Origin of the sequence: Streptomyces sp. CB02923 (genome assembly GCF_001905005.1) — a bacterium.
In the GTDB taxonomy this organism is placed as follows: Bacteria; Actinomycetota; Actinomycetes; order Streptomycetales; family Streptomycetaceae; genus Streptomyces.
Map to the genome: position 1 here is coordinate 1 of NZ_LWKZ01000027.1, position 57,671 is coordinate 57,671.

Below are 57,671 nucleotides of genomic sequence, written 5' to 3' on the forward strand. Positions count from 1 at the left end.
TGTGTGTGCCACCCGCATCACTAACGATGCCGGTGGGCTTTTCAAAGGAACCTCGTCCCAGCTGATGCTGGAGACGGGGTATCAACATATCTGGCGTTGACTTTTGGCACGCTGTTGAGTTCTCAAGGAACGGACGCTTCCTTTGTGCCTGTTTCACCAGGCTCTCCGGGCGCTTCCCTTCGGTGTTCCACCACTCTATCAGGCCGTTTCGGGCTTTCGAACCACCGTGTTTTCCGCAGGCATGCAGAAACGAGGCCGAAAATCTCGATCAGTTCTGAAGGAGTGCCGCCCGCCGTTCGCTCCGCGATGTGATCGCGTTCTGTCGAACCGGGGCAGGTGTCAGACAGTACAGGGATGCGTCGGGCGGGGCAAATCGATTCCCCGGTGGCCGGTGCTCCGGGGCCGTGTTGCGCGTGCGGAACCCTCACTTCTTATGACTTACGCTCTGATCGGTGCGCCGTCCAGGACAGGTAGTGACGGCGGCCTGATAGATCTCCACCCCTGGGAGGACTCCCATGACCACCGTGACGTCCCCGCTCGCTGGACGCGCCATCGGACTCGCGGCCGTGCCCGACCCCGTGTTCTCCGGCGCGATGGTGGGTCCCGGTACCGCCATCGACCCGGTACGCGAGCCGTCCGAGGCCGTTTCGCCCGTTGACGGTGTCGTTGTCTCGCTGCACCCGCACGCGTTCGTCGTCGTCGACAGCGAGGGCCACGGCGTGCTCACGCACCTCGGTATCGACACCGTCCAGCTCAACGGCGCGGGCTTCGAGCTGCTCGTCAACAAGGGCGACACCGTGACCCGCGGCCAGGCCGTCGTGCGCTGGAACCCGGCCGCCGTCGAAGAGGCCGGCAAGTCTCCGGTCTGCCCGATCGTCGCGCTGGAGGCGACCGCCGACTCCCTCGGCGATGTCGTCGAGGACGGCGAGGTCAAAGCCGGCGAGCAGCTCTTCAGCTGGCAGTAAGCGCCTGCGCCGTCCTGACGGCACGTACGACAACCACCGCGGCGGCAGTGACCGCCGCACCAACCGGAGACGGGTGAGATGGAGACAACGCTGCGAGGCGTCGGCGTGAGCCACGGTGTGGCGATCGGCGAGGTGCGGCACATGGGCACGGCGGTCCTGGAACCGCCGGCCAAGCAGATTCCGGCGGAGGACGCGGAGCGCGAACAGGGGCGTGCCCGCAAGGCCGTGGAAGCTGTGGCCGCCGACCTGATCGCGCGGGGCAACCTGGCGGGCGGCGAGGCCCAGGCCGTCCTGGAGGCCCAGGCCATGATGGCCCAGGACCCCGAGCTGATGGCCGACGTCGAGCGGCGCATCGTCGTGGGCAGTACCGCCGAGCGCGGTGTCTACGACGCCTTCGCCGCCTACCGGGCGCTGCTGGCGGGTGCCGGGGAGTACCTGGCCGGGCGGGTCGCCGACCTCGACGACGTGCGCAACCGCATCGTCGCGCGGCTGCTGGGCGTGCCGATGCCGGGCGTGCCGGACAGCGACGAGCCGTACGTGCTGATCGCGCGGGACCTGGCGCCGGCCGACACGGCGCTGCTGGACCCGACGCTGGTGCTCGGTTTTGTCACCGAGGAGGGCGGGCCGACCAGCCACAGCGCGATTCTCGCGCGGGCGCTGGGCGTGCCGGCCGTGGTCGCGCTCCCGGGCGCGGGCGAGCTGGTCGAGGGCATGGTCGTCGCCGTCGACGGCAGCACGGGCGAGATCTTCGTGGACCCGACCGCCGAGAAGCGTGCCGAGCTGGAGCAGGCCGCGGCGGCCCGCAGGGCCGCGCTGGCGGGTTCGACCGGCCCGGGTGCCACGTCGGACGGGCACAAGGTGCCGCTGCTGGCGAACGTCGGCGGTCCCTCGGACGTGCCGGCGGCCGTGGAGGCGGGCGCCGAGGGCGTCGGGCTGTTCCGTACCGAGTTCCTCTTCCTCGACGACAGCAAGCAGGCGCCGTCGCAGGAGAAGCAGGCCGAGGCGTACCGCAAGGTGCTGGAGGCCTTCCCCGAGGGCCGGGTCGTCGTGCGGGTGCTGGACGCGGGCGCGGACAAGCCGCTGGACTTCCTGTCCCCGGGCGACGAGCCGAACCCGGCGCTGGGCGTGCGCGGGCTGCGGACGCTGCTGGACCACCCCGAGGTGCTCCGTACGCAGCTGGCCGCGCTGGCCGAGGCCGCCGCGGGGCTGCCGGTCTACCTTGAGGTCATGGCGCCGATGGTGGCGGACCGTACCGACGCCAAGGCGTTCGCGGACGCGTGCCGCGAGGCCGGGCTGCAGGCCAAGTTCGGCGCGATGGTGGAGATCCCGTCCGCCGCGCTGCGCGCCCGGTCGATCCTGCAGGAGGTCGAGTTCCTCTCGCTGGGGACCAACGACCTGGCGCAGTACACCTTCGCCGCCGACCGCCAGGTCGGTGCCGTCTCGCGTCTCCAGGACCCGTGGCAGCCGGCGCTGCTCGACCTGGTGGCGATCTCGGCCGAGTCGGCGAAGGCCGAGGGCAAGAGCTGTGGTGTCTGTGGCGAGGCGGCCTCCGATCCGCTGCTGGCCTGTGTGCTGACGGGTCTGGGCGTGACGAGCCTGTCGATGGGTGCGGCGTCGATTCCGTATGTGCGCGCGACGCTGGCGAAGCACACGCTGGCCCAGTGCGAGCGTGCCGCCTCCGCGGCGCGGGCAGCGGACACCGCCGAGGACGCGCGCGCCGCCGCGCAGGCAGTGCTCTCCGGGGAGTGATCCCCGGCAGGGTCCGGCGCGGAAGTGCCCGGCCGGACCTCGCCGGTGCGCAGCTGAACGCTGGTTGTGACGGCCGTCCCGCCTTTGTGGCGGGGCGGCCGTCCGGCGTTCCCGGATCAGTGGTGGCTGTGGTCGTGGCCGTCCGTAGGCGGTGGGTCGGGGAGGGCGAGGCCCGGGTGGTGGTCGACGCCGGGCTCGGGTGGGACGGGCTCGCCCGTGGCGGCGTCGGTGCAGTAGGCCGTGAAGACTTCCGCGGCGCTGAGCGGATGCAGCCAGGCGTCCCGCAGGAGCCAGCCGCGGACCGCGTCGCGCCCGGCGGTCTCAGCGGTCCCGCCCGTCCCAACGGTCCCAGTCATCCCGGCGGCCCCGGCGGTCCCGGCCGTCCGCGACACGATGCCGCCGGGGCTGCGCAGGGCGATGCCGGCGGCGAGGACCGTGCAGAAGACGAGGGTGTCGGCCTCGGACAGCTCCAGCCTGCCGCCGTCGCGGGAGTCGGCGTGCAGCACGGCGAGGAGCGGGGCACCGCTCGCGGGAACGCTGCACACCAGGTGGTGCGTACCGTCACCGAGGGTGTCCAGCAGGCTGGTGACCGCGCGGGAGGCGCGGGCGAAGGCGGCCCTGGCGAGGTCCTCGCCGCATTCCGCGCAGGCGCCCGTGCGGGCGAGGAGCGCCGTGGCGCGGTCCCAGGTCGCTTGGCGTTCCGCCTCGTCGACGAGCACGGGCAGCAGCCGGGCCAGGGATTCGCCGGTATACGGCAGGGTGGCGCCGGTGCAGGCCAGCTCCGCCGTGTAGCGCGAGCGGCTGTCGGGGCGGTCGGGGTCGAGGTCGCTGTCCGTACAGAACGTCTCGTACGCGACGGGGTCGAAGAGCGCGACGGTGGTGTGGATGCCTTGGGCGGTCAGTGAGCGCAGCAGGGTCTCCATCTGCTGGAGGTAGGCGGTGTGGTCGTCGAACGGGAAGGTGCGGTAGCGGCGCATGGCCGCGAAGTCCTGCGCGTCCGCCAGGACGGCGGCGGTGCTGGGGATTTCGCGGCGCAGCATGCGGCGTGCGGCGGCGGGTCCGCGCGGGGTGGTGTGCGCGGTGTGTCGGGACGGTGTTGCCATGACTCCCCCTCGGTCGGTGCGTGCTGTTCGCTCCACGAACTGCACTTGTGACCGAGAGTAATCGGGGGGTCTGACAACGGCCGTCCGCGACGGCCCGCGCCGCTACCGCGTGTGCCCGGCCGCGGCGCGCTCGGCGGCGATCCGCTCGTAGAACCGCAGGAGTTCGAGGTTGTCGACGGAGCCCGGGTTGACGGCCTTCTCCAGCGGGGTGCCCTGGAGGAGCCGCTTGACGGGGACCTCGATCCGCTTGCCGGTCAGGGTGTGCGGGACGCCGGGGGCCTCGATGATCTCGTCGGGGACGTGGCGCGGGGAGCACTGCGCACGGATGGTGTGCTTGATGCGGTCGCGCAGGGCGTCGTCGAGCGTGGCACCGGCTGCGAGGTGGACGAACAGCGGCATCCAGTAGCCGCCGTCGGGCAGTTCGAGGCCGATGACGAGGGATTCGCGGATTTCGGGGAGCCGTTCGACGGCCTCGTAGATGTCCGCCGAGCCCATCCGTACGCCCTGGCGGTTGAGGGTGGAGTCGGAGCGGCCGTGGATGACGACGGTGCCGCGTGAGGTGCGAGTGATCCAGTCGCCGTGCCGCCAGACGCCGGGGTAGGTGTCGAAGTAGCTCTCGTGGTAGCGGGTGCCGTCGGGGTCGTTCCAGAAGCGGGTCGGCATGGACGGCATGGGGTTGGTGACGACGAGTTCGCCGACCTCGTCGGTGAGCGGCTTGCCGTGCGGGTCCCACGCCTGGAGGTCCGTGCCGAGGCAGGGGGCCTGGAGTTCGCCGATGTGCACGGGCAGGGTCGGCGCGGCGCCGGCGAAGCAGCTGCAGACGTCGGTACCACCGCTGACGGAGGCGATCCACAGGTCGGCGGCGACCTCGTCGTGCAGCCAGCGGAAGCCGTCGGGCGGCAGCGGGGAGCCGGTGGTGGCGACGCACTTGACGGTGGTGAGGTCGAGGTCGCGGCCGGGGTGCACGCCGGCCTTGCGGCAGGCCATCACGTACGCGGCGGAGGTGCCGAAGAGGGTGGTGCCGGTGCGTTCGGCGATCCGCCACTGGGCGGCGGTGTCCGGGTGTCCGGGGCTGCCGTCGTAGAGGACGATCGTGGAGCCCGCGAGGAGGCCGGCGACGAGGAAGTTCCACATCATCCAGCCGGTGGAGGTGTACCAGAAGAAGCGGTCGTCGGGGCCGAGGTCGCAGTGCAGGCCGGTCTGCTTGAGGTGTTCGAGGAGGATGCCGCCCTGGGACTGGACGATGGCCTTGGGCAGGCCGGTGGTGCCGGAGGAGTACAGGACCCACAGGGGGTGGTCGAAGGGGACCTGTTCGAAGACCGGCTCGGTGGCGGCGGAGGTCAGGCCGGACCACTCCAGGGCGCCTTCGGGGGCGGGGGTTCCCAGGAGGGGGATGTGGACGACGGCGCGGAGGGTGGGCAGTTCGCGGCGGAGTTCGGCGACGGTGTCGCGGCGGTCGTGTTCCTTGCCTCCGTAGCGGTAGCCGTCGACGGTGAACAGGACGACCGGTTCGACCTGCTGGAAGCGGTCCAGGACGCTGCGGGCGCCGAAGTCGGGGGCGCAGGAGGTCCAGACGGCGCCGACGGCCGCGGTGGCGAGGAGGGCGACGACGGCCTGCGGGACGTTGGGGACGTAGCCGCTGACCCGGTCGCCGGGGCGTACGCCGAGGCGGCGCAGTTCGGCGGCCAGGGAGCCGACCTGGGCGCGCAGCTCGGCCCAGGTGACGGGGGCGGGGTCGTGGGTCTCGTCCACGTACAGCAGCGCGGGCGCGTCGGCGCGGGCCGGGTCCTCGGCGGCGCGCAGGGCGTGTTCCGCGTAGTTGAGGGTGGCGCCGGGGAACCAGCGGGCTCCGGGCATCGCGCGGTCGGCGAGGACGCTCTCGTACGGCGTGGTGAAGCGGACGTCGAACCAGGCGGCGACGGCTTGCCAGAAGCGGGGCAGGTCGGTCACGGACCAGTGGTGCAGTGCGGCGTAGTCCGCCACCGGGTCGCCGGCGGTGCGGCCGGGGGCTCCGTGGTGGGTGGCCGCCCAGTCGTGGAAGCGGGTGAGCTGGGCGCCGGCGATGCGGTCCGGGCCGGGCTGCCACAGGGGTTCCGGCTGCGGGACGGACTGCGGTGCGGTGGTCATGATCGGCTCCCGGCTGTACGCGGCGTTGCGTGGACGCGGTGTGGGCGTGCGGTACGCGTGTGCGTGGTCCCCCGTCGGCGGTGGGGGGTCGCCCCGGCGCAGCGCGGGGGCGCGTGCGTGTGACACGGCTGGGCAGGACGATGCCACGTGATCGACTTGTGCGCCAGGGTCGGCCTCACATTCGGGCGGCGGGCACGGCCGTACGAGCGGGGAACGGGCGCGTACCGGACACGGCCTCACAGACGGGTGAAGGCGTGAGCCGGGGGCATCCCGGCGGACGGAACCGGCCGTACGGACGCCGTCGGTGTGCCGCGGGTGGGGATCCGGTTCTTCCCAGGTGAACGGGAGTTGAACGGTCCCCCCGCCACGAGCCGTCGATGGCAGGCTGAGCAGCATGGACGGGCGTGATCAAGAGCGGTCGGTGCGGTGGCCGCGATGGGACGGGGCGGCCGGCGCGGTCCGGGCCGTCAGGGCACTGGGATCGGTACGGGGGCGGCGGACGTGGCGGTCGGCGTGGCGGCGGCGCCGGGCGGATGTGCTGGGGCTGTCGCGGCACGGACCGGAGCGGGCGCGGGTGCCGGGGGCCGCGGTGCGCGCGGAGCCGCAGCCGGGTGGCGGGGTGGTGCATTTCGCGCGCTCGTCGCTGCGGGTGCGGGTGGCGGCGGGCGGTGCGGTGTTCTGCGGCTGGGACGGCGCGGCGCCGGAACCGTCGTACGCGCTGGCCGGGGCGTGTCCGGAGCCGGACGGCCGTGCGGTGCTGGAGCCCGACACGGAGGGCGGCTGGCGGGTGATGTCGGAGCGGGTGACGGTGACGGTGTCGCGGCACGGCGCGGTGGCGGTGCGGACGCCGGGCGGGGTGGTGTTGCGGCGGGAGCTGCCGCCGCGGTGGTGGGACCGGGCGCCCGGTGACGAGAGCGCAGCGTCTGGCGACGCGGGCGGGGGGCCCGGCGAGCGGTCCGGGGACTCGCGGTGGGTGCAGCGTTCCGAGGTGGCCGCCGACGCGCGCTTCTTCGGGCTGGGCGGCCGGTCGGCGGGGCCGCGGCTGCGCGGGGGGACGTACCGGCTGTGGAACACCGACCCGGGCGGCGCGTTCGTGCCGGGCGACGATCCGCTGTCCGTGACGATGCCGGTGCAGTTCGTGGTGGCCGACGCCGGTACGCATCTGGTCTTCCACGACAACTCCTGGGACGGCGCGGTGACGCTGCGCGAAGGGGCGGAGGGTGCGGGCTCCGGGCACGACCGGCCGGGCTGCTCTGTATTGCGGATGGACGGTGGACCGTTGCGGTACTGGGTCCTGGTCGGTACGCCCGCCCGCGTCCTGCTCGGCTGGACGGCGCTGACCGGCGCGCCTGCGCTGCCGCCCCGCTGGGCGCTGGGTCCGCAGCACGCCCGGTGGGGTTTCGGCAGTCAGGCGGAGGTGCGGCGGGTGGTCTCCGGCTATCGGGAGCGCGGTCTGCCGCTGTCCGCCGTGCATCTGGACATCGACCACTACGACGGCCACCGGGTCTTCACCGTCGACCGTACGGCCTTCCCCGACCTGCCCGGTCTCGCGCGCGAGTTGCGCGGGGAGGGGGTGCGGCTGGTGTCCATCGTCGATCCGGGGGTGAAGGCCGAGCCGGGCAACGCGGTGTACGAGGGCGGGGCCGCGGCGGACGCGTACGTACGGGACGCGCAGGGCCGGGAGGTGCGCGGGGTGGTGTGGCCGGGTGAGGCGGTGTTCCCGGACTTCACGGACGCGCGGGTGCGCAAGTGGTGGGGCGGCCTGTACGCGGAGCGGCTGGCGCAGGGCTTCTCCGGGGTGTGGCACGACATGAACGAGCCGGTGTCGTTCGCGGCGTTCGGCGATCCGTCGCTGCCGCGTTCGGCGCGGCACGCGCTGGAGGGCCGGGGCGGCGACCACCGGGAGGCGCACAACGTGTACGGGCTGGCGATGGCGCGCGCCGGGTACGACGGGCTGCTGGAACTGCGCCCCGAGGAGCGCCCGTTCCTGTTCTCGCGCGCGGGGTGGGCGGGGATGCAGCGGTACGGGGGCACGTGGTCGGGGGACGTGGCGACCGGCTGGCCGGGGCTGCGGGCCTCGTTGTCGCTGGTGCTGGGCATGGGGCTGTGCGGGGTGCCGTACAGCGGGCCGGACGTCGGCGGGTTCTCCGGGGTGCCGTCACCGGAGCTGTACCTGCGGTGGTTCCAGACGGCCGCGTATCTGCCGCTGTTCCGTACGCATTCGGCGATGTCGGCGGGGCTGCGGGAGCCGTGGGAGTACGGGGCGGAGGTGCTGGAGCACGCGCGGGCGGCACTGCTGGAACGGGCGCGGCTACTGCCGTACTTCGTGACGCTCGCGCAGCTGGCGCGGCTCTCCGGGGCGCCGTACGTGCGCCCGGTCTGGTGGAACACGCCCCGGGACCGGAAGCTGCGGGACTGCGAGGACGCCTTCCTCCTGGGGGACGCGCTGCTGGTGGCTCCCGTGCTGGGGCCGGGGGTGACGCGGCGGGCGGTGCGGCTGCCGCGCGGGCGGTGGTACGACACGGTGGGCGGGCGGGCGTACGACGGTCCCGGGGAGGCGGTGGTGGACGCGCCGCCGTCGCGGATCCCGGTGCTGGCGCGGGCCGGTGCGGTGCTGCCGGTCGTGGGCGCGGACGGTACGACGGAGCTGGAGGTGTGGGCCCCGAAGGACGGTCGCGGCGGTGGCGGCCTGGTCGTGCCGGACGCCGGTGACGGCTGGCAGCCGCCGGTGGTCGAGCGCTTCGGGACGCGGCGGGAGGGCGGGCGGGTGACCGTCGAGCGGCAGGGCGGCGGCGAGGTGGGGTACCGGGTGCGGGTGCGCGGGCTGCCGGGCGACGGCGTATAGGCGGACAGCATCCGGTGTGCGTAGATGGGTCCGTTCCCGTGCCGGGGCCGGTGCGGGAACGGACCGAAGGGACGGGCACAGTGGGCAACGGTGACGGGCGGAGCATCGGGGCGGTCGCGGACCTGGTGACGCCGATGGCGGTACGGGTGGTGGCGACGCTGCGGGTGGCCGACCGTCTCGCGGACGGCGTACGGACCGCGCGGGAGCTGGCCGCGGCCACGGGGGCCGACGCCGGTGTGCTGGAGCGGGTGCTGCGGCACCTGGTGACGGTGGAGGTGTTCAGCCGTGACGCGGAGGGGCGCTACGGGCTGCTGCCGCGCGGCGAGGAACTGCGCGACGGCCATCCGTCCGGCGCGCGGCGGATGCTGGACGTGGAGAGCGCCATCGGCCGGGCCGACCTGGCGTTCGTGGAGCTCCCCCACTCCGTGCGGACGGGCGAGGCGGCCTTCCCGCGGCAGTTCGGGCGTTCCTTCTGGGAGGACCTGAAGGCTGACCCGGAGCGGACCGCCGACTACGACGCGCAGATGGGTGTCGACGTCGCACGGTGGGCCGAGGCCGTGGTCCCCGCCTTCGACTGGGGCTCGCTGGGGCGGATCGTGGACGTCGGCGGGGGCAACGGCACGTTCCTCGCGGCGCTGCTCGCCGCGCATCCCGGGCTGCGGGGCACCGTGTTCGACCAGCCGGAGACGGTACGGGCGGCTCGTGCCACGTTGGCGGCGGCCGGGGCGGCAAACCGCGCGGACGTGGTGGCGGGCGACTTCTTCGAGGCGCTGCCCGCCGGGGCGGACGGCTATGTCCTCTCCGCGGTCCTGCACGACTGGGACGACGACGCGGCGCGGGCGATCCTGCGGCGGTGCGCCGAGGCGGCGGGCGCGCGGGGCCGGGTGCTGGTGGTGGAGCGGGTCGGCGCGGACGGCGAGTCGGTGCACACGGGCATGGACCTGCGGGTGCTCGTGTACTTCGGGGCGCGCGAGCGCGGAGTGCCGGAGCTGACGGCGCTGGCGGGCGAGGCCGGGCTGCGGGTGGCCGGGGTGCACCGGGCGGGCGACCTGGCGGTGGTGGAGATGGTGGCCGCCTGAGAGCCGGAGTCACCGGCGTTCCTGGCGTGAACCGCCCGCGCGGGCTGATCACTTCGGAGGCCCGGCGGCCCGGAAAACGGAAAACGGGTCGGTCTTCTATTTCTGTTCTATTGCCGCCCATTTTTACCGTGCGTTACTTTTGCCGGAGAATCCTTCCGTACAAAAACGGATGAGGGGCGAAATGAGCGATCCGGCGACACGGTGGGTGTTGGCATTCGACGCCTCGTGCGAACAGTGCAGGAAAGTCTCCGAAGCGGTCGAGCACGCCTGCGGGGGAAAAGTCGAACTGTTGTCGCTCTTCCATCGGGATGTTCACCGGTGGCGCGCCGAGAGCCTCGGCGACCGGGCCCCCTGGGCACCGACGCTCCTGCGCGTGGACACGGACCGGGTACGGGCCTGGGTGGGCCCGGCCATGGCGATGGCTCTCGTCCGGAGGCTGGGGCCGCGGGCGACGCTCCGTACGGTCGCCGCCCTCAACGACCTGCGCCGGCCGCCCCGGGCGGAGCACGGCCCGGGGCGCAAGCAGTTCCTCCGGCTCGCCGGTGGAGCCGCGGTCACCGCGGGGCTGCTCATCGGGGCGGGCAGGGCGACGGCCAGCGCCGCCCCCGGGGCCGGCGGTGACGAGGCCGAACGGTGGGTCGAGGCCCACCGCGACGCCCTCCCGCAGGACTACGACGCGATGACCGCCCACCCCATGCACTACCGCCAGGCCATCTGGGCGGCGCTGCCGCCCGCCGTCCGCAGCCGGCTCTGGGTGGAACAGCTCACGCGCTACCGCCGGGCACACCCCCGCCTCTCCCCCGGGCAGACCGGCGTACTCGACGCGGTGCACCGCATCGCCGCACAGGAAGCCGGTTTCGCTTTCGACCGGGTCGACGACCCGGGCCCGGACGAGCGGGCCCTCCGCGAATCCGCCGCACGGCATTTCGGGCGCGAGGAGGCGAATCTGCTGTTCGCGACGCTCGGCCCCGCCGAGCCGTCCGGGCGCCGCGGCGCAAAGGCCCTGAACTGCAATTGCAGCGTCGAATCCAACTACTGTTCCACCAGCGCCTGCCACGACAACCAGTGCATGAAAGGCCGCTGCAGCTGCCGCGTCTACCAGCGGTCCTGCGGTTACCTCTGGCGCTATCCCTGCGACGGATTCTGCGCCTGCAGCTCCTGCTGAGTCGGCTCTGCGGCTCCTCCGGGCGCCGGGCTCTTACGCGCGGCACGGCGCCGGTGATAGACGAGTGCCATGCCGAGACTCGCTGCCGCGCTGCGCGGCCTCGCCGTGACCGCCACTGCCGTCGCCCTGACCGCTGCCGCCGTACCGCAAGGAGAGGCCGCCGCACCGCGCGCTTCCGGCGGTACCGCTGCCGTGGCCGGTACGGCGGCGAAGGCGCCTGAGGAGTTCGTCGCCCTGCGCGACGTGGACCCGACGATCCGCCAGGAGATGCGGTACTTCACGCCGCACAATTTCATGGGCGTACCCGTCACCGGCTACCGGCAGCCCCTGTGCATCCTGACCCGGGACGCGGCGCGGGCCCTCCACCGGGCCCAGCGCTCCTTCCTGCGCCGCGGCTACACGCTCAAGGTCTACGACTGCTACCGGCCACAGCGCGCCGTGGACCACTTCGTGGACTGGGCCGAGGACCTGGGCGACCAGCGGATGAAGGGCGAGTTCTATCCACGGATCGACAAGTCGACCCTCTTCCGCGACGGCTACATCGCCGAGAAGTCGGGGCACAGCCGGGGCAGTACCGTCGATCTGACGCTGGTGCGGCTGCCGGGCCCGCCCACCCGGCCGTACATCCCCGGGGAACCGCTGGCGAAGTGCTACGCGCCGAAGGCGCAGCGCTTCCCCGACAACTCGCTCGACATGGGGACCGGGTTCGACTGCTTCGACACCCTCGCGCACACCCTCAATCCGCGGGTGCAGGGGCGGCAGCGGGCGAACCGGCTGCTGCTGAAGCAGGGGCTGGAGCGCGCCGGGTTCCGCAACTACGACAAGGAGTGGTGGCACTACACCTTCACGCCGGAGACCTTCCCCGACACGTACTTCGACTTCCCGGTTTCGCGGCGGTCGCTGAACACGGGGCACGGGGCACTCGACCCGGGGCACTGAAGCCGGGCCGCCGGACCCGGGGCGCTGAAGCCGGGCCGCCGACCCCGGGCCGCTGAGCGGCGGTGGGCCGGGGCGCGGAACCACCCCCGTGGATCCCGCGCCCCGGCCCTGCCTTGGGGGACGCCGTGCGGCCGTATCCGGTTCAGCCGGTTTCACGGAGAACAGCATGATCCTTCCCGTTTCGCGGGAGCGGCCGCGCCGCGCGGGGTTCCATCGGATGCCGGTCGCATGCCAGACTCCTGACGCCCCGTCAGGTTACGGACAGGGCTGGTCCGTTGCCGTTTCCGGGAGGGTCCGTGGCACGTACGCGCAAGCCGGTGGTGCCGGGGTGGTTCACCGATACGGAAACCGGCACGGACACCGGTCCGAGCACGGGTACGGGCGCCGGTACGGCCCCCGGTACGGACTTCCGCCTCCTGGGGACCCGGTGCGGTACCTGCGGGGCCGTCTTCTTCCCGCGGGAGGACTTCTTCTGCCGCAGTCCCGGCTGCGACGGGACCGAGCTGGCCCAGGTGCCGCTGTCGCGGCGCGGCACGGTGTGGTCGTACACGGACGGGCGCTACCGGCCGCCGCCGCCCTATCTCTCGGACCCCGGGGTGCCGTGGCAGCCGCGCGCCCTGGTGGCGGTCGAGCTGGCGGCGGAGCGGATGGTGGTGCTGGGGCAGGCCGCGCCGGGCGTGACCGTCGCCGATCTGCGGGTCGGCATGACGGCCGAGCTGGTCCCCGGGGTGCTCGGCGAGGACGCGGAGACCGTGTGGACCACGTGGTGGTGGCAGCCCGTCGGCACCGCCGCTGCCGGAGCGGGCGGGGCGGGAGGCGGCCGTGACCGGTGACATCGCCGTGCTCGGGGCGGGGATGCACGCCTGGGGCAAATGGGGGCGCGGCTTCGTCGAGTACGGGACGGTGGCGGCCCGCGCGGCGCTGGCCGACGCGGGGCTGGAGTGGGCCGACGTCCAGTCGGTCGTCGGTGCGGGCACCGTGCGCGGCGGGTATCCGGGCCATGTGGCGGGGGCGGCGTTCGCGCGGGCGCTGGGCTGGCAGGGCGCGCGGGTGACGAGCGTCTACGCGGCCTGCGCCTCCGGGGCGCAGGCCATCGCGAGCGCGCGGGCGCAGATCCTCGCGGGTCTGGCGGACGTGGTGCTGGTGGTGGGCGCGGACGCGGCGCCGAAAGGGTTCTTCACCCCGGCGGGCGGCGACCGGCCCGACGACCCCGACTGGCTGCGCTTCCGGCTGCTGGGCGCCACCAACCCCGCCTACTTCGGGCTGTACGCGCGGCGCCGGATGGCGCTGTACGGGGACACGGCCGACGATTTCGCGCAGGTGAAGGTGAAGAACGCGGCGGCGGGCGCGGCGAATCCGTACGCGCGCTACCGCAAGCCGGTGACGGCGGCGGAGGTCGCCGCGTCGCCCGTGGTCGCCGATCCGCTGCGGCTGCTGGACATCTGCGCCACCTCCGACGGCGGGGCGGCGCTGGTCCTCTGCGGCCTGGACCACGCGCGACGGCGGGGCGTTCCGGACCCCGTCCGCATCCGGGCCGTGTCCACCGGGACGCCCCGGTATCCCCGTACGGACCTGGACCTGCCGGACATCGCGACCGACTCGGCGGCGGCCGTGCCGGAACCGCCGGCCGCCTTCCGGCCCTCCGTCGCCGCGGCCGCCTACGAGGAGGCGGGGCTCGGGCCGGACGATCTGTCGCTGGCGGAGGTCTACGACCTGTCCACCGCGCTGGAACTCCAGTGGTACGAGGATCTCGGCCTGTGTGCCGAGGGCGGCGGCGCGAAGCTGCTGCGCGAGGGGACGACGGCGCTCGGCGGGCGGCTCCCGGTGAACCCCAGCGGGGGTCTGGCCTCTTTCGGGGAGGCGGTTCCCGCCCAGGCGATTGCCCAGGTGTGCGAACTGACCTGGCAGCTGCGCGGGCGGGCCGGGGCGCGGCAGGTTCCGGGCGCACGGGCCGGGATCACGGCGAACCAGGGGCTGTTCGGGCACGGTTCGGCGGTGGTCGCGGTGCGGTGACGGGGCGTACGGCGCGCCGGGGGTGCGGGGTCCCGGGTCCCGGGGATCAGCCCGGACCAACGGCACGCCCCGGGGCACGGGCGTCTGTTCGAGCGTGCCGGAAGGGTGCGTGAACAGTACGTGAATCACGCACCGTTCGCGCTCCGAGCGGGCAGTCTGCTGCCGTGCCTGCCTGGACGGACCAGCTCCGATTCGCCTTCCAGCCCGTCGTGAACCTGGCGACCGGCTCGGTCGCCGCCCTGGAGATACTCGCCCGCCCCGAACGCGGCGACGTGCTGACGGCCGCCCGCCGCTCCGCCGACGTGGACGCCGAGCTGGCCGGGCTCGCCGTGCGGTCGGCCGCGCATCAGGAGACCCTGCTGCCGCTGCACGTCAACGTGTTCGCGACGACCCTCGCGGAGCTGCCGGGCCTGACCGCGCTGCGCAAGGCCGTGCACGACGTGGGCCGCCGCCCCTGGGAGATCACGATCGATGTCGGCGGGCCGTTCACCCACGTACCGCGGCGGGCGCTGCTGGAGGCGGTGGCGGGGCTGCGGCAGGACGGGTACCGCGTCTGCGTGGACGGGGTCGGCGACGGGGACCTGCCGCTGCGGCTGCTCGGCGACCTCGCCCCCGACCTGGTGAAGCTGGACGCGTCGCTGTGCGCGGAGCTGGACGACGACCGGGGCGGGCGGGCCGCCGTGGCCGCGATGCGGCAGCTGTGCGAGGTGCTGGGCGGCGTGCTGGCGGTGGAGGGGGTGGAGACGGAGCGGCAGTACGCGGCGGTGCGCGCGGCGGGCGCGCAGCTCGCGCAGGGCTTCCTGTTCGCGCCGCCCGCGCGGCGTCCGGCGGCCCACGTGTATCTGCCGGAGCCGCGGGACGGGTACGGGCCGGTGGCGAGCGGTTACGCGGGCGGCATCGCGTCCGGAGCGCTCCCGCCGCCGTCCGGGCCGCCCGTGACGCAGTTCCTCCAGCCCGCGGCGTTGCTGCCGATGTCCGCCTCGGCGGGCTCGGTACGCAGCCACCTGACGGGGTTCCCGGGGGTCTCGGGCGTGCTGCTGGTGGACCCCGACGGCGTACCCGTACGGGCCATCGACCGGGACCGCTTCCTGCTGTCGCTGTCCGGCCGGTACGGGCACGCGCTGTACGCCGACCGCCCGGCGCTGCGGCTGGCGGACCGGCCGCGGACCGTGGGGGCCGACGCCACCGCCTGGGAGGTGCTGGACGTGGTCGCGGACGGCGACCGTGACCGGACCGGGGACGATGTGGCGGTGGTGGACGAACAGGGGCGCTGCATGGGCGTCGTCCACTTGGCCGACATCCTGCGGGCGCTGGCCGAGAGCCGGGTGGAGGAGGCGGCGCGGCTCAATCCGCTGACCCGGCTGCCGGGTTCGGACGCGGTGAACGCGGAGGTGGACCGGAGGGTCGGGGACGGCCGGGCGTTCGCGCTGAGCTGGCTGGACGTGGACGGGTTCAAGCAGGTCAACGACGGGGCGGGGTTCGCGGCGGGGGACGCGCTGATCCGTGCCGTGGGGCAGGCGCTGGCGCGGACGGCGGCGGAGCTGCCCGCGTCGCGGGTGGGGCACATCGGCGGGGACGACTTCCTGGTGCTGGCCGGGCCGGACGATCTGGAGCCGTTCGCGGCGGCCGTGCTGGACGTGCCGTGGTCGGCGGGCGGGCTCCCGGTGACGCTGTCGCTGGCGACGGTGGTGTGCGCGCCGGGCAGTGTGACCGGTCACGCGCAGGCAGCGGCGGCTCTGGCGCCACTGAAGAAGGCTGCCAAATCCATTACGGGTGCCAGCAGTTGGGTGCTGGGACAGCCCCGCGCGCAGGGGCACGAGGTGCGCCGGGGCCGGCGGCGCGGGGACTGAGCGGCTTCCCTCCCCGGCACCTTGACGCCCCGTCACCTGCGGTGAACACTTCCGGGTGTCCGTCGGCACCGTCACAGCCGGGCGACCCGGCCACGTGGCAGCGGTACGCGCTGCCCGACTTCCGCAGGGCGGTTCCGGCGCACCGGCACGCTCGACGCGGACGCCGCGCGGGGCGCGGTGGCCGAGCGCCCGCCGCCCTCCCCGTGGCACGGGAAGCACGCACCCTGCACGGAGGACCGGGGGCACTCCCCCGGGCCAGGGACAAGGAGCCGCCATGTATTCCAACGGGGACATTTTCGTCGGTGAGGTCATCGGGACCGCGCTGCTGATTCTCTTCGGTGCCGGCGTGTGCGCCGCCGTCACCCTGCACCACTCCAAGGCGAAGGCGGCGGGCTGGGTCGTCGTCGCGTTCGGCTGGGGGCTCGGCGTGCTCGCCGGGGCCTACACCGCGGCGCCGCTGTCCGGCGGGCACCTGAACCCGGCGGTGACGCTGGGCTCGGCGGTCGCGGAGGGTACGCCGTGGCCGAAGGTGCCGCTGTACGTCGCCGCGCAGATGGTGGGCGCGCTGCTCGGCGCCGTACTGGCCTGGGCGCTGTACTACGCGCAGTTCGCGGCCAACAAGGAGGCGGACAAGGCGCAGCCGACGCTGGGGATCTTCTCGACCGTCCCCGAGGTCCGCAATCCGGCGGCCAACCTCGTCACCGAGATCATCGCGACTGTGGCGCTGGTGCTGCCGCTGCTGTTCTTCGGCAAGAACGAGGGCATCGGGATCGGGCAGGTGCCGGACGCGGACGCGGGTGTCTACGGGTCCGGCATCAACGTGCTGCTCGTCGCGCTGCTGGTCGTCGGCATCGGCCTCTCCCTGGGCGGGCCCACCGGCTACGCCATCAACCCGGCCCGGGACCTGGGGCCGCGCATCGCCCACGCACTGCTTCCCATCCCCAACAAGGGCACCTCCGACTGGTCCTACGCCTGGATTCCGGTGGCCGGCCCGCTGATCGGGGCGGTCCTCTCCGGCCTGGTGTTCACCGCGGTCTTCTGACCGGCCACCAGGGCACGGCAGGCAGCCCGACCAGCAACGAGGAGTCAGGAGACGTCATGACGGACGGCATCACGGACAGGTACGTCGCCGCGATCGACCAGGGCACGACCTCCAGCCGCTGCATCATCTTCAACCAGGACGGCGCGACCGTCGCCGTGGACCAGCGCGAGCACCGGCAGATCTTCCCCAAGCCCGGCTGGGTGGAGCACGACGCCGAGGAGATCTGGGCCAAGGTGCAGGCGGTGGTGGCGGGCGCGCTCGCCAAGGCGGGCTTGCGCGCCGACCAGCTCGCCGCGCTGGGCATCACCAACCAGCGCGAGACCACGGTGCTGTGGGACCGTTCCACCGGCAAGCCGGTGCACAACGCGGTCGTCTGGCAGGACACCCGTACGGCGCAGCTCTGCCACGACCTGGGCGGCGCGGACGGCCAGGACCGCTTCCGTGAGGCCACCGGGCTGCCGCTGGCCAGTTACTTCTCCGGGCCCAAGGTGGCCTGGCTGCTGGACAACGTGCCGGGGCTGCGGGCGCGGGCGGAGGGCGGCGAGATCGCCTTCGGGACGATCGACTCGTGGCTGATCTGGAAGCTGACGGGCGGTACGGACGGCGGGGTGCACGTCACGGACGTCACCAACGCCGGGCGCACGATGCTGATGAATCTGCACACGCTCCGGTGGGACACCGCGATCCTGTCCGCGATGCGGGTGCCGGAGGCGGTGCTGCCGGAGATCCGGTCCTCGGCGGAGGTGTACGGGACGGCGGTGGGCCAGCTGCGCGGGGTGCCGGTGGCCTCGGCGCTGGGCGATCAGCAGGCGGCGGTGTTCGGGCAGACCTGCTACCGGGTCGGCGAGGCCAAGAACACGTACGGTACGGGCTCGTTCCTGCTGCTCAACACCGGGCAGCGGCCGGTGCCGTCCAAGAGCGGGCTGCTGACGACGCTGGGCTACCAGCTCGGCGGTGAGGCTCCGGTCTACTGTCTGGAGGGCTCGATCGCCATCACCGGTGCGCTGGTGCAGTGGTTCCGGGACCAGCTGGGGATCATCGACTCGGCCGACGAGATCGAGGATCTGGCGGCGCGGGTCCCGGACAACGGCGGCGCGTACATCGTCCCGGCGTTCTCGGGGCTGTTCGCGCCGTACTGGCGGTCCGACGCGCGCGGTGTCATCACGGGCCTGACCGGTTACGTCACCAAGGCGCACCTGGCGCGTGCGGTGCTGGAGGCGACCAGCTGGCAGACGCGGGAGGTGGTGGACGCGATGTACCAGGACTCCGGGGTGCAGATCACCGCGCTGAAGGTGGACGGCGGGATGACCGTCAACAACCTGCTGATGCAGCACCAGGCGGACGTGCTGGGGGTGCCGGTGATCCGCCCGGTGGTCGCGGAGACGACGTGCCTGGGCGCGGCGTACGCGGCGGGGCTGGCGACGGGGGTGTGGCAGGACCTGGACGAGCTGACGGCGCACTGGAAGCGGGACACGGAGTGGACGCCGCGGATGGACGGGGTGACGCGGGAGCGCGAGTACGGCAACTGGCGGCGGGCGGTGGAGCGGAGCTTCGGGTGGCACGCGGCGGGTGACGGCGGCGCGTAGCCGCTCCGGCGGCCGACGGGTGTACGGCCCGTACTCCGGACGGCGGAGTACGGGCCGTACGTCCGCGTGCCTCAGGGGAGCGCGGGCTCGCGCCGCCGGGCGCCGACGTGCATCGCGTGTTCCACGACCGCGATGAGGACGTCCTTGGCGGAGTCCTTCTCCCGTGCGTCGCAGAGCATCACCGGTACCTCGGTGTCCAGGTCCAGCGCGTCGCGAACCGTTTCCGCGGGGTAGCGGTCCGCGCCGTCGAAGCAGTTGACGGCCACCATGAACGGGATGCCGCGGCGCTCGAAGTAGTCGATGGCGGCGAAGGAGTCCTCCAGGCGCCGGGTGTCGGCCAGTACGACGGAGCCGAGCGCGCCGCGGGCCAGCTCGTCCCACAGGAACCAGAAGCGGTCCTGTCCGGGCGTGCCGAAGAGGTAGAGCACCAGGTCGTCGCGGAGGGTGATGCGCCCGAAGTCCATGGCGACGGTGGTGGTCCGCTTGCCCTCCACCCCGATGAGGTCGTCGACCGGGCGGCCCGCCTCGGTCAGCCGTTCCTCGGTGCGCAGCGGTTTGATCTCGCTGACCGCGCCCACCAGGGTCGTCTTGCCCACTCCGAAGCCGCCCGCCACCAGGATCTTGAGGGTGACGGGGTCGGGGGCCTCCTGCTTGCGGCGTCGTTCAGAGCGCCCGAAGACCATGGCTGTCTTCTCCCGGTTCGCCGCTGGTGCTGTTCTCTCGCATTCTCGGTCCTCGCAGTTCGTGGGGGTGCGGCCCGTGGAGGGCGGCGGGCCGACGGGGCGTCACCGCCGTGCGGCGGTGCGCACGCGTGCGGTCACAGCGCCCGGAGCCCGTCGATCACCTCGCGGAGGATCTTCTCGTCGGGCAGCTCCGCCGGTGGCACGGGCCGGCTCACGTGGACCAGCTCCGCGTCCAGCAGGTCGCCGATGAGGACCCGTACGACGCCGAGCGGCAGGTCCATCTCGGCGGCCAGTTCCGCGACGGACAGCGGGGCGTCGCGGCACAGGCCGACGATGTCCACGTGTTCCGGCGACAGGGTCTGGTCATCGAGCGGTTCGCCCTGCCGGTCCTCGGCGATCACCAGGGCGATCAGGTCGAGCCGCGGTTCGGCCTCGGTGCTGGTCCGGCCGCGGGTCATCGCGTAGGGGCGCACCACGGGGCCCGCCTCGTCGTCGTACCAACTGGCGTCCCCCTGCCCGTGCCGGGCCGGGCCGTCTGTGGTCATGGCGTCACCGTGCCGTCATCCTCCGGTCAGCCGCCGGCGGGCTGCCCGGCCCTGGGCGCGGTGCCCAGGTGGGCGCCCACCCGCTTGACGAGCAGCGTCATCTCGTACGCGACGAGCCCCACGTCGGAGTCCGCGTCGGCGAGGACGGCCAGGCAGCTGCCGTCGCCCGCGGCGCTGACGAAGAGGAACGCTTCGTCCAGCTCCACCAGGGTCTGCCGGACCCGGCCCGCCTCGAAGTGCCGGCCGACGCCCTTGGCGAGGCTGTGGAAGCCGGAGGCCACCGCCGCGAGGTGCTCGCTGTCCTCGCGGGTGAGGTCGGCGGACGCGCCGGTGGCCAGGCCGTCGCTGGAGAGGATGAGCGCCTTGCGGATGCTGCCCACCCGGTCGACCAGCTCGTCGAGGAGCCAGCTCAGCTCACCCGACCCCTGCGGGCCCTTCGACTCGGCACTGGCCGCTGCTGCCTTCGGTGCGGTCATCGACCGTCCCCTCCCGATGTGGTTCCTGGTGCTGTGCTTGGGCTGCCGTCCCGCCCGTCGTCCTCGCCGTTGTCCCGCCGGCCGCGCTGCCAGCCGCGCTGGAGCGAGGCCATGCGGGCGCGGACCTCCTCGGCGTCGCGGTCGTCCGCGGTGCCGTCGGGTCCGGTGCCCGGCGCGTCCTGTGCGGCGGGCTCGGCCTTGAGCTGGGGAGCGAGGCTGGCCTGCCGTACGCGGCGGGGCAGCCCTCCTGCCTTCGTGGCGGGCCGGCCGGACGGGGCAGGGCCCGTTTCCGTTGTCGTACCGGTGTCCATGTCCGCATCCGTGTCGCCGTCGGTTTCCGCGTCGGAGCGTACGTCGGCGCGGGCCGCGCCGTCGACCGGCCTGCCGTGATCGGAGACGAGCACGGGCGGGCGGTGCCGTCGCGGCAGCGGCGCGGGCCCGTCGTCGGCCGGTGTCCGGTCGCTGGTCTGCTCGTGCTGTTCGGGGGTGCCTGCGGGCGGTACGGGGGCGACGGGCGGGGGGCCTTCGCGGAGGGGCCGTGCGCGGTGCAGGGTGCCCGGCTCCCGGTCGGTGCCGCGGGCGGTGTCCCGTCGGCCGAGGTGGGCGGGCCGGCCGCGGAAGAGGTTGTCCTCGTCGTCCGTCTCCGTCCGTCGCGCGAGTTCCGCGCGGGTCAGCGGGGGTTCCAGTTCGACCGGTCCGTCGATGACGTCCGGGGTGCGGTCCGCGGGTGCGGGCAGCGGCACGGGCACCTGGGCCAGCGCGGCGAGCTTGCCGCCGGGGGCTTCCAGTTCGCCGGTCCGGCCGCCGTCGAGCCGCCTGCTGCCGGTGTCGTCGTCGCGGCCGGTGTCCTCGGTGAGGAGCGGGGCGGGCAGGAAGACGACGGCGGTGGTGCCGCCGTACGGGGAGGGCTGGAGGGAGACGCGGACGCCCTGGCGCTGGGCGAGGCGGCTGACCACGAACAGGCCGAGCCGGTCGGTGTCGGAGAGTTCGAACTCGGGGGTCTCGGCGAGCCGCAGGTTGGCGTCGAGCAGGACGTCGGGTGCCATGCCCAGGCCCCGGTCGTGGATCTCCAGGGTGAAGCCGTTGGAGACCCGCTCGCCGACGACCTGTACCGCGGTGTGCGGGGGCGAGAAGACGGTGGCGTTCTCCAGGAGTTCGGCGATCAGGTGGGTGAGGTCGGAGACCGCGGGGCCCTGGACGGCCAGCCGCGGCAGCCGGCGTACCTCGATGCGCTCGTAGTCCTCGACCTCGGCGACGGCCGCCCGCACCACGTCCATCAGCTGGATGGGCTTGCGCCACTGCCGGGACGGTGCCGCGCCGGAGAGGATCACCAGGCCCTCGGCGTGCCGTCGCATACGGGTGGTGAGGTGGTCCAGGCGGAAGAGGTCGGCGAGTTCGTCGGCGTTCTCGGTACGCCGCTCCATCGCGTCCAGGAGGGTCAGCTGGCGGTGCAGCAGGACCTGGCTGCGGCGGGCGAGGTTGACGAAGACCTCGGAGACGCCGCGGCGCATGTCGGCCTGTTTGACGGCCGCTTCGACGGCGGCCCGCTGGAGGGTGTTCAGGGCCTGTCCGACCTGCTCGGTCTCGCTCTGGCCGAACTCCAGGCGCGGCGCCTCGGTCTCCACGTCGACCTGCTCGCCCGCGGCCAGCCGCCGCATGACGCTGGGCAGCCGGACGCCGGAGACCTCGTGGGCGTCCTTGCGCAGCCGGATCAGGTCCTTGACGTGCTTGCTGCCGATGCGGACGGAGACGATGACCGAGACCAGCAGGGCGACGAAGCCGAGGACGCCCGCGACGCCGGCCTTGACGAGGACGGCCACGGCGACCGGCTCGACGCGCTCCTTGTAGCGGTCGCCGGCCTCCCGGCCCATCCGCTGGAGGTCGCCGAGGACCTTGCCGGCGGCGGCGTTCCAGCGTTCGGCGTTGACGGCACGGGGGGCTGCGGAGGGGCCGCCGCCGATGATGCGGTCCTCGTAGGAGGTCAGTTCGCGGGCGGGTGCGGAGCGCCAGTAGTCGGCGAAGAGGCCGCGGTCGTCGCCGGGGAGCACGGGCAGGCTGGTCGCGTACAGGACGCGGCGCTCGGCGACGCGGTCGGCGAAGCCGCGCAGGTCGTGCGTGCTCATGGTGCCGGAGACGATCGCCGCGGACATCAGCGCGTCCTCGCGGGAGACGGCCTCGCGGGCGCGGGTGACGTTGACCAGAGCGCGGCCCTGCTTGTCCATCTCGACGTTCTCCAGCGCGTGCAGCGCGGCGAGGAACTCGTAGTTCGGGTCGACGAGGCCGTTGTACGCCTCGAACGCCGCGTCGCGGGAGATGGTGTTGTCCTCGACCTGGGTGCGCAGTGCGGACAGCCGGCCGAGGCTCTTGACGACGTCGTCCATGCGCTCGCCGGCGACGCCGTTGAGGTCGTCGCGCACGGCGGGCTCGGCGGCGTTGTCGCGCAGCTTGTTGACGATCTTGTCAGTCTCGCGGGTGCGGTCGCGCAGTTCGGCCAGGGAGTCGGCGCCGCGCCGGTCGGCGAGGTAGAGGAGGCTCTGCCGCCGTTCCTGCTGGAGTGCCTGGACGGCGTCCTCGGCCGGGTAGCCGAGTTTGGCGACGACGTGGCCGACGCCGAGCAGCTGGTTGGCGTCGCGTCCGGTCAGGTACGTGGCGAACGCCCACATGGCCGTGAGGGACACCAGTGGCACCAGCAGCAGCGCTGCGATCTTCCGAGTGATCGTCTTCCCTCGAAAGCGCATGGCCTCCCCTACGTCAACCCCGGCGCACGGGGATGGTGTTCCGTCAACAAACGGCGCGAGCCTACTACTGACGAGGGACCTGACCGAAGTCCTGTCCGGGCGCCGGATCCGCAGGTCAGGGGAGGATCGTCCGCAGTTGTCGGCTGATTCCCGGACAACCCGCCCACACATGTGGCCTCGAACACCTCCCCCGCGCTCGCCCGTACGCCGGAGCGGTTGGCCGAAAATCACATCGACCGGGAACCGGACGGCGCTCCCGTTCGTGACCATGGTGGGTGGTGGTGCGTCCCGGAACGGACATGCATCGGGTGAAAGCAGGGCAGGCACCCGGAATGCGGGGCAGGCGGGTACGTGCGGGTACGGGGAGAGTGACGCCGAGATGGTCCACGATGACGGTGACGCTTACCTGGGCGACGGCAGGCGCGCGTTGTGGCAGGAGGAGCCGGCGGCCCGGCGCCGGATGGCCGACCCGGTGCGCACGGCGGCGGTGCGCGCCGTCATCATCGCGGCGCTGACCCTCATTCAGGCCATGGTGGCCTTCTTCTGCACGATGGCGGGTGCCTGGTTCGCCTTCCCCGCCGTGCTCAGTACGGTCGCCAGCACGGTGGTCGCGACCTGGGCGGTGCTGGACGTCTGGGTGACGCGCCAGGTGTGGGTGCAGCGCAACGGGGTGCGCTCGCAGCCGAGCAGTACGGCCAGGAGGCTGCGCCGGGAGCGCCGCCAGGCGCGGCGGGCGGCCCGCAAGGGACGGGAGCGTCCGCCACGGGTCGGCGGCGCGGCGGCGTGACGCAGTGGTGACGCCCGGCGGCCGCGGTCCTCAGGCGTAGGCGTCTTCCCGCGCGGTGGGCTCCGGTGTGACGGGCTCCCGGGTGGCGGGCTCCCGGGTGGCGGGCCGGACATGGATCATGCCGTCGGCCTCGGTGACCTCGTGGGTGCGCACGGGGCGGCTGGCCGGCAGGCAGCCGGGCACTCCGGTGCGCAGGTCGAACAGCGCGGCGTGCAGCGGGCATTCGACCTGGCAGTTCTCCACCCAGCCGTCCGAGAGCGAGGCGTCCTGGTGGCTGCAGGTGTCGTCGAGGGCGTAGAGCCCGCCTTCGCTGCGGAAGACGGCTATCGCGGGTGTGGTGGCGTCGATCTCGATCCGTACGGCCCCGCCTTCGGGCAGGTCCTCCGTGCGGCAGACGGGAATCATCTGGCCCCCTCAGCGCTCATCGGTATCATGGCGTTCTGAATAACGCATCGCGTAGCGCATTGCGCAACAGAATCCAGTCCGGGGAGTGTGCCGTCAAGGGGCTGCCGACGCTTCTTGGCCGGGCCCCCTTCGACGGGCCCCGCCGGGGCCAACGGGTGGTGACGCAGGAACCCATGGCGAAGACGACCGAGGCGGCCGACGACCGGTCCGAGGAGAAGCGGGGTGCGGCCGGATCCGTCCAGTCCGTGGACCGCGCGGTGAGCGTCCTGGAGATCCTGGCCCGCCTCGGCGAGGCCGGGGTCACCGAGATCGCCGAGGAGCTGGGGGTGCACAAGTCCACCGCCTTCCGCATCCTGGGCGTCCTGGAGCACCGCGGACTCGTGGAACAGGAGCACGAGCGCGGCAAGTACTACCTGGGCGCCGGGGTGTTGCGGCTGGCGGGCGCCGCCGCCATCCGGCTGGACATCTCGCAGGAGGGCCAGCCCGTGTGCCGGGCGCTCGCCGACGAGACCGGGGAGACCGCCAACATCGCGGTCCTGGACGGGGACGCCGCGGTCAACATCATGCAGGCGCGGGGCGCCGCCGCGGTCACCGCGTACAACTGGCTGGGCCGCCGCACCCCCCTGCACGCCACCGCGAGCGGCAAGGTGCTGCTGGCGCACCTGCCGCGGGAGCGGCGCGAGCGCCTGGTGGAGCGCAAGCTGGCCCGGTTCACCGCGGGCACCCTCACCACGCCCGGCGAGCTGCGCCGTCAGCTGACCGCGGCGGCCGAGGCGGGGTACGCCTGTTCGTGCGAGGAGCTGGAGATCGGGCTGAACGCGGTGGCGGCGCCGGTACGGGCCCACGACGGCGCCGTGATCGGCGCGATCGGCGTCTCGGGGCCGGCGTACCGGATGGCGGAGCCGCTGCTCGTGGAGCTGGCCGGGCAGGCGGTGAAGGCGGCTGCCGACCTGTCCCGCCGGATGGGTTTCGCGGGCTGAGGGGCGGCCACCCGGTCACCTCTTGACGGATCGCTCACGGACTTCCAGCATGTCTCTCATGACGCAACATTGCGCGTCATGAGCAACACAAGGGATTCCCTTGGGCGTTCATCCGTCTCCACGGCTCCCTGCGCCTCCTCCGGTTCCCCCTGAGACCCGTGCGGTTGCCCGCGTCCCGTGGACCCCGTACGCCCCGGCAATCCCCCATAACGGCATCCGCGCCAGCTCCACACACCCGCCCCTGCCCCGCAGGCGCTGTTTAGGAGTGAGTCATGCCGCACGAAGCCCGCGCCGTCGTCGCCGCCAAGAAGGGCGCCCCCGTCGAGGTGCTGCCGATCCTCGTCCCCGATCCCGGGCCGGGGGAAGTCCTCGTCACCGTGCAGGCCTGCGGGGTGTGCCCCACCGATCTGGACTACCGCGACGGCGCGGTCGGCGACGGCTTCCCCTACCTGCTCGGCCACGAGGCCGCCGGAATCGTCGAGGCCACCGGCCCCGGCGTCACCGGACCGGCGCCGGGCGACTACGTGGTGCTCGCCTGGCGCGCGCCCTGCGGCCGGTGCCGCTCCTGCCGCCGCGGCCGCCCCTGGTACTGCTTCGACTCCCGCAACGCCGCTCAGCCGATGACCCTGCTGGACGGCACCCCCCTGACCCCGGCCCTGGGCATCGGCGCCTTCGCGGAGAAGACCCTGGTCGCCGCCGGGCAAGCGGTGCGGGCCGACCCCGCGGCCCGCCCCGAGGCCGCGGGTCTGATCGGCTGCGGGGTGATGGCCGGGTACGGGGCCGCGGTGCACACCGGGGGTGTGGGCAGCGGCGACACCGTGGCGGTGATCGGCTGCGGCGGCGTCGGCAACGCCGCCATCGCCGGAGCCTCCCGGGCCGGGGCGCGCCGCGTCATCGCCGTGGACATCGACGACGGCAAGCTGGACGCCGCCGAACGCTTCGGCGCCACCGACACCGTCAACTCCCGTGGCACCGACCCCGTCGCGGCGGTCCGCGCCCTGACCGGCGGGCACGGCGCGGACGTCGTGATCGACGCGGTGGGCCGTCCCGAGACGTTCCGGCAGGGCTTCTACATGCGGGACCTGGCGGGCACGCTGGTGCAGGTCGGCGTCCCGGAACCGGACACGCGCATCGAGCTGCCGCTGCTCGACGTGTTCGCGCGCGGCGGGTCGCTGAAGTCCTCCTGGTACGGCGACTGCCTGCCCAGCCGGGACTTTCCGGTCCTGATCGACCTGCATCTGAGCGGCAAGCTGAACCTGGACGCGTTCGTCTCGGAGACGGTCGGCCTGGCGGACGTGGAGGCGGCCTTCGCGCGGATGCGGCGCGGTGAGGTGCTGCGTTCGGTGGTGGTCCTGTGAACGCCGGGGCGGGCACGGGCGGTTCCGGTGCCGCGCACCCCCGCATAGTGATCATCGGCGCGGGCATCGTCGGCTGCTCCCTCGCCGACGAACTGACGGCGCGCGGCGCGCGCGACGTCACCGTACTGGAGCAGGGACCACTGCACGCCCCCGGCGGCTCCACCTCCCACGCACCGGGACTCGTCTTCCGTACCAACGTCTCCAAGACGCTCAGCGACTTCGCCGCGTACACGGTCGAGAAGTTCTCCGCCCTGACGGAGGACGGGCGGCCGTGCTTCGACGCCGTCGGCGGCCTGGAGATCGCCACCACCGGACAGCAATGGGCCGAACTGCACCGCAAGGCCGGGCTCGCCGCCTCCTGGGGCATCGAGGGCGAGCTGGTCGACGCCCGGCGCTGTGCCGGGCTGTGGCCGATGCTGGACGCGGCCAAGGTGGCGGGCGGATTCCACACGCCCGGTGACGGGCTGGCCAGGGCCCTGCCCGCGGCCCGCGCGCAGACCGTACGCGCGCGGGCCCGGGGCGCCCGCTTCCTGGACCGGCACACCGTCACGGGCATCGAGCGGGAAGCGGGCCGGGTCACGGCCGTCGTCACCGACCGGGGCACCTTCCCCGCGGACGCCGTGGTGTCGGCGGCGGGCTTCTGGGGCCCGGTGATCGGGGCCATGGCAGGCGTGCCAGTACCGCTGCTGCCGCTCGCCCACCAGTACGCGAAGACGTCCGTGCTCGCCGGGCCGGACGGACGGCGGCCGGTACTGCGCTTCCAGGAACGCGGCCTCTACTTCCGCGAGCACGTCGAAGAGGGCGCCGCAGGGCCCGGCACGGGCCGGATCGGCATCGGCTCGTACGCACACCGCCCGATGCCCGTCGGCCCGTCCGCCGTGCCCGCCTTCGACGACGCGCCCGTGATGCCCTCCTCGCTCCCCTTCACGGCCGAGGACTTCGCCCCGAGCTGGGAGGACAGCCGCTGGCTGCTGCCCGCCCTGGACGGAACGCGGGTCGAGGAGGGCTTCAACGGCGTCTTCTCCTTCACCCCGGACGGGATGCCGCTGCTCGGCGAGGCGCCCGGACTGCGCGGCTTCTGGCTGGCCGAGGCGGTGTGGGTGACCCATGCGGCGGGCGCCGCCAAGGCGGTGGCCGAGTGGCTCACCGAGGGCCGCCCCGCCACCGACGTGCACGAGTGCGAGATCTCCCGCTTCGAGGAGGCCCAGCTCTCCCCCGCCTACGTCACCGAGCGCGGCACGCAGCAGTTCGCCGAGGTGTACGACGTCATCCACCCGCTCCAGCCGCCGCGCCGCCCGCGCCCGCTGCGCGTCAGCCCCTGGTACGAGCGGCAGCGGGAGCTCGGCGCGTACTTCCTCGAAGGCGCCGGGTGGGAACGTCCGCACTGGTACGAGGCCAACGCCCCCCTGGCGGACGGCATCGCGCTGCCGGAGCGGGACGCCTGGTCCGCCCGCCACTGGTCGCCGGTCGCCGCGGCCGAGGCACGCGCCACCCGGGAGCGGGTCGCGCTGTACGACATGACGCCGCTGAAGCGGCTGGAGGTCAGCGGGCCGGGCGCGCTGGACTTCCTCCAGTACCTGACCACCAACCAGCTCGCGAAGAAGCCCGGCTCGGTGACGTACACGCTGCTGCTGGACGACGCGGGCGGCATCCGCAGCGACCTGACCGTGGCCCGCCTGGCGGCCGGCCGCTTCCAGGTCGGCGTCAACAGCGGCATGGACCTCGACCACCTGACCCGGCACGCCCCCGCCGGCGTCCAGGTCCGCGACATCACCCCCGGCACCTGCTGCGTCGGCGTCTGGGGCCCGCGCGCCCGCGACCTCGTACAGCCGCTGACGCGCACCGACTTCGGGCACCGCGCGTTCGGCTACTTCACGGCGCGGCAGGCGTACGTCGGCGAGGTGCCGGTGACCGCGATGCGGCTGTCGTACGTCGGCGAGCTGGGCTGGGAGCTGTACACGAGCGCGGACCTGGGGCTGCGCCTGTGGGACACGCTGTGGGCGGCCGGGCAGCGGTACGGCGTGGTCGCGGCCGGGCGCAGCGCCTTCAACAGCCTCCGTCTGGAGAAGGGCTACCGCGCCTGGGGCCAGGACATGACCACCGAACACGACCCGTACGAGGCGGGTCTGGGCTGGGCCGTCCGGAGGGACAAGGGCGACTTCGTGGGGCGCGCGGCACTGGAGGGACGCTCGGCCGGCACCGCGCGGCGCAGGCTGGCGTGCCTGACGCTCGACGACCCGGCGGTGACCGTCATGGGCAAGGAACCGGTGTACGTGGACGGCGCGCCCGCGGGTTACGTGACCAGCGCGGCGTACGGCTACTCCGTCGGGCGCACGGTCGCGTACGCGTGGCTCCCGGCGCGGGCCGCGGTGCCCGGGACGGCCGTGCACATCGAGTACTTCGGGGAGAAGGCCGCGGCGACGGTCGCCGCCGAGCCGCTGTTCGACCCCGCGATGGAACACCTCCGCAGATAGCCCGCCGCAGATAGTCCGCCGCAGGCAGTTCCCAGGCCCAGACATCGCAGCCCGCAGCCCGTCGGGTGTCCCCGCCGACCCGGGAGGTCCGCTTGTCCCCCACCTATGACGTGATCGTCCTCGGCCTCGGCGGCATGGGCAGCGCCGCGGCCCATCAGCTGGCGGCGCGCGGTGCCCGCGTGCTGGGCCTGGAGCGGTTCGGCCCGGTGCACACCCGCGGCTCCAGTCACGGCGGTTCCCGCATCACCCGCCAGTCGTACTTCGAGGACCCGGCGTATGTGCCGCTGCTGCTGCGCGCCTATGAGCTGTACGAGGAGCTGGAACGTTCCACCGGGCGGCGGATCGCCACCCTGTGCGGCGGTGTGATGCTGGGGCCGCCGGACAGCCGTACCGTCGCCGGGTCGTTGCGCTCGGCCCGCACCTGGGACCTGCCACACGAGATGCTCGACGCGCGGGAGGTCCGCCGCCGCTTCCCGACGCTCGCCCCGGCCGTCGGCGAAGTCGCCCTGTACGAGGCCCGCGCCGGTTTCCTGCGCCCGGAGAACACCGTCGCCGCGCAGCTCCAGCTCGCCACCCAGGGCGGCGCCGACCTCCACTTCCAGGAGCCGGTCACCCGGTGGGAAGCGCTGCCCGGCGGCCGCGGCGTGCGGGTCCACACACCCGAGGACGTCTACACCGCAGGGCAGCTGGTGATCTGTCCCGGGGCGTGGGCGCCCGCCCTGTTGTCCGACCTGGGGGTGGCGTTCACCGTCGAGCGCCAGATCATGCACTGGTTCGAGCCGGACGGAGGCACCGGCCCGTACGTCCCGGAGCGGCACCCCGTCTACATCTGGGAGGACGCCGACGGCGTACAGATCTACGGCTTTCCCGCCATCGACGGGCCGGGGCACGGCGCGAAGGTGGCGTTCTTCCGCCGGGGCGCCGTCTGCACGCCGGAGACCGTCGACCGGACCGTGCACGAGGACGAGGTACGGGCGATGGCCGGGCAGGCGGCCCGGCTGCTGCCGTCCCTGCCCGGCCGCCATCTGAAGTCCGTGACGTGTATGTACACCAACACTCCCGACGAGCACTTCGTCATCGCGCGGCACCCGGGGCACGCCGAAACCGTGACCGTGGCCTGCGGCTTCTCCGGACACGGCTTCAAGTTCGTGCCGGTGGTGGGCGAGATCCTCGCCGACCTGGCGCTGACCGGGCACACCGCGCACCCCGTGGAGCTGTTCGCGCCCGAACGCCTGCTCACGACCGCTGCCGCAGCCGCCCCGTCCGCCCCAGGAGGCGCCCGATGACCCTCGCTCCCGAGACCGCCGGGACCACCACGGGTGCCAGCCTCACCAGCACCCTTCCCGGCTCCCTCTACACCGATCCCGCCGTCTTCCGCCAGGAACAGCAGTACATCTTCGAGTCACTGTGGTGCTGCGCGGTGCGCGCCGCCGACCTGCCGCGGCCGGGTGCCTTCCGTACGGTGCAGGTCGGCCGGGAGAGCGTGCTGATCGTCCGCAACCGGCGCGGCGGCTTCGGCGCCTATCTGAACGTGTGCCGCCACCGGGGCGCCCGGCTGTGCACCGACGCGTCGGGCGAGGTGCGGCGCAACCTCCAGTGCCCGTACCACGCCTGGACCTACGACCTGGACGGGCGGCTGGTGGCCGCGCCCAACCTCCGGCGGATGCCGGACGTGGACCGCTCGGAGCGCGGGCTGCTGCCGGTCCGGCTGCGCGAGTGGCTGGGCTATGTGTGGGTGTGCCTGGCCGACGAGCCGCCGTCGTTCGAGGAGACGGTGGCCGGGGCGGTCAGCGAACGGCTGGGCGGCGCCGGGGCGATCGAACGGTACGGGATGGCCGGGCTGGACCTCGGCCGGCGCATCACCTACGACGTACGCGCCAACTGGAAGCTGATCGTCGAGAACTTCATGGAGTGCTACCACTGCGCCACCATCCACCCCGAACTGACCGACGTCCTGCCGGAGTTCGCGGACGGGTTCGCCGCGCAGTACTTCGTCGGGCACGGCGCGGCGTTCGCGGCGGAGGCGGAGGGGTTCACCGTCGACGGCAGCGGCGGCTTCGCCCGGATCGCGGGCATCGAGGAGAGCCAGGACCGCCGCTACTACGCGATCACCGTCCGCCCGCAGGTCTTCCTGAACCTCGTACCCGACCATGTCATCGTGCACCGGATGTTCCCGCTGGCCGCGGACCGTACCGTCGTGGAGTGCGACTGGCTGTACGCGCCGGAGGTCATCGCCGCGGGAGCCGACCTGACCCGGTCGGTGGAACTCTTCCACCGGGTCAACGCGCAGGACTTCGCGGCCTGCGAGCGGACCCAGCCCGCGATGGACTCGCGGGCCTACCGGGCCGGCGGGGTGCTCGTCCCCAGCGAGCACCACATCGGCGACTTCCACCGGTGGGTCACTCGGCTGCTGCCGGGGAGTCCTGGTGTTCCTGAGGCTCAGGAACACCAGGGGCCTCAGGAACCTCTTGAGACGCCTGAGACTCCGGACGGGCCTGCTCCGGACGGGCCTGCTCCGGCTCCGGCCGGGCCTGCGGCTGCTCGTCCTCCGGGCGCCGGTACATCCGCGTCGCCGTGATCTTCCCGTGCACCGGCTCCGACTCGGGGTCCTGCTGCGGCAGTCCGGGCCGCAGGTGCTCCTCGACGCTGATGTACTTCAGCCCGGCCCGCAGGTCCGCGTCGTTGCGCAGGCGGATGACCAGCGGGAACTCGGCGAGCGCCGTGGTGTCGAAGAGGCCGGTGGTGTAGAGGAGCTGGACGCCGAGCGCGTCGGCGACGGCGCGCTGGAGCTCCAGCAGGTACGTCGCGTTGGCGCGGCCGATGGGGTTGTCCAGGAACAGCGTGCCGGCGTGCCGCTGCTTGTCGCGGCCGCGGTCGTTGCTGCGCAGGGCGGCCATCGTGCAGTACAGCGCGATGGCCGCGGTCAGCAGCTGGCCGCCGGAGAACACGTCGCCCATCTGCCCGACCGGGACGCGCTCGGCGCGCAGCACCGCGTCCGGCTTGAGGATCTCCACGGCCACGCCGCGCGGCTGGAGCGCCGCGGCGACCCCGCGCAGCAGCAGGGACATGCCGTCCCGCCGCAGGTCGCTGTTCTTCTTGACCGCCGAACTGGTCGCCTCGTCGATGACCTCGCCCAGCCGCTCGGTGAGCGTGGCCTGGTCCGGGTCGTCGAAGCGGATGCGCAGGAACTCCTGGCCCGACCACTCCCCCAGTCCCTCCGGGAGCCGGGACAGCCGCTGGGCGGAGCGCAGCGTCGTCAGGGACGAGTCGACCAGGCCGCGCAGCCGGTCCACGATGCTGTCGCGGTTGCGCTCCAGCTGGGTGAGTTCGTCGGTGAGCACCCGCAGCCGGGGCGCGAAGGCGTCGGCCCACTTGGCGGCGTGCTCGGGCAGCGCCGCCGCGGGCAGTTCGCGGATCTGCTGCCGGGCCGGGGTGCGGACCTGCTCGTACTTGGTGGAGTTGGCGTGCCGTACGAGCACGTCGCTCGCCTCGCGGACCGCCGAGTCGGCCGCCGACAGGTCGCTCGCGCAGCCGCGCAGCGAACGCCGGGACTCGGCCGCGGCCTGCCGCGCGTCCTCCAGGCGGCCCGCGTACGGCTCGGGGCGCTCCCCCTCGTCCTCCTGGGTGTCGCGCAGCAGGTCGCGCAGCATGGCGGCGGTCTCGTCGAAGCCGGCGGCGGCGTCCTCGGAGGCGCGGTGGGCGCGCAGCAGCTCGGTGTGGGTGGCGCGGGCGGTCTCCAGCGCGTCGTCGGCGGTGGTCAGTTCGCCGTTGGCGGTGCGCAGCAGTTCCTTCGCGCGCTCCGCGTCGGCGGGGATCATGTCCGCGGGCAGCTCGGTGTGTGCCTCGCCGTCGGCCGGGGCGAGCCGTTCGGCCTCGCCGCGCAGCCGGCCGAGCTGTTCGCTGGCGGCGGAGGCGCGGCCCTCCAGGCGGGAGACCAGGGCCTCGGCGCGGGCCGCGGCGGCCTGCCGGGACGGGCCGTCGGCGGCGTCGGGGCTCTCCAGGAGCTGTTCGGCGCGGGAGCGGACCTTGTTGGTGAGGCGGTTCAGCTCGGCGAGCGCGGCGCTCTCGTCGCCTTCGGCGCGGGCCTGCTCGGCGCGCAGGTCGGCGCCGACGCCCACCTTCTCGTACAGCTGGGAGGCGGCGCGGTACGCCTCGCGCAGCGAGGGCAGCGAGCCGGCCGCGGGCTCGGCGGTCTCGCCCACGTCGTCCGGCACGCCCGCGATCTCGGCGCGCTCGGCGCGCAGCGCGTGGGCGGTGCGCCGGGCGTCGTCGGCGGCGCGCTGGGCGGTGCGGCGGTCCTCGTCCGCGGCCCTTGCCCGGTCGACGCACTCCTCGGCGCGGGCCTCCAGCTCGGCGCCCTCGTCGGCCAGTTCACGCAGCCGGGCCTGCCAGGAGGCACGTTCGCGCAGCCGGTGGGCGAGCCCGGCGAGGGCGTCGGCGACGCGGCGGGCGCGTTGCGCGGCCTCCTGCCGTTCGTCGCGCACCCGGGCGGTCTCGGCGGCCTCCTCGTCGGCCTCGGCCCGTACCGTGCGTACTTCCGCGAGTTCACCGGCGGCGGTGTCGGCGGTCGTACGGGCCTGTTCGGCGGTGGTGGCCAGTTCGGCGAGGCGGCCGGGCGGGCAGCCGGTGCGCCAGGAGGAGAGGCGGGCGGCCAGCGCGCGGTCGCCGGACAGCCGGGCGGCCAGCGTACGGATCTCGTCGTCGCGCTCTATGGCGCGGGCCCGCAGCGCCTGGCGCTCCTCGTCGGCGGCGGACTCGTCGTGCATGGCCGGGTTCGGCGGGACGAGGAAGACGCCGCTGTCCTGGGCGTCCGGGGCGGGGGTGGGCGCGAGCAGGGCGGCGGCGGTGCCGACGGCGACGGTGGAGCGCGGCAGCAGCGCGGCCTGCGCGAGCACGTCGCGGGCCCGTGCGTGGGTCTCCGGGTCGGTGATGATGACGCCGTCGACCAGCTCGGGTCGGGCGGCGAGGACGCGGGTGTGGTCGGCGGGGTCGACGGACTGGGCGAGGTAGCGCCAGCCGGGCAGCGCGGGGACACCGTGCTCGCCGAGGTATTCGACGGCGGCGAGCACGTCGGGTCCCGGCGGCAGCAGGCCGCCGTCGCCCAGCGCGCCGAGGATGCGGGCGTCGTCGGCAGCGGCGGTGCGCAGGTCGAAGAGCTGGCGCTCGGCGGAGGCCACGCTCTCGTCGAGCAGGTCGCGCAGGTCGTCCGCGTTGCGGTCGAGTTCTTCGGCGGTCAGGGGGCCGTCGGAGGCGGGGCGCGGGATGCCGCCGTCCGCGTCCCCGTCCGCGGAGGACGGCCGGTCCTGCGGCGTGTCGCCGTCCTGGGTACGGGAGTCCGCGGCCGACTGGCCCATGCGCGGTCCCGGCACGCCCGCCTTGGGCGCTGCCTGCGGCAGTCCGAGCAGGTCGGCGAGCCGCTGCTCGGCGCCGATCGACCCGGCGGCCTGACGCTCGGCTTCGTACGCACGCTCCGCGGCCTGGGCGGCGTCCTCGGCGCGGGCGGCGGCCAGTTCGGCGGCGGCGAGGCGGGTGGCGGCCTCCCGGGCCCGGTCGGCGGAGCGGGTGGCGGCCTCGCGCGCGGCGTCCCAGCCCTCGACGGTGGACTTCTCGGCGTCCGACGCGGCCAGCGCGGCGCGGGCCGGGTCGGCGTCCGGCGCCGAGTCGTCGAGCCAGCCGGCCCGTACGGCCTCGGCGGTCTCCTGCTCGACCTCGGCGAGGCGCTGCTTGAGGTGTTCGGCCTCGCTGCGGGCGCGCTGGGCGTGCGTGGCGGCGGCGGTGGCGTCGCGGTGCGCGGTGTCGCCGGTCTCCTGGAGGGCGGCGGAGCGCTCCTCCTGCTCGTTGGCGATTCCCTCACTGACGTCGGCGGCGCCCTGGAGGGCGCGCACCAGCTCGGTGGCGGCCTTCGTGCGGGCGGCGAGTGCGGGTGCGGCGTCCCGCTCGGCCTCGCGGATCGCGGCGGCGACGCGGGTGGCCCGGTCGGCGGCGGCGCGGTGGCGCAGCACGGTCTCGGCGGCCTGCCAGGCGGAGTGCAGGGTACGGGCGTCGTTCAGCTCGCGGCGCTGGGCGGCGGCGCCCTTCTCGGCGGCGGCGAGCGCCAGCGACGCGTGCCGGTAGGCGATCTCGGCGGAGATCAGCGCGCGGCGCTCGCGCACCCGTTCGGCGTCGGTGACCGCGTGCGCGGCGGTGGCGACCTGCTCGGCGAACTCGGCGGCGCGGCCGCGCTCCTCGGTGCCGCGGGCGTGCAGCCGGTGGGCGAGCGTGCGGGTGCGGCGTTCGGCGCCGGCGTGCACGTCACGGGCGGTCTCGCGCTGCTCGGCTGCTGCCGCGATGCGGGAGAGGAGGTCCAGGGAACCGGCGGTGAAGTCGCGCTCGGCGGTCAGTTCGGCGCGGCGGCCCAGCTTGTGCGCGAAGCCGTGCACGAGGTCGGCGAGGCCGTCGGTGTCGCGGGTGTCGGTGACGGCGCGGAGCAGCAGGTCGGTGAAGTCGGAGTCGTTCTTGACGGCGAAGAGGCCGGCGGCCTCGCCCTCGTCGGCGTTCATCTCCCGCTGGTAGCGGAAGAGTTCGGGGTCCAGGCCCAGCTCGCCGAGGTGTTCGTTCCACCGCTCGTGGATCTCGACCCAGGAGACGTCCAGGTTGGGGTAGTTCTTGCCGGCCTCCACCAGGGCGTCGCGGAAGCCCTTCATCGTACGGCGGCGGCCCCGGGCACCGGAGAAGCCCTCGGCCCGTTCGCCGCGCTGCCGCACCACCGATGCCTCGGCGACCGGCAGCGAGTCCAGGCTCATGCCGGGGCCGGGGCGGAAGCTGTACCAGGCCTCGGCGAACTTGCGCGGGTCGTTGGAGACCTGCCGGCCGCGCCATTCGCTGACCTTGCCGACGACGATGGACTCGCCGGTGAGGGTGTGCTGCCACTCCAGGGCGACGTGGCCGCAGTCGTCGGCGAGCAGGAACTTGCGCAGCACGCCGGAGCTGGCGCCGCCCAGGGTGTTGCGGTGGCCGGGCAGCATCACCGAGAAGATCAGCTTGAGCAGGACGGACTTGCCGCCGCCGTTCTCCAGGAAGAGGACGCCGGCGGGGGCGGGGCGGCGCGGCGGGCCGACCGGTTCGTCCTCGAAGAAGTCCGCCTGCGCCGGCGCCGGGTCGGGCACGGGCGCGCCGACTCCCCGCAGGTCCAGCACGGTGTCGGCGTAGCGCGCACCGGCTGGCCCGATGGAGTAGAGGCGGACCCGGGACAGCTCGTACATGGCGGCGGACTCTCGTTGTGTGGGCGGACGGTGGGGCGGGCCGGGTGGCTGGTGCCCGGCCCCGGGCGGTCAGGAGGAGTGGAAGGGCAGACCCGCGTCGGAGACCAGGTCGAGGTCGTCGGAGTCCTCGGCGGGCAGCAGGGTGGGGCTGCCGTCGCCGACGGGCACGACGCCCAGTTCCAGCAGTTCGGCCATGGCGGCGCTGCCCGCCATGTCGCGCACCTGGAGCTGGTAGCGGGCGGTGGTGCGGTACGCGCCGCCGGCGTCGTCGCCGGTGCGCTGGAGGAAGCCGGAGTCGACGAGGAAGGCGACGGCCTTGGCGATGATGCCGGTGGTCGAACCGGCGAGCCGCCGCGCGTCCTTGGTGGCGCCGGTCGCGCTGCGCCGCGCGTAGGTCCGCCAGGCCGCTTCGAGGCCGGGCGCGTCGCTGGCGGGGTCGGTGTTCTCGCCCTGTTCGTCGGCGCGCTCCTCCAGGCGGCGGCACGCCTGCCGGACGAACGCGTCCACGCCGTTGACGGTGATGCGGCCGATGTAGCCGTCGTCGGCGAGGTCCTCGGGGCGGGGGAAGGACATGGCGGCGACGGCGAGGTGGGCCAGGCCGTGCAGGAAGCGGTCGGCGGAGTCGGCGGAGGCGCGGCGGGCGTAGTCGCCCATCCGGACGGCGAAGACCGAGTCCTCGTCGGCGGTGACGGCCATGCCGGCGCGCGGGGACACCTCCAGGACGACCAGGCCGAGCCCGGTCGCGACGGCGTCGGCCAGGCGCGCGAACGCGGGTTCGTCGCGGTAGCGGCGGAGCAGTTCGCCGTACTCGGCGTCCCGGGCGGGCAGCAGCTTGGGCTGGAGGCCGAAGGAGACGAGCCGCGCGGCGTCGGCGGCGTCGGCGGGCGTCACGGGCGCGGGGCCCGAAGGCGCGGCGGCGGGGCCGGGCGCGGACCGTCCCGGGTGCTCCGCCGCGGCGGCCGGGTCCCCCTGTGCCGTGTCCTCGGCGCCGTCCTCGACGCCGGTTCCGTACTCACTCACGCCCGTACCTCCATGCGAACTTCCTTGTGCCGCCTTGCTGACGGCGTCCTGCGCGCGCCCTGCCCGGCCGGCGGCATCACGCCACCTCCGAGCGGTCGGCCGCCATGCCCGCCGCGTCCAGCAGGGCCTTGCCGACGACGAGGTCGGCGCCGCCGAACTCCGGGTCGTCCAGCACGGTGCCGTCGTCGACGGCGAAGAGCAGGTGCTGTTCGCCCTGGCGGTAGGCCGTGCCGACGGGCGGGCTGGCCGCGTGCACCGCCAGCAGGGCGACGAGATACGGCAGGTCCGGGTCGCCGCGGCGGGCCTCGGCGAGCAGTCCGGACAGCCGGCGGGGCGCGTCGGCGGGCAGGTCGAGCAGGGCCTGGGCGGCTTCGAGCTGCTCCTCGGAGAAGCGGCTGTCGTCGGGGGTGGCGATCAGGTCCGGCTCGGGCATCTCGGCGCCGAGGTGCTCGCGCTCGACGGGCGGCTGGAACAGCAGGCCGACCAGGTCGCCGAGGCGTACGGAGGTCCCCGTGCGAAAGCCCGTGCCGCGCGCGAAGAAGGCGTCGGTGACCCGGATCGCCTGCTCCACGGGGAGCGGCAGGACCGGGGCGACCAGCTGGCCGTACAGGTCGAGGCCGGAGCGGCCGGCGGGCGGCGCGAACGCCTGGCGGTCCTGCTCGGCGCGGAAGAGGGGGCCCGCCTCCAGCAGCCGGGACTGGAGCTGGGTGTGGCGGCGGATGCAGTCCTTGACGATGTCGACCAGCTCGGCGGCGCGGCGCTTGTGCTCGTGGTCCTCGGCCTCGTCGCGGGCCTTGCGGATGTTGGTGAGGATCGCGTTCTCGTGGCGGTAGCGGTCGGCCACGTGGTCGAGGGCTTCGGCGATCATGTCGGGGACGGCGCGCAGCCAGTCCACCGCGCGGACGTTGCGGCGGGTGGCGTCCAGGGTGCGGCGCAGCGTCTCGGCGTACTGCACGGTGCGGTAGCGGGCCTGCTCGGCGGCGAGCTGGGCGTCCGCCAGCCGGCCGCGGCTGATGAGCACCTCCAGCTTGACCTCGGCGGCGATCTGGGCGCTCGTCACGTCCGTGTCGAGGGCGCCGACCAGGACGTTGACGGCTTCGTCGGTCGTACGGAGGTAGACACCGCCGCCGGGTCCCGGGACCTCTTCGATGAGTTTGAAGTCGTAGTCGCGGCGGACGTACTCGCCCTCGGGGCCGAACGTGCCGTACACGGCGCGGAAGCCGCGGTCGACGCTGCCGACGTTGATCAGGTTCTCCAGCACCCAGCGGGCGACGCGCTCGTGCTCGGTCGCGGGGCGCCGCGGGGTCTGGGCGGCGATGCGCGGGAGCAGCCTGGCCACTATCTGCTCGTGGTCCGCGCCGGTGTCGAAGTCCATGTGGAGGGTGACGAGGTCGATGGCGGCGAGCGCCACCTCCGCCATCGCATACACCCCGTACTCACCGGCGAGGTTGGCCTTGCGCGCGTCCAGGTCGTGCAGCGGCGCGGTGCACGCGAGGGCGCGCAGCCGGCGGGCCAGGCCCTCGTCGGCGGCCGGGCCCGGCGCGGGCCGCGACGGTCCCTCGGGCCGGGCCGGGCCGTTGAGCTGGGACGCAGCGGTCCCCGGGGCAGGAAAAGTCACGTCGCACAGAGTAGGCGCTCACACTGACAACGGACGAAACGGCACGGGGCCGAGCGTCAGTGTGTGGCACCTCCCACAGCCTTGATGTCCGTATTTGTACGTGCGGCGGTGGCGGCGATCACACGCAGCCCCTCGGCGACGGCGCTCACCGGTAGTGAGGGCAGCGACCGGCCGGTGACCTGTCCGGGAGCGTACGGCACGTGGATGAAGCCGCCGCGCAGCGCGGGCCGCTCGGTCGCGATCAGGTGCATCAGGTCGTAGAAGATGTGGTTGCAGACGAAGGTGCCCGCGGTGTTGGAGACGGAGGCGGGCAGTCCCGCCTCGCGCACGGCGGCCACGCACGCCTTGACGGGCAGCGCGGCGAAGTACGCCGCGGGGCCGCCGGGGACGACCGGCTCGTCGATGGGCTGGGCGCCCGCGACGTCGGGGATGCGGGCGTCGTCGATGTTGACGGCGATCCGTTCCACGGTCAGGTCGGGCCGCCCGCCCGCCTGTCCGACGCACAGGACGAGGTCGGGGTCGTACGCCGCGACGGCCTCGCGCAGCGCGGTGCGCGAGCGCCCGTAGACGCAGGGCAGTTCGACGGCGGTGATCTCCAGGCCGGCGGGCGGCTCGGCGGCGGCGGCCCGCACCGCCTCCCAGGAGGGGTTGGAGCTCTCGCCGTCGAAGGGCTCGAATCCGGTGAGCAGGATGCGCGTCGTACGCGTCATGGCGTTCCCTGTGGTTCTTGAGCCGCGCGGTACCCCCCGGTCCGTGTGCGGTTCGTGTCGTGCGGTGCGTGTCGTGCGGTGGTGGGTGGGGCGGGAGCGGTCAGAAGGCGAACAGGGCCATAACCACGATGTTGCAGCCGAGCAGCACGCCGGCCGTGGGCAGTTGGGCCTTGATCGGGCCGTACTGGTCCTTCAGTTCCAGCAGCGCGGACGGGACGATGTTGAAGTTGGCCGCCATCGGGGTCACCAGCGTCCCGCAGAACCCGGCGAGCATGCCGATGGCCAGGACGGCGGGCGCGTCGCCGTGGAAGTGCTGGATGAGCACCGGCCAGCCGACCGCCGCGGTCATCACGGGGAAGGCGGCGAACGCGTTGCCCATGATCACGGTGAACAGGGCCATGCCGATGCAGTAGACGACGACCGCGACGTACAGGGAGTCCTCGGGCAGGACCGAGGTGGCCAGCTTGCCGACCTGGGTGCCGACGCCGGAGAGCTGGAAGATGGTGCCCAGGGTGGCGAGCAGCTGCGGCAGCAGCATCGCCCAGCCCATCGACTCCAGCATGGAGCGCCCGGCCTGCACGGGAACCGCTATCCGCTTCTCGCGCAGCATGATCATGCCGACGACGAGGGCGACGACGGCGCCGATGCCGAGCCCCAGGATGGTCTCGCTGCCCTCCTGGAGGACCGGCTCACCGCCGATCGAGAGCTTCTTGACGCCGACGGCGCACACCAGGGCGACGGCCGGGATGGCCAGCGCGGGCACGAACAGCTTGTTGCCCAGTTTCCGGGCGCTGGCCTCGCGCTGTTCGGGCGTGGTGGTCTGCGGTTTGCCGCGCCCGGTGAACCCGAAGCCGGCCAGGACGACCATGACCAGGACGGCCGCGCCCAGCGGCTCGGCCGGTGCCTTCTTCTCGACCACCCAGCTGCTGTAGATGAAGCCGACGCCGAGCAGGCCCCAGAAGGCGGTGGTGCCCAGCCGCTTGGGGTTGCTGCGGTCGGTGAGCATCTGGGAGGCCATCACCAGGAAGCTCAGGCCGACCAGCCAGTAGAACCACTCTGCCTTGATCACTTGGCTGCTCCCTCGGCGACGGGCTCGATGTTGGCGGTGACCAGCTCGCGTTCCAGGTACCGGTCCAGGCGCAGCAGCCGCCAGCCGTGCACGGCGAAGGCGCACAGCGCGGACGGGATGGCCCACAGCGCCAGGTGCAGCGGCTCCAGGTGGGTGTTGTACGTGGTGTTGACGAAGCTGGTGATCAGCAGGATCGAGCCGACGGCGAGGAAGACGTCCTCACCGAAGAACAGCCCCACGTTGTCGGCGCTCGCGGAGAACGAGCGGACCTTCTCCCGGCCCTTCTCGGTCAGCCGTCCGTGCTTGCGCTCGGCGGCGCCCTCGGCCATCGGCACGGCCAGCGGGCGCACGGTCTGCGCGTGTCCGAAGACGTGCGTCAGCCCGACGGCCGCGCCGATCTGCCGCATGCCCAGGTAGAGGGCGAGGAAGCGGCCGGTGGTCAGTTTGGCGAAGCGCGCGATCAGCCGGCGGGCCTGCTCCTGGAGGCCGTAGCGCTCCAGGAGGCCGATCACGGGCAGCGTGATCGCGAAGATCGTCACCGCCCGGCTGCTCGCGAAGCCGGTGCCGAAGGCCGCCAGGACCTCCTGCGGCGACAGGCCGCCCAGCAGGCCGGTGACGATGCCCGCAACGCCCACGACCAGCAGGGCATTGCGTTTGGTGGCGAAGCCGACCACGACCACGAGCACGCCGAGAAGCACGATCATGGGTCCGCCTTCCGCATACGGGACCCCACGCGGACCGTGAGGAGGATGCGAGGAGATTAGGCGATTGTTCAACGATCCGACAAGGGGTTGACGGGAGCGAAACGTGAGTGCTCCCGTACGCCCTATTGCGCCGCTATGCGCTGGGCGTACGCCCCGGAAAGCTGTGCCCGCGAATCCTCCAGATAGGACTCCAGCAGCTGCTCGGCGGCGGCCCCGTTCCCGGCCTCCAGCTCTTCGAGGATCTGCCGGTTGCGGGTCAGGTACGGCGCGTGGAAGCGGCGCGGATCATCCATGACGTGGAAGACCAGCCGCAGTTCCGCGAGCACCCCGCGCATCAGCTCGTCGGTGCGCGGACTGCCCGCCAGGCCCACCACCGCCTGGTGGAAGCGGAGGTTCGCGGTGCCCAGGTCGCGCCAGGCGCGCTCCTCGAAAGCGGCCTCACCGGCCACCACGGCCGCCTCCATCGCCTCCACCGGGTGCGGCGGCTCGCCCAGACTGCGGACCGCGGCGCACTCCACGAGCGTACGGATCCGGTAGATGTCGTCCAGGTCCGCCACCGTCACGATGCGCACGAAGACGCCGCGGTTGAGCTGGTGCACCAGCAGGCGTTCGTGCGTGAGCAGGCGGAACGCCTCGCGCAGGGTGTTGCGCGAGACGCCCAGGGCGCCGCCGATACTCTCCTCGGACAGCCGCGCGCCGGGCGGGAAGTAGCCCTCGGTGATGCGGTCCCGGAGAATGTCGGCGACCCGCTCCGCGGTGCTGGACCGTCCCAGCAGCACCCGGTCGCCTGCCAGCTCCGAGACCTCGGCGAGCCTGTGCCGATCGCCCCGTGTCGTCCCGCCCGCCATCGCCGTCCCCGCTTTCGCCCCGTACGTGCACCCCATGTGCTGTGAGCGGCAGTCAATCCCAGATGGCAGAACGAGACAACACACCTCTTGTCGGATCGTTGAACGATCGCTTACGTTGGCCTGACCACCGGCCGGCCCGAGTGCCCTCAGGGGGAGAGCCACTACGGATACGGGCCGGCCGGTTCCCACCAGTGATCTGCCTGCCTGTGCGCCCATCCGCGCGGGGCACCTCCGGAACGGACTTGCGACTTCTATGAGCGACCCGGTGACCACCCCCCTCGTCGACCTCAACGCCGACCTCGGGGAAGGCTTCGGACGCTGGGAGCTCACCGACGACGAGGCCCTGCTGTCCGTCGTCACCAGCGCCAACGTGGCCTGCGGTTTCCACGCCGGGGACCCGAGCACCATGCGCCGGGTCTGCGAGCTGGCCGCCGGGCGCGGCGTGGCCGTCGGCGCCCAGGTCTCCTACCGCGACCTCGCCGGATTCGGGCGCCGCGCCATGGACGTCCCGCCGCGCGAGCTGGCCGACGAGATCGCGTACCAGATCGGCGCGTTGGAGGTCTTCGCCCGCGCCGCCGGGACCCGGATCGCCTACGTCAAGCCGCACGGCGCGCTCTACAACCGCTGCGTCCACGACGAGGCGCAGTCCGCCGCCGTCCTGGAGGGCGTACGGACCGCCGGGACCCCGCTGCCCATCCTCGGCCTGCCCGGCTCCCAGCTGCACGAGGCGGCCCGCCGCGTCGGCCTGCCCGTCGTCGGCGAGGCGTTCGCCGACCGCGCCTACACCCCCGAAGGCACCCTGGTCTCCCGCCGCGAGCCGGGCGCCGTCGTCCACGATCCCGACGAGGTCGTCAAGCGCGCGCTGGGCATGGCGACGGAAGGCACCGTCACCGCCGTCGACGGCAGCATCGTGAAGATCGAAGCGCGCTCCCTGTGCCTGCACGGCGACACCCCCGGCGCCGCCGACCTCGCCCGCCGGGTGCGCGACGAGCTGACGGCGGCCGGCGTGCGGATCGGCAGCTTCGCGTGAGCACCGGCACGCCCGGCGGCCGCACCCCGGCCGGCCGGTCGCGGCTGCCCCTGCGCCCCCTGCCGGTCGGCGACCACGGGCTGCTCGTCGAGCTGGAGGACGCCGCGGCCGTCGAGGCGTTCCACTCCGAGCTGCTGCGCCGCGCCGCCGCGGGCACCCTCCCCGCGGTGCGCGAAATCGTCCCGGCCGCCCGCACGGTCCTGCTCGACGGAGTGGCCGACCCGGGACGGCTGGCCGCCGAACTGCCCGGCTGGGACATCCCGCCAGCCACCGCGGGCGACCGGCCCGCCATCGAGATCCCGGTGCGCTACGACGGCCCGGACCTCGCCGACGTGGCCGCCCTGTGGGACACCACGCCCGAAGACGTGGTCCGCATCCACTCCGGTACGGAGTTCCACGTCGCCTTCTGCGGGTTCGCCCCCGGCTTCGGCTACCTGACGGGCCTGCCGGAGCGCCATCACGTACCGCGCCGCGCCACGCCGCGCACCAAGGTCCCGGTCGGCTCGGTCGCCCTGGCCGGCCCGTACACCGGTGTCTATCCGCGTTCGTCGCCGGGCGGCTGGCAGCTCATCGGCACCAGCGACGTCGACCTGTGGGACCCGGACCGCGATCCGGCAGCCCTGTTCGCCCCCGGCACCCGCGTCCGCTTCATCCCGGTTTCAACGCAATCACCCCAGGAAGCCCGATGACCGACCGCGCCTTCTGTGCCGTACGCGCCGGAGCCCTGACCACCGTCCAGGACCTCGGCCGCGCGGGCCACGCCCACCTCGGCGTGCCGCGCGCGGGCGCCCTGGACGAGCCCGCCCACCGCCTCGCCAACCGCCTCGTCGGCAACCCGGACACCTCCGCCACCCTGGAGACGACCCTCACCGGCTGCGCCGTCCGGGTCCGCACGGACACCGTGGCCGCGGTGACCGGCGCCCCCTGCCCGGTCACGGTCGACGGCCGCCCCGCCCCCTGGGGCGCGCCGGTACGCGTCCCGGCGGGCGCGGTACTGGACGCCGGCCCGGCCACCGCCGGTCTCCGCTCGTACGTCGCCTTCGCCGGCGGCGTCGACACGGAGCCGGTGCTCGGCAGCCGCGCCGCCGACCTGCTCTCCGGGATCGGCCCCGCACCGCTGTCCGACGGCGGTGTGCTGCCGCTCGGCACCCCCTCCGGCCCGCCCGCCCGCGTGGACGCCGTGCCGCGCTCGGCACTGCCGCTCGCGGAACTGGTGCTGCCGTGCGTGCTGGGGCCGCGCGACGACTGGTTCACCGAGGCGGGCCTGCGCACCCTCGCCACCGGCCGCTTCCGTGTCTCCTCGGCGAGCAACCGCATCGGGCTGCGCACGGAGGGCCCGCCTCTGGAACGGTCCAAGGACGGCGAACTGCCCAGCGAGGGCATGCCGCTGGGGGCACTCCAGGTCCCCCCGAACGGCCTGCCCGTGCTGTTCCTCAACGACCACCCGACGACGGGCGGTTACCCGGTCGTCGGGGTGGTGCCTGAGCGTTTCCTCGCCGCGGCCGCGCAGGCGGCGCCGGGAACGCCGGTCCGGTTCGCCCCCAGGCGTTCACGCGCCACCGGCTGAGCCGGGCGTGCCGTACCCGCCTCCCCCCGGCGTACGGATCACCAGCACGTCCCCCGCGCCGATCTCCGCCACGTCGCACCCCTGGAGCGCCTCCTCCGTGCCGTCCGCCCGCCGGACCAGGTTGGCGCCGGTCGCGCCCGGCCCGCCGCCCGCCATGCCGTACGGCGCCACCCGCCGGTGTCCGGTGAGCAGGGCCACCGTCACCGGCTCCAGGAAGCGCAGGTGCCGTTCGGCGCCCCGGCCGCCCCGCCAGCGGCCGTCGCCGCCGCTGCCCTCCCGTACGGCGAAGCTCTCCACCCGTACGGGATAGCGCCACTCCAGCACCTCGGGGTCGGTCAGCCGGGAGTTGGTCATGTGGGTCTGCACGGCGTCCGCGCCGTCGAAGCCGTCGCCCGCGCCCGCGCCGCTGGCGACCGTCTCGTAGTACTGCACCCGGTCGTTGCCGAAGGTGAGGTTGTTCATCGTGCCCGAACCCTCCGCCTGCACGCCGAGCGCGGCGTAGAGCGCGCCGGTGACCGCCTGTGAGGTCTCCACGTTGCCCGCGACCGTGGCCGCGGGGAACGTGGGCGCCAGCATCGAGCCGGGCGGGATGCGCACCTCGACCGGTTTCAGGCAGCCGCTGTTGAGCGGGATCTCGTCGGCGACGAGCGTACGGAAGACGTAGAGCACCGCCGCCATCACCACCGAGCTCGGCGCGTTGGCGTTGCCGGGCAGTTGCGCGGAGGTCCCGGCGAAGTCCAGCACCGCGCCGCGGGCCGCGCGGTCCACGGTCAGCGCGACCTGGATCACCGCGCCGCCGTCGGTCTCGTAGCGGTACGAGCCGTCCTCCAGGTGCGCGATGATCCGGCGTACCGATTCCTCTGCGTTGTCCTGGACGTGCCCCATGTAGGCGCGCACCACGTCCAGACCGAACTGCCCGATCATCTTGCGCAGTTCGCGGATGCCCTTCTCGTTGGCGGCGATCTGGGCCCGCAGGTCCGCGATGTTGGCGTCCGGCGCCCGCGAGGGGTACGGCCCGGCGGCGAGCAGCTCGCGCGTCTCGGCCTCCCGCAGCCTGCCGTCCCGGACCAGCAGCCAGTTGTCGAAGAGGACGCCCTCCTCCTGGATCGTACGGCTGAAGGCGGGCATCGAGCCGGGGGTGATGCCGCCGATCTCGGCGTGGTGGCCGCGCGAGGCGACCAGGAACAGCAGCTCCTCGCCGTCGTCGTCGAAGACGGGGGTGACGACGGTGACGTCCGGCAGGTGGGTGCCTCCGTGGTACGGGTCGTTGACCGCGTACACGTCGCCCGGCCGCATCCCGTCCGGGTCGCCGCGCCGCCGCCGGAGCACCTCCTTGATGGACTCCCCCATCGATCCGAGATGCACGGGAATGTGCGGGGCATTGGCGATGAGGTTGCCCTCGTGATCGAAGAGGGCACAGGAAAAGTCCAGCCGCTCCTTGATGTTGACCGAGTGTGCGGTGTTCTCCAGGCGGACGCCCATCTGCTCGGCGATGGCCATGAAGAGGCTGTTGAAGACCTCCAGCATGACCGGATCGGCGTCCGTGCCGACCGCCGCCCCGCCCGCGCGGGGCCGTACGCGGGTCAGCAGCAGATGGCCGCGCTCCCCCGCGCGGGCCTGCCAGCCCGGGTCGAGGACCGTCGTCGCGTCGTCCTCGGCGATGATCGCGGGGCCGGTGAGGATGTCGCCGGGGCGCAGGTCACCGCGGGCGAACAGGGCCGTCTCCTGCCGGCGTCCCTGCGCGAACATCCGTACCGTCGCGACCGGTTCCAGTTTCCCGGCCCGCTCCCCCGTCGGCACCCGGTGCCCGGCCGAGCCGCCCGCCGCGCCGACCGCCTCGACCGAGACCGCCTCGGCGACCAGCGGCTTGTCCATCGTGAACGCGTACCGCGCACGGTGCGCCCGTACGAACGCGGCGGCCATCGCCCGCGGGGTGTCCAGCGCCACGCCGATCGCGGAGTCCGTCCCGGCGTACCGCAGCATCACCCGCGCCCGGGTGCCGACGCTCTCCTCCGGGACGCCGTCGTCGAGCAGTTCGCGGCGGGTGCGTCCGGCCAGCCGGTCGCAGACGCCGTGCACCTCGGCGAGGTCCGCCGCGTCCGACTCCGGGTCGATCTCCACCTCGACGGCCTGCTCCCGCATGGCCGTCGCGTCGGCGACCCCGATGCCGTACGCGGACAGCACACCGGCCAGCGGCGGTACGACGACCGTGCCGATGCCCAGCGCGTCGGCGACCGCGCAGGCGTGCTGGCCGCCCGCGCCGCCGAAGCTGGTGAGCGCGTAGCGCGTGACGTCGTAACCGCGCTGGACGGAGATCTTCTTGACCGCGTTGGCCATGTTCAGCACGGCGATGTCCAGGAACCCGGCGGCGACCTCCTCGGGGCCGCGCCGGTCGCCGGTGGCCTCGGCCGCCTCCTCGGCCAGCCGGACGAAACGCTCCCGTACCGTCGCGTCGTCCAGCGGCTGGTCGCCGTCCGGCCCGAACACCGCGGGAAAGTGCGCCGGCTGGACGCGGCCCAGCATCACGTTGGCGTCCGTGACGGTCAGCGGCCCGCCGCGCCGGTAGCAGGCCGGGCCGGGGACGGCGCCGGCCGAGTCCGGGCCCACGCGGTAGCGCCGCCCGTCGAAGTGCAGCACCGAGCCGCCGCCCGCCGCGACGGTGTGGATGTTCATCATGGGCGCCCGCATCCGTACGCCCGCGACCTCGTTGCCGAAGATCCGCTCGAAGCCGCCCGCGTAGTGCGACACGTCGGTGGAGGTGCCGCCCATGTCGAAGCCGATCACCCGGTCGTACCCGTCGCCCGCCTCGGCCGAGGAGCGGACCATCCCGACCACGCCGCCCGCCGGTCCGGAGAGCACCGCGTCCTTGCCGCGGAAGTGCGCGGCCTCCCGCAGCCCGCCGTTGGACTGCATGAACATCAGCCGTACGCCCGGGAGCTGGGCGGCCACCTCGTCGACGTACCGGCCGAGGATCGGCGAGAGGTAGGCGTCCACGACGGTGGTGTCGCCGCGCGGCACCAGCTTCATCAGCGGGCTGACCTCGTGCGAGCAGCTGACCTGCGGGAACCCCGCCTCCTTCGCCGCGGCGGCCACGGCCTTCTCGTGGTCGGCGTAGCGGTAGCCGTGCAGCAGGACGACGGCCGCGCTGCGCAGCCCGTCACCGTACGCCCGCGCCAGCTCCGCCCGCACCGCGTCCGTCTCCAGCGGCCGGACCACCCGGCCCCGCGCGTCGACCCGCTCCGGGACCTCGATCACCCGCTCGTACAGGGCCTCGGGCAGCACGATCCGCCGGTCGAAGATCCGCGGCCGGTTCTGGTAGGCGATGCGCAACGCGTCCCGGAAGCCCTCGGTGACGACCAGGACGGTCGGCTCGCCCGTGCGCTCCAGGAGGGCGTTGGTCGCCACGGTCGTGCCCATCTTGACGACGGAGATCCTCTCGGCGGGGACCGGTTCGCCGGGCGCGAGCCCCAGCATCGCCCGGATGCCGGCGACGGCGGCGTCCTCGGTGCTTCCGGGGCGGTGCGAGAGCAGCTTGCCGGTGACCAGCCGCCCGTCGGGGCGCCGCCCCACCACATCCGTGAACGTGCCGCCCCGGTCGATCCAGAACTCCCAGCGTCCCGTCATGCCGCCATTGTGGCAGCGGACTTGGCCGAGCCGGCGCTTTCCGCCCCGCCGCCGCGCCCGGCCGGGTACGGCGGCGGGGCGGCGGACCGTCCGCGAACGGCCGGGAAGCCTCCGGCGCATCTCCGGCGCATTTCAGCTCATCGCCTTTACGCTCCCCCCGAAGCCTCGCGGAAACGTCACTTCCGCGATATGCCCATCACTCCATACTAATTCCCCACTTACCGCTTCCACCTGCCCCGACTCCTCAAATGGGTGTTGCTTCCCGGATTCCTTTTACTCTCTCTTGGTTTCCTGGGACCGTCGGGTCAAGAACATCCCAAGGACCCGCGCCCCGCGGGCCCGGGAGGCAGGAGAGACATGCAGCACGGCAGCGCCCTGCGCGAAGCGGTCCGGTCCCCCCGCACCACCCCCCTCATCGGTATCTACGACATGTATTCGGCTTCCATCGCGGCACAGCACTACGACGGCATGTTCGTTTCCGGATTCGGATTCGCGGCATCCCATTACGGCCTGCCCGACATCGGATTCATCGCCTGGCCGGACATGGTGCAGTTCGTGGAACGGCTGCGCCTGGCCTTCCCGGCCCACCACCTCCTGGTGGACATCGACGACGGTTACGTGGACCCCGAGGTCGCCTGCCACGTCGTCCAGCGCCTGGAGCGCGCCGGTGCCTCCGGCGTGATCCTGGAGGACCAGAAGCGGCCCCGCCGGTGCGGGCACGCGGACGGCAAACTGATCCTTCCGCTGGAGGAGTACCTGGCCAAACTCGACCTCGTGCTGAGCAGCCGCACGGACCTGGTCGTGGTGGCGCGCACGGACGCCACGGAGGAAGCGGAGATCGTCCGGCGAGCGGCGGCACTCGCGGAGACCGACGCGGACGTCGTCCTCGTCGACGGGGTGCGCAGCGTGGAGTGGATCGAACGGATCCGGTCCGTCGTGGGCGGCAAACCGCTGCTGTTCAACCAGATCGCGGGCGGCAAGTCGCCGCGCCTGTCGCTGACCGAACTCACCGACCTCGGCGTGGACGTGGCGATCTACAGCACCCCCTGCCTGTTCGCCGCGCACGGCGCCATCGACGGAGCGCTGGCCGACCTCAAGACCGCCGACGGCCGGCTGCCCGACACGGGCCAGACCGGAAGCGTCGAACTACGGGGCGCCACCGAGCTGTTGGAGAAAAACATCAGCAGGCGACACGCGCACCGCGAACCGGCACCCGTCTGAGAAGAGGTCGTCCCCATGGCACCGAACCCCTTCCGGGGCGGCGCCGGGCAGCCCCGGGACCGCGGCAAGCGGTCCCGGGGCGTGCGCCCGTCCGCCCTGTCCGTCGCCGTCGCGGCGGTGATGAGCGTGCTGTGGGGCGGCACCGCCGCCCAGGCCGCGACACCGTCCCCGCCGGTCCCGCCGTCACCGCCGTGCACGTCCCACGACGACGAGGAGGAGGAGACCCCGCCGCCGCCCCGCGCGGGCACGTCCGTCGGCCTGCTGGTGGTCGACAACTCCTCGGCGGACTCCTGGCTGGAGATCGACCGGACGCTCAACACCCTGCTCGCCGGCAAGGGCACGGCAGGCAGCGACCACGACGGAGGCGGCGGCGCCATCGACGTACGGACCCGGGACGCGACCGGGCCGGGAGCCGATCCGTCACGCGTCGGGCACCCGCCCTGGCAGACCGGCGACGACGAGTGACCCGGTGCCGCCCGGACCGGCTGAGGCGGGCGGTCGACCCCTATGTCGCCGCCCTCCTCGGCACGGTCCTGCTCGCCACCCTGCTGCCGGCGACCGGGCGGGGCGCCGTGGCCGCGGGCACCACCGCCGACCTCGCCATCGGACTGCTCTTCTTCCTCTACGGCGCCCGGCTGTCCACCCGGGAAGCGGTGCACGGGCTACGGCAGTGGAAACTCCACCTGCTGACCGGGGCGAGCACCTTCGTCCTGTTCCCGCTGCTGGGCCTGGCGGCCGGCGGACTCGTCCCGTTCCTGCTCACCGACCGGCTCTACACAGGGCTGCTCTTCCTGTGCGTCGTCCCCTCGACCGTCCAGTCCTCGATCGCCCTGACCTCCACGGCCCGCGGCAACGTCCCGGCCGCCATCTGCGCCGGCACGTACTCCAGCCTGGTCGGCATGGCCGCCACCCCACTGCTCGCGGCCTGGCTGATCGGCTCCGCCCCCGGCTTCTCGGCGGCGGGCCTGCTGTCGATCGCCACCCACCTTCTGCTGCCGTTCCTCGCCGGGCAGTCGCTGCGCCGCTGGACCGGCGGCTTCCTCACCCGCCACAAGAAACCGCTCGGCCTCCTGGACCGCGCCTCGATCCTCCTCGTCGTCTACACGGCCTTCAGCAAGGGCATGACGCAGGGCATCTGGCAGCAGGTCACCCCCGTACGGCTGCTCGCCCTGCTGCTCCTGGCCGCGGGCCTGCTGGCCACGGCCCTCGTCACCACCTCGCTGGCCGCGCGCCGGCTGGGCTTCTGCCGGGAGGACCGCGTCACCATCGTCTTCTGCGGTTCGAACAAGAGCCTCGCCACGGGCCTGCCGATGGCGGCGGTGCTCTTCGGCGGCGCGGCCGGTCCGGTCATCCTGCCGCTGATGCTCTACCACCAGCTCCAGCTGATGGTGTGCGCGGTCATCGCCGCCCGCTGGTCCCGCCGGCCGGAGACCGCCGCGGCCGCACCGGAGCCGCCGCTGCGTCCGGTGCCCCGGCCGGTCGAGGGGGAACCGTCGGCCTGACCTCGGGTACGGGCGTCAGGGCGGCTTGTACGGGCGTCAGGGCGGCGTCGTGCGCGTCGAGGAAGGCCGCCACGGCCGGCTGCCAGCCGTAGCCCTCCGCGCGCTGCCGGGCCGCCGCACGGCGGTGCGCCTCCGGACGCGCGAGGACGCGCAGGACCGCGTCGGCGTAGGAGGCACCGTCGTCGAGGGCGGTGTCCCCGCCGGGGCCGACCAGTCCGGCGAGTGCCGAGGCGGCACTCGCCACGACCGGGGTGCCGCAGGCCAGGGCCTCCAGGGCCGCCAGGCCGAACGTCTCCGCCGGGCCGGGCGCCAGCGCCACGTCCGCAGCGGCCTGGAGGGCGGCAAGCTCACCCGCGTCGGCGACGTGCCCCAGGAACGCCACGGGCAGCCGCTCGGTGCGCGCGCGGGCCGTCAGGCGGGACCGCAGCGGCCCGTCCCCCGCCACCACCAGCGCCGCGTCGACGCCGCGCCACCGCAGCTCCGCCAGCGCGTCCAGAGCGCGTCCAGGCCGCTTCTCCGGTGACAGCCGCGAGCACAGGAGCAGGAGCACACCTGCGCCGCCCGCGCACCGCCGCCGCAGTTGCGGACTGTGCAGGGCGGGGTGCCGGGCCGTCAGGTCGACGCCCAGCGGCGCCCGTACGACGTTGCGCGCACCGACCCGGGCGAATTCGGCCGCCGCCCATTCCGTCGTGCACACCACCCGGCTGTAGACGTGCGCGGTCCGCGCGTTGATCCGGTCGGCGGCGTCCCGCGCCGGTCCGCGCGGTACGCCCCAGGTCCGCAGCACACCGTCCACGCTCTCGTGGGAGACCATCACCGCCGGTACGCGGGCCCGCCGCGCCCAGACGCCGGTCCACCGCAGCGTCGTACGGTCGGAGACCTCCAGCCGGTCGGGGGCCAGCGCCTCCAGGACACGACGGACCCGGCGCCGGTCGGCCAGCACCCGGTAGCCGCCCGTGCCGGGCAGGACCGGGCCGGGCAGGGTGATCACCCGTCCCTGGTCGGTGTCCTCGTCGCGTACGGCCGGGCCGGGCACGATCAGGACCGGGTCGTGCCCCGCGGCGCGGTACCCGGCACCCAGGGCGCGCAGGGCGGTCCGCAGCCCGCCGGACTCCGGGGTCACGAAGTTCGCGAGCCGTACGATGCGCAGTCCGGCACCGGTGTAGCGGGTCTCGTCGAGGACGAAGGGCGCGGACGTGCCCGGCGGTGGCGTCATACGGCCACCGCCGTCCGGTCCGCGAGCACGTCCTCGTAGTGGCCCAGCAGCTCGTCGCCGACCACCTCCCAGGTACGGTGCTCGACCGCCGTACGGCCCGCCGCGCCCAGCCGTGCGCGCGCGGCGGGGTCACCGGCCAGCAGCCGTACCGCGTCGCGCAGCGCCTCCCCGTCCCCCGGCGGCACCAGCAGCCCCGTACGGCCGTGCTCCACGAGATCCAGCGGGCCGCCCGCGGCGGGCGCCACGACGGGCACGCCGCTCGCCATCGCCTCCTGGACGGTCTGGCAGAAGGTGTCGTAGCGGCCGGTGTGCACGAACACGTCGAGGGAGGCCACGATCCGCGCCAGTTCGTCGCCCGTACGGCAGCCGAGAAAGCACACGCCGGGCAGCGCGGCGCGCAGGCCGGAAGCGCTCGGCCCGTCCCCGATCACCACGGTCCGTACGCCGGGCAGCCGCGAGGCCGGGGCCAGCAGCCGCACCTCCTTCTCCGGCGCGAGCCGCCCGACGTACCCCACCAGCAGATCCCGGCCCGCGGCGAGCGAACTGCGCAGGACCGTGTCGCGCCGGGCGGGGTGGAACCGCGCGGAGTCCACCCCGCGGGGCCACAGCCGCAGCCGGGGCACGCCGTGCGCGGCCAGGTCGTGCAGGGCCGAGCGGGACGGTGCGAGCGTCCGGTCGGCCGCGGCGTGCACCGTCCGCAGGCGCCGCCAGGCCGCGGTGCCTCCGGCGCCCAGGTAGGCGCGGGCGTAGCGGCCCAGGTCGGTCTGGTAGACCGCGACGGCGGGCACGCGGCGCCGGACGGCCGCGGCCACGGCGCGGGCCCCGAGGACGAAAGGGCCGGCCAGGTGCACGATGTCCGGGCGGTGCCCGTCCAGCGCGGCGGCCAGCCTGCGGCCCGGCAGGGCCACTCTGACCTGCGGATAGCCGGGCAGCGGCACGGAGGGCACGCGGACGACGGGGCAGGGCCCGGCCCGCTCGCCGTCCGGTGTCCCTTCGGCGCCGTGCGGGGCGACGACGAGCACGTCATGGCCGCGCCGGACCAGGTGCCGGGCGGTTTCCAGGGCGCAGTGGGCGACGCCGTTGACGTCGGGCGGGAAGGACTCGGTGACGATGACAACACGCATACGGCTGTTGTCGGCCCACCGGGCGTGGCCCCGGCCAAGGGGATCTTTCCAGCCGGGGAACGTCCCATGAGCGTTGGCGCCCGCGCCGGGGCGCGAGCCCGGGGCGCGGGCGCCGGGCGGGCGCCCCCGGCACGCTCAGAGCGCCGGCGCGTCCGGCCCGAACCGGCTGCGTACCGCCGTCTGCACCTCGGCTTCCTCCGCCGGATCGGCGGCCAGCCGCCGCAGCTGCTCCACGACCCGGTCGTCACCGGTCGCCGCGTGCCGGGCGGCCAGTTCCCGGGTGCTCTCCTCGCAGTCCCAGAGGCACTCGACGGCGAAGCCCGCCGGGAAGCCGGGGTCGGTGACGGCCAGCGCGCCCGCGGCGCGGCCTCTGAGGTGGGAGGAGGAGGTCTCGCGGTAGATGTGGCGCAGCACGGGCGCCGCGCAGGCCACGCCCAGGCGGCCCGCCCCGTCGACCAGCTCCCACAACCCGTCCGCGTCCGGGCCCTCCGTGCGTACCGTACGGCGCAGAGCGGCCAGCACGAGGGCGGCGTCGCCGCGGCCGCCGCGGCGGGACAGCATGGTGGCACCGGCCGCGCCGAGGGGATCGGGGCGCGGGGCCCACCGGCGGGCCCGCTCGATGGCGGCCACGCCGCGCATCCGCTCGAAGGCGGCGAGCGCGGCCTCGGCGAGCGGCCTGCTGGAGAAGGGGTCGGCGGCCGCGGCCTCGACGAGGTCGAGGGCGTCCGGGTCGCCGCGCTCAGCGAGGTGGCGCAGGGCGGCGGCGCGGGCGGCGTCCGGGCCGGTGCGCGCGGCGCGCAGCAGCTCGGGGCGGTCCTCCGGGCCCGCCACGGCCGCCAGGCAGCGCGCGGCCGGGACCTGGCGCCACTCCTCCGGGTGGAGCTCCAGGCCCTGCTGGGCCCAGTCCAGGACTTCGGTGACGCTCCAGCCGGGGCGCGGTCCGCTGGGCCGCAGCTGGCGCTGCCAGCGGTCGAAGCAGCCCTGTTCCTGGGCGGCGCGGATGCGTTCGCCGTAGCGGGGGTCCTCGGCCCACAGCCGCCACGGGCGCGGTTCGAAGGCGTCGCGGACGGCGGCGGCCAGCTCGGCGTCGCCCTCCGCGGTGCGCGGGAAGCGGGCGAGGACGGCGGGGGCCAGGGTCGCCAGGCCCGTGTCGTCGTCACGCAGCGCGAGCTCGTCCAGGGCCCAGCGCCAGTTCGTACCGGCGGCGGCGTAGCTGCGCAGCAGCAGGAGGGCGGCGTCGCGGCCGTACGCGGCGAGGTGGCCGAGCACGGCGAGCGCGAGTCCGGTGCGCTCCTCGCCGGGGTCAGTGAGGTCGTCGGGATGGAAAAGATGCCGTTCGATCTCTTCGAGTCCGCCGTCGAGCTGCATGTAGAGGCGCGCGTAGTACAGGGAGCGGTTCTCGACCTGCCAGTCGCGGCGGGGGTCGCGCAGCACGCTGTCGTTCAGTGCCGCGAGCGCCTCGGCCCGCGGCGCCGCGAGGGCGTGCAGGGTCCCGTCGCCGCGGCCTCGCTGCAGGAGGCCGAGCAGGGTGCCACTGGGCGCTATGTCTGGATCGAACATGAGGTCAGCATCCGGTGCGGGGGACAGGCTGGGCAACGGGATTTCCGCTGACCGGCATTCTTGCCGGTGACCACGGGTCGTATGCGTCGTTCCCACCATGGATCGGTGGGGGCGAGTGCGCTACGGCGGCCGCAGCCTAGCCTGGAACGCTTCCTTCCGCCGATTCGGCCGAGGGTTGCCCCAGGGAGGCCGGGGGCATATGCCGAATGCACCACCGTATCGGGTAATGCCAAATCCCTTACGGGCGGTCGCAGCCTGTGCAACAGTCGTTACCGGCCCTTCCGTCAGACCTGGCCCCGGCGCCGCCTGATATCGGAGTACGTCATGCCGTCCCACCTCTTCGCGGACCGCCCAGCCGCCCAGCCGCCCGAGCGCGACGTGGTCGAGGCCCTGATCACCCAGGCCCGCCGACTCCGGGGCGGCCTGGACGCCGTACGCCGGGAGACCTCGGCCGCCGGCGACGAGCCCGCCGACCCCCGTCGGCGCTGGCAGCGGGCGCTGTGCGACCTCGCCGTCCACCACCTCGACGACCTCGGCGGGCACCTGGACCAGCTCCGGGAGGGCCTGCCCGCCGACGAGACGGCCGGGCAGGCGGACGGCGACCGGCTGCCGGTGGCCCCGCCCGCGCCCGCCGGACACCCGCGCGGTTCGCTGCTCAGCCGGGTCGGCAGCGCCGAGTGGAACCTCCTCACCGACGAGGTGAGCTGGTCGGAGGAGCTCTTCGGGATCTTCGGCCGGGAGCCGGCCGATGGCCCCCTGACACTGGACGAACTGCCGTCCCTGGTCTTCTGCGAGGACCAGCAGCTGCTGACCACGATGGTCACGGACTGCCTGGTGGACGGCCGGCCGATCGACGGCGAGTTCCGCATCGTACGGCCCGATCAGAGCGTGCGTACGGTGCACATGGTGGGCGAGCCGGTGCTCGAAGCCGACGGCAGCACGGCGTGCATGTGGGCCGTGCTGCGCGACGTCAGCGAGCTGCGCCGCAGCCAGCGGGCGGTGCGCGAGACCCGTGACTCGCTGCAGCGCCAGCGGCACAGGGCGCAGACCGAGCACCGGCTTGCGGTCGAGCTGCAGGAAGCCGTGCTGCCGCCGTGGCGCGGCTCCCTGCGGTTCCCGCAGGGCGGGCCCGTCGCACTCGACCTCGCCGCCCGCTACCTCCCTTCCGGCACCAGCGCCCTGATCGGCGGCGACTGGTACGACGCACTGCAACTCCCGGACGGCAAGACGCTGTTGAGCGTCGGCGACCTCACCGGCCACGGCGCCACGGCCACCTCCGGCATGGCCATGGTGCTCGGCGCGCTGCGCGGCATGGCGGTGTCCGGTCAGGAGCCGGGCCCGCTGATGGGCTTCCTGAACCAGCTGCTCGACACCTCCGCGCAGCCCGCCCTGGGCAGCGCGGTGTGCTGCCGTTTCGACCCCGCCTCCCGTCAGCTCGTCTGGGCCCAGGCCGGACACCCCGCCCCACTGCTGTTCCGCGGCGGCACGGCAAGCCCGCTGGACCCCCCGGAGGGCGTCCTGCTCGGTGCCACCTCCGGAGCCGTCTACGCGCAGCGGTGCGAGCAGTTGCAGCCCGGCGACCTGCTGGTGCTGCACACGGACGGCCTGGTGCCGCGCCGGTCGCACGGCACGCTCGCGCCCCACGAGGGGACCGAGCGCCTCCTGTCGCTGGCACCGCGGTTCGCCACGGCGCGTAACGCGCAGGACTGTGTCCGCGTCATCGCCGAGGAGTTCGGCAGCGCCGAGCGCGAGGACGACGCGTGTGTGCTGATCGCCAGGGTGAGCGGGTAGCGGAGAGCGGCACCGCTGCCGGTCACGGGAGCGCCCCGCCGCGGGACATGGCCGTGGACACGTACGTACAGGTACGCACGTTCGCGTACGCGGTGTCGGTACGGCGTATCGGTGTCGGTATGGCATGCCGGTGCAGCCAGGACCGGGGTCACGGGTCTTGGCTTCTCGGTCACGGTAGTCGGTACGGGATGACGTGGCGTCCTTTGTGCGCCGTGTCGGCGGAGGTCAGATCCGCAGGCTGGTGCCCACCGGTCCGAGCCCCGGCCCCAGCCCCTTGGCCTTCGCCTTCGGCATGACCCGCTGGATCTCCTCCCGCAGGTCCTTGATCGCGGCGTAGTCGGCGTACTGGCCGGTGAGCCGGTACATCTCCCGCAGCCGGTCCCAGGTGCGATGGGAGGAGTTCTCCTTGATGGACACCAGCGCCAGCCGGGCGTAGCGGTCGGCCTGTTCGGGGTCGTTGCCGATGAAGCAGGCGGAGGCGAGCGAGAGGTAGTCGAAGATCTGCGAACGCTGCCGGCCGTCGTCGCGCAGCCGCAGCGCCTGTTTGGCGTGCGCCTGGGCGACCTTCGCGGCCCTGGGGTCGTGCTCGGCCAGCGTACGGAAGGCCAGCGCCTGCATACCGTGCAGGTCCGCCTCGTCGAACATCTGCATCCAGCTCGGCGGCGGCACATCGCCCCGGTCGGAGACGAACAGCTCCTCCGCCCGGCCCAGGGTGCGGCGCATGGCCTGGCCCTGGCCCTTGCTCGCCTGGGCCCACGCCTCGATGGTGTAGAGCATCGCGCGGGTCCGGGGCAGGGTCTCGCCGCCGGAGCCGGACTTGGCCAGTTTCATCAGGTCCAGGGCGTCGTCGGGACGGCCCAGGTGCACCATCTGGCGCGCCGCCCGGGAGAGCGCCTCGCCCGCGCGCGGCCGGTCGC

42 protein-coding genes and 1 pseudogene (1 of these 43 running past the window's edge) are annotated in these 57,671 nt (G+C 73.9%); 24 read left to right on the forward strand and 19 right to left on the reverse strand.

What is annotated here, in order from left to right:
• The first annotated feature begins 515 nt into the window (after positions 1-515).
• Both A6A06_RS34855 and ptsP read left to right on the forward strand, forming a co-directional pair.
• Positions 516-965: a PTS sugar transporter subunit IIA gene (locus A6A06_RS34855; protein ID WP_073767266.1), complete on the forward strand. Its 450-nt coding sequence runs from the start codon at positions 516-518 to the stop codon at positions 963-965.
• A gap of 78 nt (positions 966-1,043) precedes the next feature.
• The gene (gene ptsP, locus A6A06_RS34860) at positions 1,044-2,714 is read left to right on the forward strand and encodes a phosphoenolpyruvate--protein phosphotransferase (RefSeq protein WP_073767268.1); all 1,671 of its coding nucleotides are present in this window, start codon (positions 1,044-1,046) and stop codon (positions 2,712-2,714) included.
• A 116-nt stretch (positions 2,715-2,830) separates the two neighbouring features.
• Here the strand turns inward: ptsP and A6A06_RS34865 are convergent, their stop codons facing one another.
• Both A6A06_RS34865 and A6A06_RS34870 read right to left on the reverse strand, forming a co-directional pair.
• Entirely contained in the window at positions 2,831-3,817 is a 987-nt protein-coding gene (locus A6A06_RS34865) for a hypothetical protein (RefSeq protein ID WP_073767270.1), read from the reverse strand.
• A 102-nt stretch (positions 3,818-3,919) separates the two neighbouring features.
• On the reverse strand, positions 3,920-5,944 hold the full coding sequence (locus A6A06_RS34870) for an acetoacetate--CoA ligase (RefSeq protein ID WP_073767272.1): 2,025 nt from the start codon (positions 5,942-5,944) through the stop codon (positions 3,920-3,922).
• Positions 5,945-6,338: 394 nt separating this feature from the next.
• On the opposite strand from A6A06_RS34870, the gene A6A06_RS34875 reads away from it, so the two are divergent.
• From A6A06_RS34875 to glpK, 9 genes are all read left to right on the forward strand, one after another.
• A complete protein-coding gene (locus tag A6A06_RS34875) occupies positions 6,339-8,789 on the forward strand; it encodes a glycoside hydrolase family 31 protein (RefSeq protein WP_073767274.1) in 2,451 nt (816 codons plus the stop codon).
• A gap of 80 nt (positions 8,790-8,869) precedes the next feature.
• A complete protein-coding gene (locus tag A6A06_RS34880) occupies positions 8,870-9,868 on the forward strand; it encodes a methyltransferase (protein ID WP_079194581.1) in 999 nt (332 codons plus the stop codon).
• A 289-nt stretch (positions 9,869-10,157) separates the two neighbouring features.
• Positions 10,158-11,033 carry a bacteriocin fulvocin C-related protein gene (locus A6A06_RS34885; protein WP_073767276.1) on the forward strand — a complete coding sequence of 292 codons (876 nt, stop codon included), beginning with the start codon at positions 10,158-10,160 and terminating at the stop codon, positions 11,031-11,033.
• A gap of 69 nt (positions 11,034-11,102) precedes the next feature.
• Complete coding sequence (locus tag A6A06_RS34890; RefSeq protein WP_073767278.1) at positions 11,103-11,972, forward strand: M15 family metallopeptidase; 870 nt, start codon at positions 11,103-11,105, stop codon at positions 11,970-11,972.
• 296 nt (positions 11,973-12,268) lie between these two features.
• Positions 12,269-12,805, forward strand: a complete 537-nt coding sequence (locus tag A6A06_RS34895) for a Zn-ribbon domain-containing OB-fold protein (protein WP_079194582.1) — start codon at positions 12,269-12,271, stop codon at positions 12,803-12,805.
• Complete coding sequence (locus A6A06_RS34900; RefSeq protein WP_073767280.1) at positions 12,795-13,985, forward strand: lipid-transfer protein; 1,191 nt, start codon at positions 12,795-12,797, stop codon at positions 13,983-13,985. The genes A6A06_RS34895 and A6A06_RS34900 overlap by 11 nt, the downstream gene beginning before the upstream one ends.
• Positions 13,986-14,149: 164 nt before the next feature.
• Positions 14,150-15,835, forward strand: a complete 1,686-nt coding sequence (locus A6A06_RS34905) for a bifunctional diguanylate cyclase/phosphodiesterase (protein WP_073767282.1) — start codon at positions 14,150-14,152, stop codon at positions 15,833-15,835.
• A gap of 274 nt (positions 15,836-16,109) precedes the next feature.
• Positions 16,110-16,877, forward strand: coding sequence for an MIP/aquaporin family protein (locus A6A06_RS34910; RefSeq protein ID WP_073767284.1), 768 nt, complete (start codon positions 16,110-16,112; stop codon positions 16,875-16,877).
• 56 nt (positions 16,878-16,933) lie between these two features.
• Entirely contained in the window at positions 16,934-18,463 is a 1,530-nt protein-coding gene (gene glpK, locus A6A06_RS34915) for a glycerol kinase GlpK (RefSeq protein WP_199931376.1), read from the forward strand.
• A 71-nt stretch (positions 18,464-18,534) separates the two neighbouring features.
• On the opposite strand, the gene A6A06_RS34920 is transcribed toward glpK, so the two are convergent.
• The 4 genes from A6A06_RS34920 to A6A06_RS34935 all read right to left on the reverse strand — a co-directional run bounded on the left by A6A06_RS34920 (position 18,535) and on the right by A6A06_RS34935 (position 22,905).
• Complete coding sequence (locus tag A6A06_RS34920) at positions 18,535-19,146, reverse strand: GTP-binding protein (RefSeq protein WP_073767286.1); 612 nt, start codon at positions 19,144-19,146, stop codon at positions 18,535-18,537.
• 134 nt (positions 19,147-19,280) lie between these two features.
• Positions 19,281-19,691, reverse strand: a complete 411-nt coding sequence (locus A6A06_RS34925; protein ID WP_073767288.1) for a DUF742 domain-containing protein — start codon at positions 19,689-19,691, stop codon at positions 19,281-19,283.
• Between the two features lie 26 nt (positions 19,692-19,717).
• Entirely contained in the window at positions 19,718-20,167 is a 450-nt protein-coding gene (locus A6A06_RS34930; RefSeq protein WP_073767290.1) for a roadblock/LC7 domain-containing protein, read from the reverse strand.
• Positions 20,164-22,905, reverse strand: a complete 2,742-nt coding sequence (locus A6A06_RS34935) for a nitrate- and nitrite sensing domain-containing protein (RefSeq protein ID WP_073767292.1) — start codon at positions 22,903-22,905, stop codon at positions 20,164-20,166. The genes A6A06_RS34930 and A6A06_RS34935 overlap by 4 nt, the downstream gene beginning before the upstream one ends.
• Positions 22,906-23,173: 268 nt before the next feature.
• Here A6A06_RS34935 and A6A06_RS34940 point away from each other — a divergent pair, with 268 nt between their 5' ends.
• Positions 23,174-23,692: a hypothetical protein gene (locus A6A06_RS34940; RefSeq protein ID WP_338015984.1), complete on the forward strand. Its 519-nt coding sequence runs from the start codon at positions 23,174-23,176 to the stop codon at positions 23,690-23,692.
• A 30-nt stretch (positions 23,693-23,722) separates the two neighbouring features.
• Here A6A06_RS34940 and A6A06_RS34945 read toward each other — a convergent pair whose 3' ends face one another.
• Positions 23,723-24,097 (reverse strand): bifunctional 3-phenylpropionate/cinnamic acid dioxygenase ferredoxin subunit, encoded by a 375-nt coding sequence (locus A6A06_RS34945; RefSeq protein ID WP_073767296.1) that lies wholly within the window; start codon positions 24,095-24,097, stop codon positions 23,723-23,725.
• Positions 24,098-24,270: 173 nt separating this feature from the next.
• Between A6A06_RS34945 and A6A06_RS34950 the strand changes: the two genes are divergently transcribed.
• From A6A06_RS34950 to A6A06_RS34970, 5 genes and pseudogenes are all read left to right on the forward strand, one after another.
• Positions 24,271-25,077 (forward strand): IclR family transcriptional regulator, encoded by an 807-nt coding sequence (locus A6A06_RS34950; protein WP_073767298.1) that lies wholly within the window; start codon positions 24,271-24,273, stop codon positions 25,075-25,077.
• A 272-nt stretch (positions 25,078-25,349) separates the two neighbouring features.
• Positions 25,350-26,435, forward strand: coding sequence for an S-(hydroxymethyl)mycothiol dehydrogenase (locus A6A06_RS34955; RefSeq protein WP_073767300.1), 1,086 nt, complete (start codon positions 25,350-25,352; stop codon positions 26,433-26,435).
• The gene (locus A6A06_RS34960) at positions 26,432-28,909 is read left to right on the forward strand and encodes a GcvT family protein (protein ID WP_073767302.1); all 2,478 of its coding nucleotides are present in this window, start codon (positions 26,432-26,434) and stop codon (positions 28,907-28,909) included. Before A6A06_RS34955 ends, A6A06_RS34960 begins: the two co-directional genes overlap by 4 nt.
• 92 nt (positions 28,910-29,001) lie before the next feature.
• Positions 29,002-30,195: an N-methyl-L-tryptophan oxidase gene (gene solA, locus A6A06_RS34965; protein ID WP_073767304.1), complete on the forward strand. Its 1,194-nt coding sequence runs from the start codon at positions 29,002-29,004 to the stop codon at positions 30,193-30,195.
• Positions 30,192-31,331, forward strand: a pseudogene (locus tag A6A06_RS34970) (aromatic ring-hydroxylating oxygenase subunit alpha); the annotation flags it as partial. The gene solA and the pseudogene A6A06_RS34970, both read left to right, overlap by 4 nt.
• Here A6A06_RS34970 and A6A06_RS34975 read toward each other — a convergent pair.
• From A6A06_RS34975 to A6A06_RS35005, 7 genes are all read right to left on the reverse strand, one after another.
• Entirely contained in the window at positions 31,309-36,150 is a 4,842-nt protein-coding gene (locus A6A06_RS34975; protein WP_242441114.1) for a hypothetical protein, read from the reverse strand. The pseudogene A6A06_RS34970 and the gene A6A06_RS34975 sit on opposite strands and share 23 nt — an antisense overlap.
• 69 nt (positions 36,151-36,219) lie before the next feature.
• Complete coding sequence (locus A6A06_RS34980; protein WP_073767308.1) at positions 36,220-37,170, reverse strand: hypothetical protein; 951 nt, start codon at positions 37,168-37,170, stop codon at positions 36,220-36,222.
• Positions 37,171-37,246: 76 nt separating this feature from the next.
• On the reverse strand, positions 37,247-38,788 hold the full coding sequence (locus tag A6A06_RS34985; protein ID WP_073767310.1) for a hypothetical protein: 1,542 nt from the start codon (positions 38,786-38,788) through the stop codon (positions 37,247-37,249).
• A gap of 56 nt (positions 38,789-38,844) precedes the next feature.
• Positions 38,845-39,498 carry a pyroglutamyl-peptidase I gene (pcp, locus tag A6A06_RS34990; RefSeq protein ID WP_073767312.1) on the reverse strand — a complete coding sequence of 218 codons (654 nt, stop codon included), beginning with the start codon at positions 39,496-39,498 and terminating at the stop codon, positions 38,845-38,847.
• Positions 39,499-39,598: 100 nt separating this feature from the next.
• A complete protein-coding gene (locus A6A06_RS34995; RefSeq protein WP_073767314.1) occupies positions 39,599-40,567 on the reverse strand; it encodes a DUF979 domain-containing protein in 969 nt (322 codons plus the stop codon).
• On the reverse strand, positions 40,564-41,271 hold the full coding sequence (locus A6A06_RS35000; protein ID WP_073767316.1) for a DUF969 domain-containing protein: 708 nt from the start codon (positions 41,269-41,271) through the stop codon (positions 40,564-40,566). The genes A6A06_RS34995 and A6A06_RS35000 overlap by 4 nt, the downstream gene beginning before the upstream one ends.
• 122 nt (positions 41,272-41,393) lie before the next feature.
• Positions 41,394-42,119 (reverse strand): GntR family transcriptional regulator, encoded by a 726-nt coding sequence (locus A6A06_RS35005; RefSeq protein WP_073767318.1) that lies wholly within the window; start codon positions 42,117-42,119, stop codon positions 41,394-41,396.
• A 253-nt stretch (positions 42,120-42,372) separates the two neighbouring features.
• On the opposite strand from A6A06_RS35005, the gene A6A06_RS35010 reads away from it, so the two are divergent.
• The 3 genes from A6A06_RS35010 to A6A06_RS35020 are packed head-to-tail and all read left to right on the forward strand — an operon-like array spanning position 42,373 to position 44,716.
• Complete coding sequence (locus tag A6A06_RS35010; protein WP_199931377.1) at positions 42,373-43,149, forward strand: LamB/YcsF family protein; 777 nt, start codon at positions 42,373-42,375, stop codon at positions 43,147-43,149.
• The gene (gene pxpB, locus A6A06_RS35015) at positions 43,146-43,838 is read left to right on the forward strand and encodes a 5-oxoprolinase subunit PxpB (RefSeq protein WP_443333820.1); all 693 of its coding nucleotides are present in this window, start codon (positions 43,146-43,148) and stop codon (positions 43,836-43,838) included. The genes A6A06_RS35010 and pxpB overlap by 4 nt, the downstream gene beginning before the upstream one ends.
• Entirely contained in the window at positions 43,835-44,716 is an 882-nt protein-coding gene (locus tag A6A06_RS35020; protein WP_073767322.1) for a biotin-dependent carboxyltransferase family protein, read from the forward strand. The genes pxpB and A6A06_RS35020 overlap by 4 nt, the downstream gene beginning before the upstream one ends.
• Here the strand turns inward: A6A06_RS35020 and A6A06_RS35025 are convergent.
• Positions 44,699-48,340 carry a hydantoinase B/oxoprolinase family protein gene (locus tag A6A06_RS35025; RefSeq protein WP_073767324.1) on the reverse strand — a complete coding sequence of 1,214 codons (3,642 nt, stop codon included), beginning with the start codon at positions 48,338-48,340 and terminating at the stop codon, positions 44,699-44,701. The two genes, A6A06_RS35020 and A6A06_RS35025, sit on opposite strands and share 18 nt — an antisense overlap.
• Positions 48,341-48,697: 357 nt before the next feature.
• Between A6A06_RS35025 and A6A06_RS35030 the strand changes: the two genes are divergently transcribed.
• Genes A6A06_RS35030 through A6A06_RS35040 form a run of 3 tightly spaced genes read left to right on the forward strand, consistent with a single transcriptional unit; the run spans position 48,698 to position 51,063 of the window.
• Complete coding sequence (locus tag A6A06_RS35030; protein ID WP_073767326.1) at positions 48,698-49,561, forward strand: isocitrate lyase/PEP mutase family protein; 864 nt, start codon at positions 48,698-48,700, stop codon at positions 49,559-49,561.
• Between the two features lie 15 nt (positions 49,562-49,576).
• On the forward strand, positions 49,577-50,026 hold the full coding sequence (locus tag A6A06_RS42395; RefSeq protein WP_073767328.1) for a hypothetical protein: 450 nt from the start codon (positions 49,577-49,579) through the stop codon (positions 50,024-50,026).
• On the forward strand, positions 50,023-51,063 hold the full coding sequence (locus A6A06_RS35040; RefSeq protein ID WP_199931378.1) for a bile acid:sodium symporter family protein: 1,041 nt from the start codon (positions 50,023-50,025) through the stop codon (positions 51,061-51,063). Before A6A06_RS42395 ends, A6A06_RS35040 begins: the two co-directional genes overlap by 4 nt.
• On the opposite strand, the gene A6A06_RS35045 is transcribed toward A6A06_RS35040, so the two are convergent.
• The 3 genes from A6A06_RS35045 to A6A06_RS35055 all read right to left on the reverse strand — a co-directional run bounded on the left by A6A06_RS35045 (position 50,960) and on the right by A6A06_RS35055 (position 54,963).
• Complete coding sequence (locus tag A6A06_RS35045; protein WP_079194583.1) at positions 50,960-52,279, reverse strand: glycosyltransferase; 1,320 nt, start codon at positions 52,277-52,279, stop codon at positions 50,960-50,962. The genes A6A06_RS35040 and A6A06_RS35045 overlap by 104 nt on opposite strands.
• A complete protein-coding gene (locus A6A06_RS35050; protein ID WP_073767330.1) occupies positions 52,276-53,403 on the reverse strand; it encodes a glycosyltransferase family 4 protein in 1,128 nt (375 codons plus the stop codon). The genes A6A06_RS35045 and A6A06_RS35050 overlap by 4 nt, the downstream gene beginning before the upstream one ends.
• A gap of 135 nt (positions 53,404-53,538) precedes the next feature.
• Positions 53,539-54,963: a hypothetical protein gene (locus A6A06_RS35055; RefSeq protein ID WP_073767332.1), complete on the reverse strand. Its 1,425-nt coding sequence runs from the start codon at positions 54,961-54,963 to the stop codon at positions 53,539-53,541.
• 324 nt (positions 54,964-55,287) lie between these two features.
• On the opposite strand from A6A06_RS35055, the gene A6A06_RS35060 reads away from it, so the two are divergent.
• The gene (locus A6A06_RS35060) at positions 55,288-56,754 is read left to right on the forward strand and encodes a PP2C family protein-serine/threonine phosphatase (RefSeq protein ID WP_073767334.1); all 1,467 of its coding nucleotides are present in this window, start codon (positions 55,288-55,290) and stop codon (positions 56,752-56,754) included.
• Positions 56,755-56,979: 225 nt separating this feature from the next.
• Here A6A06_RS35060 and A6A06_RS35065 read toward each other — a convergent pair whose 3' ends face one another.
• Positions 56,980-57,671, reverse strand: partial view of a DNA-binding protein NsdB gene (locus A6A06_RS35065; protein ID WP_073767336.1) — the 3' portion only. It continues 817 nt past the right edge of the window; 692 of the gene's 1,509 nt are visible here — the last part of the coding sequence; its start codon lies beyond the right edge, outside the window — the gene reads right to left on this strand; the stop codon is at positions 56,980-56,982.

What these genes read in the sequence shown, in the direction of transcription:
- A6A06_RS35030 (WP_073767326.1), top strand. Translation starts at nt 48,698, where the DNA reads ATGCAGCACGGCAGCGCCCTGCGCGAAGCGGTCCGGTCCCCCCGCACC.
- A6A06_RS35060 (WP_073767334.1), top strand. Translation starts at nt 55,288, where the DNA reads ATGCCGTCCCACCTCTTCGCGGACCGCCCAGCCGCCCAGCCGCCCGAG.
- A6A06_RS35020 (WP_073767322.1), top strand. Translation starts at nt 43,835, where the DNA reads ATGACCGACCGCGCCTTCTGTGCCGTACGCGCCGGAGCCCTGACCACC.
- A6A06_RS34930 (WP_073767290.1), bottom strand. Translation starts at nt 20,167, where the DNA reads ATGACCGCACCGAAGGCAGCAGCGGCCAGTGCCGAGTCGAAGGGCCCG.
- A6A06_RS35050 (WP_073767330.1), bottom strand. Translation starts at nt 53,403, where the DNA reads ATGCGTGTTGTCATCGTCACCGAGTCCTTCCCGCCCGACGTCAACGGC.
- A6A06_RS34940 (WP_338015984.1), top strand. Translation starts at nt 23,174, where the DNA reads ATGGTGGGTGGTGGTGCGTCCCGGAACGGACATGCATCGGGTGAAAGC.
- A6A06_RS34955 (WP_073767300.1), top strand. Translation starts at nt 25,350, where the DNA reads ATGCCGCACGAAGCCCGCGCCGTCGTCGCCGCCAAGAAGGGCGCCCCC.
- A6A06_RS34945 (WP_073767296.1), bottom strand. Translation starts at nt 24,097, where the DNA reads ATGATTCCCGTCTGCCGCACGGAGGACCTGCCCGAAGGCGGGGCCGTA.
- A6A06_RS34890 (WP_073767278.1), top strand. Translation starts at nt 11,103, where the DNA reads ATGCCGAGACTCGCTGCCGCGCTGCGCGGCCTCGCCGTGACCGCCACT.
- A6A06_RS34910 (WP_073767284.1), top strand. Translation starts at nt 16,110, where the DNA reads ATGTATTCCAACGGGGACATTTTCGTCGGTGAGGTCATCGGGACCGCG.
- A6A06_RS34975 (WP_242441114.1), bottom strand. Translation starts at nt 36,150, where the DNA reads ATGTACGAGCTGTCCCGGGTCCGCCTCTACTCCATCGGGCCAGCCGGT.
- ptsP (WP_073767268.1), top strand. Translation starts at nt 1,044, where the DNA reads ATGGAGACAACGCTGCGAGGCGTCGGCGTGAGCCACGGTGTGGCGATC.
- A6A06_RS42395 (WP_073767328.1), top strand. Translation starts at nt 49,577, where the DNA reads ATGGCACCGAACCCCTTCCGGGGCGGCGCCGGGCAGCCCCGGGACCGC.
- A6A06_RS34855 (WP_073767266.1), top strand. Translation starts at nt 516, where the DNA reads ATGACCACCGTGACGTCCCCGCTCGCTGGACGCGCCATCGGACTCGCG.
- A6A06_RS35010 (WP_199931377.1), top strand. Translation starts at nt 42,373, where the DNA reads ATGAGCGACCCGGTGACCACCCCCCTCGTCGACCTCAACGCCGACCTC.
- glpK (WP_199931376.1), top strand. Translation starts at nt 16,934, where the DNA reads ATGACGGACGGCATCACGGACAGGTACGTCGCCGCGATCGACCAGGGC.
- A6A06_RS35045 (WP_079194583.1), bottom strand. Translation starts at nt 52,279, where the DNA reads ATGACGCCACCGCCGGGCACGTCCGCGCCCTTCGTCCTCGACGAGACC.
- A6A06_RS35055 (WP_073767332.1), bottom strand. Translation starts at nt 54,963, where the DNA reads ATGTTCGATCCAGACATAGCGCCCAGTGGCACCCTGCTCGGCCTCCTG.
- A6A06_RS34865 (WP_073767270.1), bottom strand. Translation starts at nt 3,817, where the DNA reads ATGGCAACACCGTCCCGACACACCGCGCACACCACCCCGCGCGGACCC.
- A6A06_RS34870 (WP_073767272.1), bottom strand. Translation starts at nt 5,944, where the DNA reads ATGACCACCGCACCGCAGTCCGTCCCGCAGCCGGAACCCCTGTGGCAG.
- A6A06_RS34875 (WP_073767274.1), top strand. Translation starts at nt 6,339, where the DNA reads ATGGACGGGCGTGATCAAGAGCGGTCGGTGCGGTGGCCGCGATGGGAC.
- A6A06_RS34920 (WP_073767286.1), bottom strand. Translation starts at nt 19,146, where the DNA reads ATGGTCTTCGGGCGCTCTGAACGACGCCGCAAGCAGGAGGCCCCCGAC.
- A6A06_RS34925 (WP_073767288.1), bottom strand. Translation starts at nt 19,691, where the DNA reads ATGACCACAGACGGCCCGGCCCGGCACGGGCAGGGGGACGCCAGTTGG.
- A6A06_RS34950 (WP_073767298.1), top strand. Translation starts at nt 24,271, where the DNA reads ATGGCGAAGACGACCGAGGCGGCCGACGACCGGTCCGAGGAGAAGCGG.
- A6A06_RS34935 (WP_073767292.1), bottom strand. Translation starts at nt 22,905, where the DNA reads ATGCGCTTTCGAGGGAAGACGATCACTCGGAAGATCGCAGCGCTGCTG.
- A6A06_RS35000 (WP_073767316.1), bottom strand. Translation starts at nt 41,271, where the DNA reads ATGATCGTGCTTCTCGGCGTGCTCGTGGTCGTGGTCGGCTTCGCCACC.
- A6A06_RS35005 (WP_073767318.1), bottom strand. Translation starts at nt 42,119, where the DNA reads ATGGCGGGCGGGACGACACGGGGCGATCGGCACAGGCTCGCCGAGGTC.
- A6A06_RS35025 (WP_073767324.1), bottom strand. Translation starts at nt 48,340, where the DNA reads ATGACGGGACGCTGGGAGTTCTGGATCGACCGGGGCGGCACGTTCACG.
- pcp (WP_073767312.1), bottom strand. Translation starts at nt 39,498, where the DNA reads ATGACGCGTACGACGCGCATCCTGCTCACCGGATTCGAGCCCTTCGAC.